This is a genomic window from Mesobacillus subterraneus (assembly GCF_023715485.1).
Taxonomy (GTDB): Bacteria; Bacillota; Bacilli; order Bacillales; family Cytobacillaceae; genus Mesobacillus; species Mesobacillus subterraneus_B.
In genome coordinates this window covers 1-57,295 of record NZ_JAMBOF010000011.1, presented here as the reverse complement: position 1 = coordinate 57,295, position 57,295 = coordinate 1, and the positions used below count along the sequence as shown (strand labels likewise).

Annotated in this window: 58 protein-coding genes, 1 riboswitch and 1 other annotated feature (1 of these 60 cut by a window edge); of the genes, 20 read left to right on the top strand and 38 right to left on the bottom strand. The window is 43.3% G+C overall.

Going from position 1 to position 57,295, the window contains the following annotated elements:
- On the bottom strand, nt 1-277 hold the 5' portion of the coding sequence (locus M3204_RS16185; protein ID WP_251484216.1) for a rhodanese-like domain-containing protein. The gene continues 35 nt to the left of window position 1, outside the view; the window shows 277 of its 312 coding nt (coding positions 1-277); its start codon is at nt 275-277; its stop codon lies off the left edge, out of view.
- Nucleotides 278-461: 184 nt separating this feature from the next.
- On the bottom strand, nt 462-2,876 hold the full coding sequence (leuS, locus tag M3204_RS16180; protein WP_251483871.1) for a leucine--tRNA ligase: 2,415 nt from the start codon (nt 2,874-2,876) through the stop codon (nt 462-464).
- 56 nt (nt 2,877-2,932) lie between these two features.
- Nucleotides 2,933-3,153 (bottom strand) — a binding site (T-box leader).
- 463 nt (nt 3,154-3,616) lie between these two features.
- On the opposite strand from leuS, the gene M3204_RS16175 reads away from it, so the two are divergent.
- Nucleotides 3,617-4,624, top strand: coding sequence for a nuclease-related domain-containing protein (locus M3204_RS16175; RefSeq protein WP_251483852.1), 1,008 nt, complete (start codon nt 3,617-3,619; stop codon nt 4,622-4,624).
- Nucleotides 4,625-4,640: 16 nt separating this feature from the next.
- Here M3204_RS16175 and M3204_RS16170 read toward each other — a convergent pair whose 3' ends face one another.
- From M3204_RS16170 to M3204_RS16160, 3 genes are all read right to left on the bottom strand, one after another.
- Nucleotides 4,641-5,966 carry a (Fe-S)-binding protein gene (locus M3204_RS16170; RefSeq protein WP_251483849.1) on the bottom strand — a complete coding sequence of 442 codons (1,326 nt, stop codon included), beginning with the start codon at nt 5,964-5,966 and terminating at the stop codon, nt 4,641-4,643.
- Nucleotides 5,963-7,375, bottom strand: a complete 1,413-nt coding sequence (gene glcD, locus M3204_RS16165; RefSeq protein ID WP_251483846.1) for a glycolate oxidase subunit GlcD — start codon at nt 7,373-7,375, stop codon at nt 5,963-5,965. Before glcD ends, M3204_RS16170 begins: the two co-directional genes overlap by 4 nt.
- A 92-nt stretch (nt 7,376-7,467) precedes the next feature.
- Complete coding sequence (locus tag M3204_RS16160; RefSeq protein WP_251483844.1) at nt 7,468-9,162, bottom strand: L-lactate permease; 1,695 nt, start codon at nt 9,160-9,162, stop codon at nt 7,468-7,470.
- Nucleotides 9,163-9,482: 320 nt separating this feature from the next.
- On the opposite strand from M3204_RS16160, the gene M3204_RS16155 reads away from it, so the two are divergent.
- From M3204_RS16155 to M3204_RS16140, 4 genes are all read left to right on the top strand, one after another.
- Nucleotides 9,483-10,214 carry a FadR/GntR family transcriptional regulator gene (locus M3204_RS16155; protein ID WP_285856997.1) on the top strand — a complete coding sequence of 244 codons (732 nt, stop codon included), beginning with the start codon at nt 9,483-9,485 and terminating at the stop codon, nt 10,212-10,214.
- Nucleotides 10,215-10,584: 370 nt separating this feature from the next.
- Nucleotides 10,585-11,301, top strand: a complete 717-nt coding sequence (locus M3204_RS16150) for a (Fe-S)-binding protein (protein ID WP_251483841.1) — start codon at nt 10,585-10,587, stop codon at nt 11,299-11,301.
- Nucleotides 11,302-11,358: 57 nt separating this feature from the next.
- Nucleotides 11,359-12,789, top strand: a complete 1,431-nt coding sequence (locus tag M3204_RS16145) for a LutB/LldF family L-lactate oxidation iron-sulfur protein (RefSeq protein ID WP_251483838.1) — start codon at nt 11,359-11,361, stop codon at nt 12,787-12,789.
- Nucleotides 12,783-13,505 (top strand): LutC/YkgG family protein, encoded by a 723-nt coding sequence (locus M3204_RS16140; protein WP_251484209.1) that lies wholly within the window; start codon nt 12,783-12,785, stop codon nt 13,503-13,505. Before M3204_RS16145 ends, M3204_RS16140 begins: the two co-directional genes overlap by 7 nt.
- Nucleotides 13,506-13,601: 96 nt before the next feature.
- Here the strand turns inward: M3204_RS16140 and M3204_RS16135 are convergent, their stop codons facing one another.
- From M3204_RS16135 to M3204_RS16040, 20 genes are all read right to left on the bottom strand, one after another.
- Nucleotides 13,602-14,378, bottom strand: a complete 777-nt coding sequence (locus M3204_RS16135; RefSeq protein WP_251483835.1) for a 3-hydroxybutyrate dehydrogenase — start codon at nt 14,376-14,378, stop codon at nt 13,602-13,604.
- A gap of 87 nt (nt 14,379-14,465) precedes the next feature.
- Nucleotides 14,466-15,785, bottom strand: coding sequence for a GntP family permease (locus M3204_RS16130; RefSeq protein WP_251483832.1), 1,320 nt, complete (start codon nt 15,783-15,785; stop codon nt 14,466-14,468).
- A gap of 370 nt (nt 15,786-16,155) precedes the next feature.
- Nucleotides 16,156-17,520, bottom strand: a complete 1,365-nt coding sequence (locus M3204_RS16125) for a sigma-54 interaction domain-containing protein (protein WP_251483824.1) — start codon at nt 17,518-17,520, stop codon at nt 16,156-16,158.
- A gap of 92 nt (nt 17,521-17,612) precedes the next feature.
- Nucleotides 17,613-18,140 (bottom strand): CueP family metal-binding protein, encoded by a 528-nt coding sequence (locus M3204_RS16120; RefSeq protein WP_251483821.1) that lies wholly within the window; start codon nt 18,138-18,140, stop codon nt 17,613-17,615.
- 162 nt (nt 18,141-18,302) lie between these two features.
- On the bottom strand, nt 18,303-19,490 hold the full coding sequence (locus M3204_RS16115; protein ID WP_251483818.1) for an MDR family MFS transporter: 1,188 nt from the start codon (nt 19,488-19,490) through the stop codon (nt 18,303-18,305).
- 452 nt (nt 19,491-19,942) lie between these two features.
- Complete coding sequence (locus M3204_RS16110; protein WP_251483815.1) at nt 19,943-21,376, bottom strand: ammonia-forming cytochrome c nitrite reductase subunit c552; 1,434 nt, start codon at nt 21,374-21,376, stop codon at nt 19,943-19,945.
- Nucleotides 21,369-21,893: a cytochrome c3 family protein gene (locus tag M3204_RS16105; protein ID WP_251483802.1), complete on the bottom strand. Its 525-nt coding sequence runs from the start codon at nt 21,891-21,893 to the stop codon at nt 21,369-21,371. The genes M3204_RS16110 and M3204_RS16105 overlap by 8 nt, the downstream gene beginning before the upstream one ends.
- Nucleotides 21,894-22,139: 246 nt before the next feature.
- A complete protein-coding gene (locus M3204_RS16100) occupies nt 22,140-22,646 on the bottom strand; it encodes a TlpA family protein disulfide reductase (RefSeq protein ID WP_251483797.1) in 507 nt (168 codons plus the stop codon).
- A gap of 14 nt (nt 22,647-22,660) precedes the next feature.
- Nucleotides 22,661-22,792, bottom strand: coding sequence for a CcmD family protein (locus tag M3204_RS16095; protein ID WP_251483794.1), 132 nt, complete (start codon nt 22,790-22,792; stop codon nt 22,661-22,663).
- An 87-nt stretch (nt 22,793-22,879) separates the two neighbouring features.
- On the bottom strand, nt 22,880-23,590 hold the full coding sequence (locus M3204_RS16090; protein ID WP_251483791.1) for a cytochrome c biogenesis protein: 711 nt from the start codon (nt 23,588-23,590) through the stop codon (nt 22,880-22,882).
- Nucleotides 23,590-24,273: a heme exporter protein CcmB gene (locus M3204_RS16085; RefSeq protein WP_251483782.1), complete on the bottom strand. Its 684-nt coding sequence runs from the start codon at nt 24,271-24,273 to the stop codon at nt 23,590-23,592. The genes M3204_RS16090 and M3204_RS16085 overlap by 1 nt, the downstream gene beginning before the upstream one ends.
- Nucleotides 24,270-24,974: a heme ABC exporter ATP-binding protein CcmA gene (ccmA, locus tag M3204_RS16080; RefSeq protein WP_251483770.1), complete on the bottom strand. Its 705-nt coding sequence runs from the start codon at nt 24,972-24,974 to the stop codon at nt 24,270-24,272. The genes M3204_RS16085 and ccmA overlap by 4 nt, the downstream gene beginning before the upstream one ends.
- Before the next feature lie 14 nt (nt 24,975-24,988).
- Nucleotides 24,989-25,333 (bottom strand): hypothetical protein, encoded by a 345-nt coding sequence (locus M3204_RS16075; protein ID WP_251483766.1) that lies wholly within the window; start codon nt 25,331-25,333, stop codon nt 24,989-24,991.
- 5 nt (nt 25,334-25,338) lie between these two features.
- Complete coding sequence (locus M3204_RS16070; protein WP_251483765.1) at nt 25,339-25,695, bottom strand: hypothetical protein; 357 nt, start codon at nt 25,693-25,695, stop codon at nt 25,339-25,341.
- Nucleotides 25,696-25,707: 12 nt separating this feature from the next.
- Nucleotides 25,708-26,178, bottom strand: coding sequence for a cytochrome c-type biogenesis protein CcmH (locus tag M3204_RS16065; protein WP_251483762.1), 471 nt, complete (start codon nt 26,176-26,178; stop codon nt 25,708-25,710).
- 5 nt (nt 26,179-26,183) lie between these two features.
- On the bottom strand, nt 26,184-28,166 hold the full coding sequence (locus tag M3204_RS16060; RefSeq protein ID WP_251483760.1) for a heme lyase CcmF/NrfE family subunit: 1,983 nt from the start codon (nt 28,164-28,166) through the stop codon (nt 26,184-26,186).
- A 21-nt stretch (nt 28,167-28,187) separates the two neighbouring features.
- Nucleotides 28,188-28,637, bottom strand: coding sequence for a cytochrome c maturation protein CcmE (locus tag M3204_RS16055; protein ID WP_251483758.1), 450 nt, complete (start codon nt 28,635-28,637; stop codon nt 28,188-28,190).
- A complete protein-coding gene (locus M3204_RS16050; RefSeq protein WP_251483755.1) occupies nt 28,637-29,605 on the bottom strand; it encodes a hypothetical protein in 969 nt (322 codons plus the stop codon). The genes M3204_RS16055 and M3204_RS16050 overlap by 1 nt, the downstream gene beginning before the upstream one ends.
- A 328-nt stretch (nt 29,606-29,933) precedes the next feature.
- On the bottom strand, nt 29,934-30,113 hold the full coding sequence (locus M3204_RS16045) for a glycogen biosynthesis protein GlgD (protein ID WP_251483752.1): 180 nt from the start codon (nt 30,111-30,113) through the stop codon (nt 29,934-29,936).
- Between the two features lie 16 nt (nt 30,114-30,129).
- Nucleotides 30,130-30,393, bottom strand: coding sequence for a YtzC family protein (locus M3204_RS16040; RefSeq protein WP_251483750.1), 264 nt, complete (start codon nt 30,391-30,393; stop codon nt 30,130-30,132).
- Between the two features lie 309 nt (nt 30,394-30,702).
- Here M3204_RS16040 and M3204_RS16035 point away from each other — a divergent pair, with 309 nt between their 5' ends.
- Together M3204_RS16035 and M3204_RS16030 are read left to right on the top strand one after the other, a co-directional pair.
- Complete coding sequence (locus M3204_RS16035) at nt 30,703-31,677, top strand: TIGR01212 family radical SAM protein (RefSeq protein WP_251483747.1); 975 nt, start codon at nt 30,703-30,705, stop codon at nt 31,675-31,677.
- A complete protein-coding gene (locus tag M3204_RS16030; RefSeq protein WP_251483732.1) occupies nt 31,667-32,239 on the top strand; it encodes a class I SAM-dependent methyltransferase in 573 nt (190 codons plus the stop codon). The genes M3204_RS16035 and M3204_RS16030 overlap by 11 nt, the downstream gene beginning before the upstream one ends.
- 251 nt (nt 32,240-32,490) lie before the next feature.
- Here the strand turns inward: M3204_RS16030 and M3204_RS16025 are convergent, their stop codons facing one another.
- Nucleotides 32,491-33,585, bottom strand: a complete 1,095-nt coding sequence (locus tag M3204_RS16025; RefSeq protein WP_251483717.1) for a tetraprenyl-beta-curcumene synthase family protein — start codon at nt 33,583-33,585, stop codon at nt 32,491-32,493.
- A gap of 166 nt (nt 33,586-33,751) precedes the next feature.
- Nucleotides 33,752-34,555, bottom strand: a complete 804-nt coding sequence (locus M3204_RS16020; RefSeq protein ID WP_251483714.1) for an alpha/beta hydrolase — start codon at nt 34,553-34,555, stop codon at nt 33,752-33,754.
- Between the two features lie 114 nt (nt 34,556-34,669).
- On the opposite strand from M3204_RS16020, the gene M3204_RS16015 reads away from it, so the two are divergent.
- Nucleotides 34,670-35,194: a gamma carbonic anhydrase gene (locus M3204_RS16015; protein ID WP_251483711.1), complete on the top strand. Its 525-nt coding sequence runs from the start codon at nt 34,670-34,672 to the stop codon at nt 35,192-35,194.
- 105 nt (nt 35,195-35,299) lie between these two features.
- A complete protein-coding gene (locus M3204_RS16010; RefSeq protein WP_251484206.1) occupies nt 35,300-36,175 on the top strand; it encodes a C39 family peptidase in 876 nt (291 codons plus the stop codon).
- Between the two features lie 18 nt (nt 36,176-36,193).
- On the opposite strand, the gene asnB is transcribed toward M3204_RS16010, so the two are convergent.
- Nucleotides 36,194-38,098 (bottom strand): asparagine synthase (glutamine-hydrolyzing), encoded by a 1,905-nt coding sequence (asnB, locus tag M3204_RS16005; RefSeq protein WP_251483708.1) that lies wholly within the window; start codon nt 38,096-38,098, stop codon nt 36,194-36,196.
- A gap of 364 nt (nt 38,099-38,462) precedes the next feature.
- The gene (metK, locus tag M3204_RS16000) at nt 38,463-39,665 is read right to left on the bottom strand and encodes a methionine adenosyltransferase (protein WP_251483691.1); all 1,203 of its coding nucleotides are present in this window, start codon (nt 39,663-39,665) and stop codon (nt 38,463-38,465) included.
- Between the two features lie 284 nt (nt 39,666-39,949).
- Nucleotides 39,950-40,089: riboswitch (SAM riboswitch) on the bottom strand.
- A 295-nt stretch (nt 40,090-40,384) separates the two neighbouring features.
- On the opposite strand from metK, the gene pckA reads away from it, so the two are divergent.
- Complete coding sequence (gene pckA / locus M3204_RS15995) at nt 40,385-41,974, top strand: phosphoenolpyruvate carboxykinase (ATP) (protein WP_251483672.1); 1,590 nt, start codon at nt 40,385-40,387, stop codon at nt 41,972-41,974.
- Nucleotides 41,975-42,209: 235 nt separating this feature from the next.
- Here the strand turns inward: pckA and M3204_RS15990 are convergent, their stop codons facing one another.
- Entirely contained in the window at nt 42,210-42,452 is a 243-nt protein-coding gene (locus M3204_RS15990) for a DUF2584 domain-containing protein (RefSeq protein ID WP_251483670.1), read from the bottom strand.
- A 41-nt stretch (nt 42,453-42,493) separates the two neighbouring features.
- Nucleotides 42,494-43,282 (bottom strand): alpha/beta hydrolase family protein, encoded by a 789-nt coding sequence (locus M3204_RS15985; protein ID WP_251483665.1) that lies wholly within the window; start codon nt 43,280-43,282, stop codon nt 42,494-42,496.
- Between the two features lie 131 nt (nt 43,283-43,413).
- Between M3204_RS15985 and M3204_RS15980 the strand changes: the two genes are divergently transcribed.
- From M3204_RS15980 to M3204_RS15970, 3 genes are read left to right on the top strand one after another with little or no spacing between them, the layout of a single operon-like run.
- Nucleotides 43,414-44,409, top strand: coding sequence for an ABC transporter substrate-binding protein (locus M3204_RS15980; protein WP_251483662.1), 996 nt, complete (start codon nt 43,414-43,416; stop codon nt 44,407-44,409).
- 17 nt (nt 44,410-44,426) lie between these two features.
- Entirely contained in the window at nt 44,427-45,203 is a 777-nt protein-coding gene (locus M3204_RS15975; RefSeq protein ID WP_251483658.1) for an ABC transporter ATP-binding protein, read from the top strand.
- Nucleotides 45,184-45,990 carry an ABC transporter permease gene (locus M3204_RS15970; RefSeq protein WP_251483656.1) on the top strand — a complete coding sequence of 269 codons (807 nt, stop codon included), beginning with the start codon at nt 45,184-45,186 and terminating at the stop codon, nt 45,988-45,990. Before M3204_RS15975 ends, M3204_RS15970 begins: the two co-directional genes overlap by 20 nt.
- A 210-nt stretch (nt 45,991-46,200) precedes the next feature.
- On the opposite strand, the gene ytkD is transcribed toward M3204_RS15970, so the two are convergent.
- Entirely contained in the window at nt 46,201-46,668 is a 468-nt protein-coding gene (gene ytkD / locus M3204_RS15965; RefSeq protein WP_251483653.1) for an RNA deprotection pyrophosphohydrolase, read from the bottom strand.
- A gap of 88 nt (nt 46,669-46,756) precedes the next feature.
- Complete coding sequence (locus M3204_RS15960; RefSeq protein WP_251483644.1) at nt 46,757-47,077, bottom strand: hydrolase; 321 nt, start codon at nt 47,075-47,077, stop codon at nt 46,757-46,759.
- Between the two features lie 237 nt (nt 47,078-47,314).
- Between M3204_RS15960 and M3204_RS15955 the strand changes: the two genes are divergently transcribed.
- Nucleotides 47,315-47,572 carry a DUF6154 family protein gene (locus tag M3204_RS15955; RefSeq protein ID WP_251483641.1) on the top strand — a complete coding sequence of 86 codons (258 nt, stop codon included), beginning with the start codon at nt 47,315-47,317 and terminating at the stop codon, nt 47,570-47,572.
- A 265-nt stretch (nt 47,573-47,837) separates the two neighbouring features.
- On the opposite strand, the gene M3204_RS15950 is transcribed toward M3204_RS15955, so the two are convergent.
- Nucleotides 47,838-48,278, bottom strand: coding sequence for a Dps family protein (locus M3204_RS15950; RefSeq protein WP_251483639.1), 441 nt, complete (start codon nt 48,276-48,278; stop codon nt 47,838-47,840).
- Nucleotides 48,279-48,411: 133 nt separating this feature from the next.
- On the opposite strand from M3204_RS15950, the gene ytzI reads away from it, so the two are divergent.
- Together ytzI and yidD are read left to right on the top strand one after the other, a co-directional pair.
- Nucleotides 48,412-48,585 carry a YtzI protein gene (gene ytzI, locus M3204_RS15945; protein WP_251483629.1) on the top strand — a complete coding sequence of 58 codons (174 nt, stop codon included), beginning with the start codon at nt 48,412-48,414 and terminating at the stop codon, nt 48,583-48,585.
- A 343-nt stretch (nt 48,586-48,928) separates the two neighbouring features.
- Nucleotides 48,929-49,186, top strand: a complete 258-nt coding sequence (gene yidD / locus M3204_RS15940; RefSeq protein WP_251483627.1) for a membrane protein insertion efficiency factor YidD — start codon at nt 48,929-48,931, stop codon at nt 49,184-49,186.
- A gap of 38 nt (nt 49,187-49,224) precedes the next feature.
- Here the strand turns inward: yidD and M3204_RS15935 are convergent, their stop codons facing one another.
- Nucleotides 49,225-49,788: a beta-class carbonic anhydrase gene (locus M3204_RS15935; protein WP_251484204.1), complete on the bottom strand. Its 564-nt coding sequence runs from the start codon at nt 49,786-49,788 to the stop codon at nt 49,225-49,227.
- Nucleotides 49,789-50,013: 225 nt separating this feature from the next.
- Between M3204_RS15935 and M3204_RS15930 the strand changes: the two genes are divergently transcribed.
- The 4 genes from M3204_RS15930 to M3204_RS15915 all read left to right on the top strand — a co-directional run bounded on the left by M3204_RS15930 (nt 50,014) and on the right by M3204_RS15915 (nt 53,767).
- A complete protein-coding gene (locus M3204_RS15930) occupies nt 50,014-50,982 on the top strand; it encodes a metal ABC transporter solute-binding protein, Zn/Mn family (protein WP_251483615.1) in 969 nt (322 codons plus the stop codon).
- 117 nt (nt 50,983-51,099) lie between these two features.
- Nucleotides 51,100-52,461, top strand: a complete 1,362-nt coding sequence (locus M3204_RS15925; RefSeq protein ID WP_251483599.1) for a cytochrome ubiquinol oxidase subunit I — start codon at nt 51,100-51,102, stop codon at nt 52,459-52,461.
- 14 nt (nt 52,462-52,475) lie between these two features.
- Complete coding sequence (locus tag M3204_RS15920) at nt 52,476-53,525, top strand: cytochrome d ubiquinol oxidase subunit II (protein WP_251483597.1); 1,050 nt, start codon at nt 52,476-52,478, stop codon at nt 53,523-53,525.
- Nucleotides 53,526-53,611: 86 nt separating this feature from the next.
- A complete protein-coding gene (locus M3204_RS15915) occupies nt 53,612-53,767 on the top strand; it encodes a DUF1540 domain-containing protein (protein WP_251483589.1) in 156 nt (51 codons plus the stop codon).
- Between the two features lie 108 nt (nt 53,768-53,875).
- On the opposite strand, the gene M3204_RS15910 is transcribed toward M3204_RS15915, so the two are convergent.
- The 3 genes from M3204_RS15910 to hmpA all read right to left on the bottom strand — a co-directional run bounded on the left by M3204_RS15910 (nt 53,876) and on the right by hmpA (nt 56,668).
- A complete protein-coding gene (locus M3204_RS15910; RefSeq protein WP_251483580.1) occupies nt 53,876-54,421 on the bottom strand; it encodes a class F sortase in 546 nt (181 codons plus the stop codon).
- 37 nt (nt 54,422-54,458) lie between these two features.
- Complete coding sequence (locus tag M3204_RS15905) at nt 54,459-55,265, bottom strand: DUF4397 domain-containing protein (protein ID WP_251483578.1); 807 nt, start codon at nt 55,263-55,265, stop codon at nt 54,459-54,461.
- Nucleotides 55,266-55,453: 188 nt separating this feature from the next.
- A complete protein-coding gene (hmpA, locus tag M3204_RS15900; protein WP_251483576.1) occupies nt 55,454-56,668 on the bottom strand; it encodes an NO-inducible flavohemoprotein in 1,215 nt (404 codons plus the stop codon).
- Nucleotides 56,669-57,295: the final 627 nt, after the last annotated feature.

Here is a 57,295-nt window from a genome sequence, read left to right as displayed (position 1 = left end):
TGCCGCCAACCATGTTGCGGACTTTGTAGCCTTGCTCGTTCATGTAGTGGCAAACGTTGCCGCTGCGCGCGCTTGAACGGCAGATGAAGATGTATTCCTTGTCCTTTTCGAACTCATTCATTCTCTCAGGAATCTCGCCCATTGGAATGTGCTTAGCTCCCGGGATCATGCCAGATTCTACTTCGTCATGTTCACGGACATCGACCATTTCAAGCTTTTCGCCTGCTTCTAATTTTTTTTGAAGCTCTTCAGTTGAGATTGTTTCAATTTTATTCATCATTATTGCCTCCAATTTCCAATTGAATTTGTCTTTTTAAAAGGATTCATACCATATTGTATTTTCCCCTATTTATTATATAAAAACTCTTTTTTCTTGGCAAAACATAAACCCTATTGGGTATATAAAAATTCGGATAAGAAAAGGGCCGCCAGTCGACGACCCTTTTTTGAGATATTAGATATTAGTTAGCAACAATATTGACAAGCTTTCCCGGTACTGCAATCACTTTGCGGACTGTCTTGCCATCGATTTGTTCTTTTACAGAATCATCACCCATGGCCATTTGCTCCAAAGTCTCTCTGTTTGCATCTGCAGGAACCATCAATTTCGCTTTGATTTTGCCATTGACCTGGACAACGATTTCTACTTCGTCATCAACAAGCTTTGCTTCGTCATAAGCCGGCCATGCCGCGTACGTGATTGACTCGCTGTGTCCAAGCTTGTTCCAAAGCTCTTCGGCAATATGAGGGCAAATCGGCGACAGCATTTTTACGAAGCCTTCAACGTATGCTTTTGGAAGCTCTTCCGCCTTATACGCTTCATTGATGAAGACCATCATTTGTGAAATCGCGGTGTTAAAACGAAGCCCCTCATAGTCCTCAGTTACCTTTTTCACAGTCTGGTGATATATCTTTTCAAGGCTCTGGGTTTCACCTTCCTGGATTTTTGAATTCAAGCTGCCATTTTCATCAACGAACAAACGCCAGATACGGTCAAGGAAACGGCGGGATCCGTCAAGTCCATTCGTTGACCAGGCGATTGATGCTTCAAGAGGACCCATGAACATTTCATAAAGTCTTAAAGTATCCGCACCATGGCTCTCAACGATTTCATCCGGGTTGACGACATTGCCCTTTGATTTACTCATTTTTTCGTTATTTTCACCTAGAATCATACCCTGGTTGAACAGCTTTTGGAACGGCTCCTTCGTGTGGACTACACCCACATCGTAAAGGACCTTGTGCCAGAAACGCGCGTAAAGCAAGTGCAATACCGCGTGCTCGGCTCCGCCGATATAAATATCTACCGGAAGCCATTCTTTTATTTTTTCAGCATCGGCAAGTGCCTGCTCATTTTTCGGATCGATGTAGCGAAGGTAGTACCAGCAGCTGCCTGCCCACTGTGGCATTGTATTCGTTTCCCTTCGGCCTTTTTTGCCTGTTTCAGGATCAACAACATTCACCCACTCATCAATGTTTGCAAGCGGAGATTCACCTGTACCTGACGGCTTGATTTCCGTTGTTTTAGGAAGGACAAGCGGCAATTGCTCATCAGGAACAGCTGACATTGTGCCATCTTCCCAGTGAATGATTGGAATCGGCTCACCCCAGTAACGCTGGCGGCTGAACAACCAGTCTCTCAAACGGAAAGTAACTTTTTTCGTGCCAATGCCTTCTTCCTCTAACCATGAGATCATCTTGTTGATTCCATCTTCCTTATTCATGCCGTTAAGGAAGTCAGAGTTGATGTGATTGCCGTCGCCAGTATAAGCTTCTTTTTCGATGTCCCCGCCAGCAACGACTTCTTTGATTTCAAGGTCGAATTTTTTAGCGAATTCGTAATCTCGCTCATCATGGGCAGGAACTGCCATGATCGCTCCTGTTCCATATGAAGCAAGGACGTAGTCGGCAATCCAGATTGGCATTTTTTCGCCGTTAGCCGGATTGATCGCATAAGCTCCTGTGAATACACCTGTTTTATCCTTAGCAAGGTCTGTCCTCTCAAGGTCACTCTTGCTCTTGATTTCATCAATATATTTTTCAATTGCTGCACGCTGCTCTGCAGTCGTGATTTTATCAACGAGTTGGTGTTCAGGCGCAAGCACTGCATAAGTCGCTCCAAACAATGTATCTGGGCGAGTCGTGAATACAGTGAACGTTCCTTCATTTCCTTCGATGTTAAAAGTGATTTCCGCACCCTCTGAACGGCCGATCCAGTTGCGCTGCATATCCTTAAGGCTTTCCGGCCAATCCAATAAATCCAGATCCTCAAGCAAGCGGTCCGCATAGGCAGTGATTCTAAGCATCCACTGTCTCATCGGACGGCGCTCAACGGGGTGTCCGCCGCGCTCACTTTTCCCATCGATTACTTCTTCATTTGCTAAAACTGTTCCAAGTGCCGGACACCAGTTAACAGCCACTTCGTCAATGTAGGCTAAGCCTTTTTCATAAAGCTTCAAGAAAATCCATTGCGTCCATTTATAGTAGCCAGGATCAGTCGTATTCACTTCACGATCCCAGTCATAAGAAAAACCTAATGCTTTGATCTGGCGGCGGAACGTATTGATGTTCTGCTCAGTAAATTTAGCAGGGTCATTTCCCGTATCCAGGGCATACTGCTCTGCCGGAAGGCCGAATGCATCCCAGCCCATTGGATGTAGGACATTGAAGCCCTGCATCCTTTTCATGCGTGAAAGGATGTCTGTCGCCGTGTATCCTTCCGGATGGCCGACGTGAAGCCCTGCACCGGATGGATACGGGAACATATCCAGCGCGTAAAACTTTTGCTTCCCTTTATCTTCAGTTGTCTTGAACGTTTTGTTCTGTTCCCAATGCGCTTGCCATTTTTTCTCGATTTGCTGATGGTTAAAACTCATCGTTTTGTCCTCCTGCTTCAATTTATTTTTGGACAATAAAAAACTCCCGTCCCTGTAAAAGGGACGAGAGGTTATGTATGATCTCCCGCGGTACCACCCAAATTAGTGTGCAACACTCGCTTCATTCATCCTTAACGCGGAAAACGGCAAGCACTACTGAATAGTTCACGCTTGCGACTCAAAGGCGAGTTCATGATGGTCCTGTCTGGCTTGCACCACCCGCCAGCTCTCTTTTATCAGGCCTTGCACCACTACTATTCCTTGTCGAAGTCTTTCGATATAGATATAGGGATATTGTAATAAATTTCCCGGGCAGATGCAAGCCGGGATGAAATAATTCATTTTGGAGGTTATTTTATGTTTAGTGTGGTGGATTGGTGTGGGGCTTTTGCCGAAATTGTGCCGCGATACATATTCGGTTATTAATTGGAACCTAGTGCGCGCTAAAAAGCCAGGGGTGCAGCCCTGGCCACGTCATTCTTTGGTTACGTATTTATTGGAAAAAAACGCGTGGAATTACCAGGTTGCGGGATTTCGACAAAAAGTTGCGGAATAAGGATGCTTAATTGCGGAATCTTATACTGTTCTTGCGGGATTTCGACAAAAAGTTGCGGAATCACCTCAAACTACACCTTTAACTAATTACATTTTTTAACAAAACTATGGATATTCATTAAAAAACAGGAATTTCTACCTTTAATATCTAATTATAATATTACTAATTACAGGGAGTGATGCATTTGATTGCTAAAAAACGTACAATCCCATTAGAAATCCTTATTTATGATGCAGTTGTGAGAAGGCTGCCCGACAGACACCCACGTAAATCGGAGTTTGAATCAAAATTAATTCGCAGGAAATCCGGATTCAAGGGAGAAAAGGAACTTGATTACTATCTTTCTCAGTTTCCAGATGAGGATTTCACCATCATCCAGAGTCTAAGGCTTCCCCACTATGATACCCATTTCCAAATAGACACTCTTTTACTTAGTCCATACTTCACCGTAAATATGGAAGCCAAAAATCACGCTGGGGAAATCGAGTTTAACAATGAATTTGATCAGATGATTCAACGATATGATGGAAATGTTAAAGTTTATTCTAACCCCGTCCTACAAGCCAAAATCCAAACCTCCCACTTGTATAACTTTTTATCTAAGAATCAGTTCCCCCCTTCTCCGCTAGAGTACTTCGTTTCAATCAGCAACCCGCAAACACTCATCTTAAATCCAAGCAGGAGTCAAGAAGTTGCCTACAGGGTCTGCAGAACTGCAAGAATTCCGTACAAAATTTCAGATTTGAAGTCCAAATATAAAAAAGTGAATTGGTCCAAGAAAGACATCAAAAGAATAACCAAATTGTTATTAAAAAAACATGAACCACTTATTCCTGATACCAGTGCCATGAATATTCCCTATAAGGACCTCAATCCAGGGATACAATGTTCAAAATGCTCTTCCTTTGGGATGGAGCGTATCTATGGAACTTGGTTTTGCCAATCCTGCAGCCATACTTCAAAAGATGCACATATCCCCGCAATTAAAGAGTACTTTCTTTTATATGGGAACACCTTAACCAATAAACAATTACGTTTATTCCTTCAAATAAACTCTGATGATTTAGCAACTCATATATTAAAATCACTTAATCTCATTTCTACTGGTACTACGAGAAACAGGCTATACCACCCACCCAAAGATTTCTTCAATTTAAAAAAAGACCCCATCCGCAAAGAAAATCACGAATAGGGTCTCATCTAATAATCTATTCCTTTACAGCTTCCACAAGCAAATCAACAATATGCACGCCTCTCATGCTAGAAGCCAATCCTTCGCGTTCGATTCCAAGTTTCATCTGGAGCAGGCAGCCTGGATTTGCGGTGACAATCGTCGTGGCGTGTGTGGCTTTTGCCTGGACCATTTTGGAGTCCAGCAGCTGCATGGACATTTCGCTTTCGACGATATTGTAAATTCCAGCAGAACCACAGCAACGGTCGGCATTCTGCATTTCGCGGAATTCCACACCATTAATAGCTTTCAGCAGCGTACGAGGAGCCGAGGCCGTTTTCATCACATTGCGCAGGTGGCATGAATCCTGGTACGTAATGACTTGATGCGGCAATTCAAGCTTCACTTTTTCATGGAAGCCTACTTCTACTAATATTTGCGAGATATCTTTGATTTTATCAGCAAATGCCAGGGCTCGTTCCTTCCATTCCGGATCATCTTTAAGCAAGTGGTCATAATCAATCAGGAATGCGCCACAACCTCCGGCGTTTGTGATGATAAAATCAACCCCGTCATCCTCGAAGGCTTTAATATTACGGCGTGCAAGTGCTTTCGCATCTTCCTTTTCACCGCTATGGCCATGCAGCGCGCCGCAGCAGGCCTGAGTTTTCGGAATGACGATTTCGCAGCCCGCAAGCTGAAGCAGCTTCATGGTCGCATTATTTGTCTCAAGGAACATCGTATCCATCAGGCAGCCGCTGAAAAAGGCAACTTTATGTGTCTTCGTGCCGATTGCTTCAAGGTGCTCAGGCCGGTTCTTCATTTCCTTCATTGTTGGCACCTTCGGGAGTACTTTTTCCATAGTAGCGATCGATTCCGGGAAAAGTTTCATCACCCCTGTCCCGCGGGCAACCTTCTGAAGCCCTGAGCGCTGATAGAAACCAATCAGCCCAGTAAGTCCCCTCATCCTGTTCTGGTGAGGAAAAAGCCCTTTAAATACAGCTTTTCGAACGACCCGAACCGGCATCGAAAACTTCTTGTTTTGATTAACAATATCACGTGCTTCCTCAAGAAGATGTCCATAATTCACACCTGAAGGGCAGACAGGCTCACACGCTCTGCATCCGAGGCAAAGATCGAGTGACCTTTCAAAGTCCTCATCAGGCTCGATCAATCCATCAACTACCGCTTTCATTAAAGCGATGCGTCCCCGTGGCGAGTGGGATTCCTGATAGCCTGATTCGATGTATGTCGGGCATGTCGGAAGGCAAAAGCCGCAGCGCATGCAATTCAATAATTCGTCCTGGTTCATTTTTTCCTGAAATTGTGTCTGGATTCTCTGCTGTTCTTGAACTGTTGTCATCTTGAAACCACCACTCGTTTCCTGCTGTCTTTCGCGAATATCTTGCCTGGATTCATGATATTGTTCGGATCGAGCGCTGCCTTCACAGCCTTCATGGCAGCGACCCCTTCCTTGCCAAGCTTCAACTCAAGGTACGGTGCTTTCATGACGCCAACTCCGTGCTCACCTGTAATCGTGCCGCCAAACTCAATTGCCTTTTCAAAAATTTCCGCAAAAGCTTTTTCAACTCTTTCCATTTCTTCATGGTTGCGGGAATCGGTTGGACAGGTTGGGTGCAGGTTCCCGTCACCTGCATGGCCAAAAGTACAGATATTCAAATCATATTTAACTGCAATCTCATTAATAGCATTTACCATTCTCGCAATCTCGGATCTTGGGACGGTGGCATCCTCTAAAATTGTCGTCGGCTTCAAGCGGGCAAGTGCGGACAAAGCGCTGCGGCGTGCTGTCCGTAAGCCTTCTGCCTCTGCTTCAGACTGTGCAACCTTTACTGAAACAGCTTTTTCCTCCTTGCACACCTCGGCAATCCGCGCCATATCCCGCTGGACGACTTCAGGAGGGCCGTCCTGTTCAATTAACAAAACAGCTTTTACATCAGTAGGCAAGCCGATTTTAGCAAAATCCTCAACAACTCTTAGTGTTGGCTGATCGAGGAATTCCAGCGTGGCCGGGATAATTTTGCTTGCGATGATTTTGGAAACGGATTTCGCTGCCGCTTCCAGGTCCTGATACAAAGCAAGCATCGTCTGCTTTGTTTCTGGGACTGGAATCAATTTCAGGATTGCTTCCGTAACGATTCCCAGCGTTCCTTCAGAACCGACGAACAATCTTGTAAAATCGTAGCCTGCTACATCCTTGGCAAGCTTTCCTCCAGTACGGATGATGTCCCCATTAGGCAGCACAGCTTCAAGACCAATCACATAGTCCCTTGTCACGCCATATTTCAATCCGCGAAGTCCGCCGGAATTTTCATTGATATTTCCGCCGATTGTTGATATTTTCATAGACCCAGGATCTGGCGGAAAAAATAACCCCTTTGACTCAACAGCGTTGATCAAATCCAGCGTCACGACTCCAGGCTGCACAGTAGCAGTCAGGTTTTCTTCATCTACTTCAAGAATTTTATTCATATGTTTAAAGAGCAGCACAATCCCGCCTTCTGTCGGGCAGGTGCCTGCACAAAGATTAGTTCCGGATCCACGTGGCACAATCGGAATTTTATATTCATTGCAAATCTTCACAATCTCTGAAACTTCTTCTTTATTCCGTGGACTTACTACCCCATCTGGCATCGATTGGAAGTTTGGTGTAGCATCGTAAGAATACACAAGACGTCCTGTTTTCGTATCGTCAAAATTAGCCGCAGAAACGACTGATATGATTTTTTCTTTTACTGTAGCTGTAAGCATTATGAATTTTCCTCCCTATGCAGATAAATAAATCCAGGCTTCCAATCATTACGACAGAAGCCTGGGATTATTATTTTGTATTTAATAGAAATTTACGGAATCATCCATGATAGAACGCTATTTTGCAAGAAGGTGATGATTCCTACCAGCGTTACCAGGAATAAGCTATGTTTGATCGTGAATCGGAACAGATCGGATTCTTTACCTGCCAGCCCGACCGCTGCACACGCTACTGCGATTGATTGCGGTGAAATCATCTTGCCAGCAACCCCGCCTGAAGAGTTGGCTGCAACGGCAAGGACCGGATCCATGCCGATCGAAGTAGCCGTGATCTTCTGCAGATTTCCGAATAGCAGGTTCGCTGATGTATCAGATCCAGTGATGAATACGCCAAGCCATCCAAGGAAAGGAGAGAAGAATGGGAACAGTACAGCACCCGTTTTTGCTAGAGTCATACCTAATGTAGTGCTCATGCCAGAAGCGTTTGTCACATATGCGAATCCAACAACAGAACCGATAGTCAATACAGGATACTTCAATTCATTCATCACTTCACCGAAAGTTACTACCCAGTTCTTCCAGGAGATGCCGACTATGAATTTAGTAATGATGGCTGAGATTAGAATCGCAGTTCCAGCAGCTCCGAGAACTTCCAGCTTATAAATTGCAGCAACTGGATCGCCAGCTGTGTTGATGATTTTATTGTTCAAGAAAGGTACTTCCGGCACAAATGTTAAGCCATGTCCAATCGAGTTGATTGCTTTTAGGAGCACGTTCGTTCCTTCATAATGACCTGTTAGGGCAAGTTTGATTGTCGGAATGCCCCAAACTGAAATCGTAGCTGTCAAAATCAGGAATGGAGACCATGCTTTGAAAACCTGTGCTCCAGTATGTGTTTGCTGTGCTTTTGCAGGCATTTTCACAGCCGCAGTAGCTGCCAGTTCCTGTTCAGCCGCAAATTTGAAAATTGTCTTAGGTTTCCAGAACTTAAGGAAAATGGTTAGCGCGAACAAGGAAACGAGCGCAGAAAGAATATCTGGAAGCTCAGGTCCAATAAAGTTCGAAGTTAAGTATTGTGTAACTGCAAATGATATCCCTGATACAAGGATTGCCGGCATAACTTCGAAAGCTCTTTTAAAGCCGGCCATGATAACGATTAGATAAAAAGGGATGAAAACAGATAAGAACGGCAGCTGGCGACCGACCATTTTCGAAATTTCCATTGCAGGAATTCCAGTTGGTCCTTCCACTGCGATAATTGGAATCCCAATTGCACCGAAAGCAACTGGTGCTGTGTTTGCTATTAAGCAGAGTCCAGCTGCATAAAGAGGATTAAAGCCTAATCCTACTAAAAGTGCTGCTGAAATGGCTACTGGCGCTCCAAAGCCAGCCGCTCCTTCAAGAAAAGCACCAAATGAGAACGCTACCAAAAGTGCCTGCAAACGGCGGTCTTCTGTAATCGACAGGACTGAGTTGCGAATAATATCAAACTGTCCGGTTTTAACTGTGAGTTTATACAGGAATACAGACGTAATGATGATCCAGCCGATTGGCAGAATCCCATAAACTGCGCCTTGTGAAGCTGACATGAGTGCCATTCCTGCCGGCATTTTAAAGGCAATAACCGCTACAATAATGGCGACAGCGAGCGTAGTCAAGCCTGCAATGTGACCCTTCATTCTTTTAATAGCGAGCGCCCAGAAAAAATACAAAATAGGAATCAGTGCAACGATTGCGGATAAGGCGAGGTTATCTCCTACCGCTGTAAAATTTTGTACGAACGACATAATTTCCCCCCAATAATCAAATTGTAAATATGAACCAGTTCCCCAACTGGCTTGCCATCCCTTATCAAGTAATCGCTTACATATTGTGATAAGGTCATCTGATGACTAGGTCATTAACATGACTGTAATTTGAATTATAGGTGGTACGATAGATAATTTTCAATATATTTTTTAAAATTAGTAAAATATATTTATCAGCGGTTGTGAGTTTTTTAATTGAAATTTCCCATTTTAATAACAGCTCAGGCTCAAACGTTCTTCCTGTTCAGGCGAAAAATTGTATAATGTACTTTAAGAGAACAAATTATGGGGGCTTAACTTTGCAATATAAAAAAATTAAACCAAAGAAGATATATGAAGAAGTCGCCGAAGCAATTCATGACATGATTCGTTCCGGGCAGGTAGGACCTGGAGATAAACTGGATTCGGTCCAGCAACTGGCAGAAAATTTCCAAGTTGGGCGCTCCGCCATCAGGGAAGCCCTTACCGCCCTAAGAGCAATGGGATTGATTGAAATCCGTCAAGGCGAAGGAACATATGTGAAGGAATTTGAACCCGAACAGATCAGCTTTCCATTATCCACTGCCATCCTGATGAATGCAGAAGATACTGCACATCTGTTGGAAGTGCGGAAAATTCTTGAGGCTGGGACCGTTTTTTGCGCAGCCCAAAAAAGAACCGACCATCAACTGCAGTCCATGGAAGATGCATTGAAAGAAATGAAGAGCGCAAATGGAGATGAAGAACTGGGTGAAAAAGCGGATCTGCAATTTCATTTAGCAATCGCTGAAAGCTCGCAAAATCCGTTATTAATCAGCTTGATGAACCATGTATCCGGCTTGATTGGCGAAACGATGAAAGAAACCCGCCGCCTCTGGCTATACTCAAAACAAACTACAACTGACAGGCTCCATGATGAGCACTATGCCATATATCAGGCAATTAAAGACCAGGATGCTGAAAAAGCAAGGGGCCTTATGATTACTCATATCGAAAATGTTGAAGACATCCTGCATAAATTCATCCACCAGGCAAAAACAACACATTTGTAATGGTCCCGAAACCACACTAGATCCTTAAGGTGTGGTTTTATTAATTTCTATTTTTAAAAAATTTCCTGAAACCCCTTTCATAAAAATATATTTATAGTGTACTATTAGTTTTAATTAAGGTATGTGATTTTCAGGTCATCTGATGACCTGTTAATCTATCTTTATATCAATCAGAAAGGCTCTTTTCGTAAACTTTGTTGCTTTTACAACCAAAAAGTAAAACCGCATTTGGATTTTTACGAGTTTTAATCCATTCCTGTGCAGAAATCTCCTCGAAAAGAGATCGAAGTGAGGAGATATACGGGATGGAAACTTAGTTCGAAAAATAACAATCTATGCGAAAACAGCCATCAGAAAAGAGGTTGAATTAATGAAGGTAACTCTTTTTGCAACTTGTATAGTCGACATGTTCCAGAGCAGTGCAGGGATTGCCACTGTGGAGCTGCTGGAGAGGCTTGGATGTGAAATTGAATTCCCAGAATCTCAGGTTTGCTGCGGTCAGCCAGCCTATAACAGTGGTTATGTGAAAGAAGCGAAAGAAGCAATGAAATCGATGATAGATACATTTATTGATGCGGAATATGTTGTATCTCCTTCGGGTTCATGCATCACAATGTTCCGTGAATATCCACATGTATTTAAGGGAGATCCGGTTTGGGAGCCAAAGGCTAAGAAGCTTGCCGAGAAATCCTTTGAATTAACTCAGTTCATTGTGGATGTCTTAAAAATCGAAGATGTAGGGGCGCGTTTCGACGGGAAGGTTACATACCACACATCCTGCCATATGACGAGATTGTTAGGTGTCAAAAAGGCTCCTATGATTCTATTAAGCAATGTAAAAGGGCTTGAATTCACCGAGCTTCCTGGTAAGGAGCAATGCTGCGGATTTGGCGGTACCTTCTCTGTCAAAATGGCTCAGATTTCTGAGCAGATGGTTGATGAAAAGGTCATGCATGTAGAAGAAACAGGTGCCGAGTATTTAATCGGTGCGGACGCTGCCTGCTTAATGAATATCGGCGGCAGGATTGAAAGACAAGGTAAGCCTATAAAGGTTCTCCACATTGCAGAAGTATTAAACAGCCGTTAAACCATCCTGAAATTAACCAATAATTATTTTCCTGATGCAAAAAGGAGGGAATTTCTCGTGGCAATGAAAATTGGAACTGATAATTTTAAAGAACGTGTCGGCAATGGCATCAATGATTCATTCATGCGCGGCGCGGTTGCTGGTGCACAGAACAGCATGGGTGTCCGCAGGCAGAACGCGACTGAAGAACTGGGGAACTGGGAAGAATGGCGCAGCCATGGTGAAGAAATCCGCCAGCACGTCCTTGAAAATCTAGATTACTATCTGGAGCAGCTTAGCGAAAATGTAGCAAAACGCGGAGGGCATGTTTTCTTTGCTCAGACGGCGGACCAAGCGAATGAGTATATAAAGGGCGTAGTTGCCAAAAAGAATGCAAAAAAAGTCGTTAAAGCAAAGTCAATGGTTACAGAGGAAATCAGCCTCAACGCAACACTTGAACAGGCTGGCTGCACTGTCGTAGAAACGGATCTCGGGGAATACATCCTCCAGGTGGATGATCATGATCCTCCTTCACATATCGTCGTTCCTGCACTGCATAAAAATAAAGAGCAAATCAGGGACGTTTTCGCCAAGAAGCTTGGCTATCAAAAAACAGAGAAGCCTGAAGAACTAGCCTGGCACGCACGCGAAATGCTGCGACAGGAATATTTGACAGCAGACATCGGCATCACCGGCTGCAATTTCGCGGTAGCAGAAACTGGTTCCTTCAGTCTTGTGACTAACGAAGGTAACGCAGATTTGGTTACCTCCCTCCCAAAAACCCAGATCACGGTAATGGGCATGGAGCGGCTTGTACCGACATTTGAAGAAATGGAAGTTCTCGTCAGCCTGCTGACAAGAAGCGCCGTCGGCCAGAAGCTTACAAGCTACATCACTGTCCTGACAGGTCCGCGTGAAGAGCATGACGTTGATGGACCAGAAGAGTTCCATCTTGTCATCGTTGATAATGGCCGCTCAAAAATCCTTGGCGGTGAATTCCAGTCTGTCCTGCAATGTATCCGTTGTGCAGCATGCATTAATGTATGCCCAGTATACCGACATGTTGGCGGGCATTCGTACGGTTCCATCTACTCCGGACCGATTGGCGCAGTTCTGTCGCCTTTGCTTGGCGGATACGACGAATACAAGGAGCTTCCATATGCTTCTACCCTATGCGGGGCATGTACAGATGTATGTCCTGTTAAAATACCGCTTCACCAGCTTTTGCATAAGCATCGACAGGTCATTGTTGAGCAGGAGGGCAAAGCGCCAATTTCTGAAAAACTGGCCATGAAGGCATTTGGACTTGGAGCTGCTTCCCCAATGCTCTATAAGCTCGGCTCCAAGGTTGCTCCTGCAGCCATGAACCCATTCACTGTCGGAGATAAAATATCAAAAGGGCCTGGCCCATTAAAAGCCTGGACAGACATCAGGGAGTTCCCTGCTCCTAACAAAGAAAGATTCAGAGACTGGTACAAAAACCGGGAAAAAGGAGGCAAAGAATCATGACGGGAACAATCCAGAACCGCGAAGCCTTTTTAGACCAAATCGCAAGCTCACTTGGCAGAGGCCGATTGTCCAAGGGCGTTAAGGTGCCTGCCTGGAAACATCGCCCCCAGGACCAGGTTTTAAACGGAGCCACTCCTGATGAATTGATTGAGGTATTAAAAACTCAATGCCTAAAAATTCATACAAGCCTTGTCATGACTGATTCGAAAAATTTGCCTGAAACGTTGAATGAGGTTGTGTCAAACTATGGAGGCGGCCCAGTCGTTTCCTGGAAGGATGACCGTTTTTCAAAATGGGGACTCGATTCTCTTATGAAAAAGGAATGGCCATCAAATAACATTGAAGTGTATGAGTGGGACCATACTAAAGGGGAAGAAAATATCCGTCAGGCAGAAAAAGCGAATGTCGGCATCACAATCAGTGAAATGACCCTCGCCGAATCTGGCACGGTTGTGTTATTCAGCGATAAGGACAAAGGCCGGACAGTCAGCTTCCTTCCAGCCACTTATATTGCGCTTATTCCCAAGAGCACCATCGTACCAAGGATTACCCAGGCAGCGCGTGAATTGCGCGAATTGCACCACTCAGGTAGTCAGGTAGCATCATGCATTAACTTTATTACCGGCCCAAGCAATTCTGCAGACATTGAGCTGAACCTCGTTGTTGGCGTGCATGGACCCGTAAAAGCAACCTATATCGTAATTGATGATCTGTAAGACTGGTTAGGTTTCCTTCAAATCAACGAATTGATGACCTTTCAATAAATATAAAAAAATGAGCCGGCTTCCTTCAGTGGATGCCGGCTCATTTTTTTATTGAATTGTATAGCCTCCATCAATGACTGCCGCCTGGCCTGTGATTCCTTTTGCACTGTCGCTCGCAAGGAAGAGAACATAATTAGCAATCTCCTCTACAGCTAATAGCCGTTTTTGCGGTACTAGCGGGAAAATCACTTCTTCGAGTACTTTTTCGAGCGGAACATTCCTAGTCTCCGCCAGGCTTGAAAGCTGGTTTCGCACAAGAGGTGTATCTACATAACCCGGGCAGACTGCATTTACGGTGATGCCATGCTGTGCCGTTTCCAGGGCTGCAACCTTTGTCAGGCCGATTACTCCGTGCTTGGCACTATTATATGCGGCTTTTCCGGCAAAGCCGACGAGCCCGTTGATTGAAGCCATATTGATAACCCGGCCGAAGTTTTGCTTTTTCATGACTGGCAAAGCATGCTTCATGGCTATAAAAGGTGCAGTCAGCATCACTTTAATCAGCAATTCGAATTTTTCAGTCGGGAAGTCCTCTATCAATGAGACGTATTGCAAACCTGCATTGTTAATAAGGACATCGACACGGCCAAACTCCTCGACGCATTTTGCGATTGCCTGTTCAATTTCCATTTCATTCGTAACATCACATTTCATTCCCGATGCTTCATATCCTAAATCACGCAGGCTCACCGTTGCTTTTTTCACAGCTTCTTCCTGCAGATCCGTCAAGAAAACCTTCCCGCCATTTTCAGCAAAGCTTTTGCCAATCTCGTAACCGATTCCCTGGGCGGCTCCGGTAATCAGCACTACTTTATTTTGTACCATCTGATGACTCCTCTCATAAAGGCTCTGACTCTTTTACTTAGAAATAACATGAACAACTACAACTCTATTTACGAAAAATAATCCCCATTAAATTCCCAGTCCAAGTGAGAAGAGAACAATCGCAATCGCAACGCCGATTAACGGAACAATTACTGTCACTGCAGCGACAGGATTATATGCATCCTGGTGGGATTCGCCGCAGATCGCTCTTACTGTTGTTACGACATAACCGTTGTGAGGCAATGAATCGAGGGCCCCGGAGGAAATCGCTGCTACCCTGTGGAGCGCTTCTGGATTTACACCCATATCCATGTAGTGCGGTGCAAGTAGCGGCAGTGCGATTACTTGGCCTCCTGAAGCTGAACCAGTCATACCTGCAATTACACTGACTGCGACAGCAGCACCGATTAACGGGCTTCCCGGAATATTCGTCATTGCCTCAACAGCTGTCTGGAACGCCGGCACTGCTTTGGCAACGCCGCCGAATCCTACAACAGCGGCTGTATTACCGATTGCGATCAAGGCACCCAAAGTTCCTTCGGAGATTGCCTCCCAGAAGTTTTTGAAGTATTTGCGGTTTAACACATAGGTGGCGATGACCCCTCCGAGAAGGGCAATAATCAAGGCAGACTGTTTTAATGAATCATGGAACACATACGAGATAACCAATACGACCAACAATGGAATCAGACCCATCATAGGATGAGGAAGCTCGCGTTTTTCGGCCATTGGATCCTTTTCTCTTGAAACAAATTTTTCGCCTTTTGCGACTGCTTTGGTGATCATGCGTTTCAGCCACCAATAGCCGAAGATCATCATGAAGACAGCTACAATTAAGCTGACCTCCCAGCCTGCATATGGAGAAGTGTTCAAGAATTCAATCGGAATCCAGTTCTGGATTTCCGGAGACCCAGCTGAAGTCATCGTAAAGGTAACCGAACCGAAGGCCAATGCTGCAGGGATGAACCGCCTTGGAAGGTCAGCCTGCCTGAACAAGCTCAATGCCATTGGATAAACCGAAAATGCGACGACGAACAAACTTACTCCGCCATAAGTCAATACGGCACAGGCAATGACGATCGCCAGCACAGCATATTTCATCCCGAACTTTCCTACGATGTATTCTGACACGCTGTCAGCCGCGCCGCTGTCTTCCATTACCTTCCCAAAAATCGCACCAAGCAAGAACATCATGTACCATGAAGTGACGAAACCAGAGAAACCAGCCATGTAGTTGCTTAGAAAATTAGCTGCCCCTTCTTCCGCCAACTGCGGGAATAGCGGCATGCCACTAAATAATGCAACAAATAAAGCAGAAATCGGACCAACAATAAGTAAATTCATTCCCCTCATTGTTAAATAAATCAATAATGCCAGCCCGCCAATCAAACCAATCATGCTCAGCATTCCTTTTCCCCCTTGTTTGTTTATTAAGTCGTTTATAAATGTAAATTGATAAACCTCTGCCCTCCCGTTCATTAAAAATGTCAACGCTTTCAAAAAGTAAGACTTGAAATAAAATAGCTATTTTATATATTGCAACTTTCATGCCAACTTTAAAAACATGCTAACATCAACATTATTCTAAATTTTCTGCAATTTAAATCCGGATTTTCGGACTCTATCAATTTTTCATTTCAGGTATTTAATAGTCATCATTGGGCAAAACCTGTCCCGTGCTCACTGTTTTTTTCAGCATTCCTACAGTGAAAAACTCATTATAAATTGCTAGAAAAAAAGAAATCCGAAAACCCGGACACCTTTCCGGATTTTCGGACTACAATAAATTGTATTTATTGAGTTTTTCATATAGGGTGGACCTGCTTAGCCCTAGCTCCTTTGCCATAAGGGCTTTGTCGGCATTATTTCGATCCAGACTTTGCTTGAGCACCCATTTTTCTGTTTCTTCTATAATATCCTTGAGCTTTTTATTATTGAATCGATATAAAGCGTTTTGTGTCTGAAGATAATCCGGCAAGGATTCGAGCGTGACCTGTTCGCCTATAGTTAAATGGACTGCGGCCTCAATCACATTCTCCAGCTCCCTGATATTCCCCGGCCAGCTATACGATTTAAGGACGGAAATGACATCACTGTCTAAACCGGCAATCCGCTTGCCTAGCCTATTCGTCACTTTGTCGATAAAATATTCGATCAGCAGGCTTAAATCCTCTGCTCGTTCCCGTAATGGAGGGACACTGAACGGAACAACATTGATCCGGTAAAATAAATCCTCCCTGAAGCGTTTTTCTTCAATCATATTTTCCAGCGGCCTGTTGGTCGCCGCGATGATCCGCACATTGACTGACACCGACTTGGTTGAACCAATCGGTTCTATCTCCCCGTCCTGAAGGGCTCTTAGAAGTTTTACCTGCATACTGAGCGGCATATCGCCAATCTCGTCGAGGAAAAGGGTCCCGCCATCAGCAAGCTGAAATTTGCCTTTTTTTCCGCCCTTTTTTGCTCCAGTAAAAGCTCCCTCTTCATAGCCAAATAACTCCGATTCCAGAAGGTTCTCCGGTATCGCCCCGCAGTTCACTTTTATGAACGGCTTCTGGCTCCGGCTGCTCAGCTGGTGGATACTGTGAGCAAAAAGTTCCTTGCCGGTCCCGCTTTCTCCCCTTATCAGGATGGAAATATCGCTGTTGGATACCATTTTCACTTTTTCTTTTAAACTTAAAATCTGCTTTGATTCACCAAGGATATCATCAAGTGTAAATTTTACCCCCGTATCGATCTTTTGAAGGTAGGGCTGCATCCTTGTCAGGAGACTTTTTACATGGCTGTCCATTTTCATCCATTCCTGCGTGTCCCGGAAAAATACCGTACCGAACGCGGCAATCACTTCCCCGTTCCGGATGATTGGCACTCGGTTTGCGATCATATAATTCCCTTTTATGTATTGGAGGTCGGCTAACTCTTCCTTGCCTGTCTCAGCAACGATATGCATCCTCGTGTTTTCAATCACTTCAGTCACATGTCTGCCAATCGTTTCCTCACGGTTGACTTCAAGGAACTCACAATAATTGTGATTTATATAGATGATCCTTCCTTGCCTGTCGACCACAACAAGCCATTCGAACGCGTTCTCGACGATCGTCTCAATAATGTCAGCCGGGATGTGTAAAAGCTTAGCATTCATAATCTGTCACCTGGTTTTTATTTTGATTTTATCATACTTTTCTGAAAACAAACTCAGACAAATAAAAAAGCACCTAATCAGGTGCTTTTCATCTACATCAACTGCATCGTCGTAATGCATGTAGCGTCGTTCTCAAAACTGGAGATTTCTGATTCCACCATTTTTCCATTGTATTCAATCTTTGTTCGGAACTTTTTATCTCTTGGCAGCCACAAATCGATGAATCCGTTTTGCTGCGATTTCACCTTTTCGTCCATGACAACATTGCCGTCCATGTCTTCAATGTATACATCAAACTCTTTTTCAACCATCTCACCTTGACAACCTGTCAAGTTATGATTTGTTCAAGGATGAGTTTCATTTTCGTAAGGTGCGATCGAAACAAAAAAGTCTTCTTCTGACAAGTCATATACCTGCTTGTTTCCGTCGCTTTCAGCAATAATAAGTTCCTGGGATGTGATTGAGACGTTCTGTCCTTTTATCTTGCCTGAGCTGTAATCACTTACCAATTCCTTAATGTCTTTCGGTTCTTTTTCGGTTGAGGAGGTTTTTTCTCCGTCACCACAGGCAGATAACAAACCTGCAGCCAAGAATGTTACCGCGAGGATTTTTAATTTCATTTTGTATACACCCCCATTTTCCTTTCAGTATGTTTTTTTCATATTGTAAATCTTGTATCCCACAGTTCTATATTAGTCGCAAATTGTGCATTTTCTATCGAGAAAAAATGCAGATATTGTGACTATCCTTCTTAGCAGGTTAGGCTGTTCCAGCTTTAACAACTATGAAGCTCTTGCAGCCAAGCCGATCGCTTCTTTTAATTTACGGTCATAAATCACTGTGGTGAAGATGCCGATAAACATAAGGCCGATCAAAACCGCAAACAGCATCGGCATTCCGTACAAGTCAACGAGGATTCCGCCCATGAGCGGACCGACCATCCTGCCGCCGGTTGCAGTACTGTTGACGATTCCCTGGTAAAAGCCTTCGCGTCCTTTTGGGGCGAGATCGTTTGCGATAGTCGGCACAGCAGGCCAAATGAGCATCTCACCAATTGTCAGGATGACCATGCCAGCCACGAATCCTGTGAATTGCTGTGCTCCCGCTGCTACTGCATAGGAAACCATGAATATGACCATTCCAATTACAATCTGCAATTTTAATTTGCTTTGGAATGGTTTGATCAATTTATTGACCACCGGCTGTCCAAGTACAATCAGCGCACCATTGATGGTCCATAGGATGCTGTATTGATTTAATGAAATGTTCAATTCCTGTGTGTATGCTGCGATTGTTGTTTGCCACTGTACATAGCCAACCCAGCAAAGCAGATAGCCGACTGCTAAAATCAGTAAGGCCGCAAGCTTTGTACGGCTTTTGACCATTCCATTTTCTTGGAGAATATTCGTTTGCTTTGCTGCACGAGTATCGATGCTGCGGTAGCCAAAAACAGCAATCAGCATGAAGATGAAATACATGGCTGCGTTCGCCATGAAGATAAGCTGAAACGAGTAGGATGCTACAAGACCTCCAAGCGCGGCACCGATCGCAACCCCAAGGTTCTGGGCAACATAGATGGCATTGAATGCTTTGCGGCCACCCTCTTTCCATACTGACCCTGCCATCGCATACATGGCAGGGAAGACAATCCCCGACCCAAATCCTACGACTGTCAAAAAGAAAATATATTGCGGCCATCCTGGCCATAAGGTAAGCCCGATCAAGGCGATGATCGTGATGCCTATACCGAGAATAATAGACTTATAACCGCCAATTTTATCAAATAGGCTGCCGCCGAAAAGATTGCCGATTACGCTGGCAGCAGAGTTAAGCATTAATACAAATCCAGCAACCGACAACGACTTGCCAAGATGCTCATGAATGTAGATCGTGTTCAAAGGCCATAAAAAAGAAGAGCCAGTAACATTGACTGCCATCCCAATAATTAAAAGCCAGAGGGCTCGCGGCATAAAAAACGCCCCTTTGCATGTTTGAAATTTCGAATACCAAAGTAATTTTATTGCTTTTTATCGGTGGTTGCAATAGGAATTTATGTAGGTTTTTGAAGTGGAAATATTCTATTATTTCAGAGTCGTTTTAATAAAATAACTTATCATTTCCAGCTCGCGGAATAAAGCAACATTCTTGCGGGATTTCGACAAATTTTCGCGGAATAATTGAGGGTTCCTTCTTAAATAAAGCTGTTTTCTTGAAGAATTTGAGAAAGAATCACTATGTTCTCCCATTGAAGGCAGCTGTTAAGCAAAATTTCCTTAAAACTCATGAAAAATATCAAAAAAGCGTGCGCTCAGATATGAATATTGACACCCATCCGATTTTCTGTAAAACTAAAGAAAACACCGTACAAACTACCATTTGCACAATGTTTTCCTATTTATCTATTCTCTAATTTACTATTCTCTTATTTTTTTGGAGCAGGCTGTTGAGCCGGGAAGTAACTGTTGATTGCTTTGTCTTTCTTCTTGAAGTTATCTTTTTCGTCGTATACAGCCTTCTTCACTTTTTCAATCTCTGTCTTAAGCTCTTCCAGGTTTACACCCTTCTTGGTTAATTCTTCGATTGCGAGATTAATGGCCGCATTTGACTCTTCAATTGAAACCCTCAACGAATCCATCGATCCCTGCGGATTATGGAATCCGGCTGAGCTTTCAGCTGCAACGATATCCCAGAACCATTGACCTTTTCTTATATGCCCCTGTGCTTGCTTGATTTTCTCTTCACTTACACCGGAAGTGATCATTTTATTTACATAATAGTGTGAGGTGATCGAGATATCCTCTGCTTTATGAAGAGCTTCCATATGTGTTTCCTGGATACCAAGAACACGTTCTTCGAGATCATCCATTTCCCTGTTGCTGTGGCAGGTAGCGCATGATTGGTCCATCGTCTTCAGCGGCGATGTCCACCAGTGTGAACTGATTTTCTTTTTGCCATCCACGCGGTCATAAGGCATGTGACAGTCTGCACATGTTACCCCAGCCTTGCCATGCGGACCTTCCAGATGTGTCTCAAAGTCAGGATGCTGTGATTTAAGCATTGGTGTTCCAGACACATTGTGAATCCAGTCCTTCTCGAAACCTTGTTCCTTTGCAGTAGTTTCATAGTATGCATACATATCCTGCGGTTTGAAGCCTTCTGCCCATGGGAATGTAACCTCGCCATTATCGGCAGCGAAATAGTATTCTACGTGGCACTGTCCGCAAACGTAATTTCTCATGTCATTCTTCGTTGGATTGGACATGTCAATTCCCTGTGATTCCATTGCTTTGATGAAGCTTGGACGGGTGATACGCAAGTCCATTGTCTGTGGATCGTGGCAGTCCGAACATCCAATTGGAGAATGTCCCATTGCTTCTGCTTTTGGCCAAATATCTTTGTTAAAATTGCCGCCCCAGTAATCGTCACCCATTTCCTCAATCATATGAGGCACTGCAGTCGATTTACAGGTTAAGCACGATCCGATTGATTTGTCTGTAATACGTGCGATTGCCCGTATATCTTCATTTGCGTAGATGTGTCCGCGGTCCTCGTTGTATTCAGTCGCAAAGCCGTATCCATTGAAAAGCACCGGCAAATAAGGTTCTTTATCATGGTCAAACTTGCTTCGTTTAACAGAACCACTGTACTTCGTATCTTCCATTTTTTCATTTTTTTTGTAGCTGTCATATTGCAGCGGGAAGAGGTCTTTAAAGGCCTCATTGCTAATTTCATCTTTGCTAAGCCCGGTCTTCAGCTCACTCGCGGAAGTTGCTTTTTCTTCTGAGCTGGAGCAGCCTGTTATGATGAGCATGACAGCCGCAAGGATTAAATATGCCCAGCGGAAATTTCTAGCCATTGTTCATCGTCCCTCCTTTATTTTCTAAGAGCTCACCTGGTTTCGGCGGTTTAAAATAATCTTCTGTCTTAAAGCCTTTGCCGTGCGGCACTGCCTGATGGCAGCTTGAGCAGCTATCCTTTGCGTCATGAGATACATTTTCCAATGTATTTTCATGGCAGCTGATGCAGTTCTCGTTTATGACCTCATCGGAGTTTTCCGTAGCGTGCAGCACCTTCGGAATCTTTGCTTCTCCTAGTGTATTGAAATACACATGTGTCATGCCCGCTTTTGCCTTATAAGTATATTTTTTCACCATATTCTCATGCGGCAGGTGGCAATCACCGCAGGCAAGCCCGGCGTGGTTGGAATCAGAGAAGGAATCATGGACCTCCGTCATGATGTGGCAGCTTGAGCAAAATTCAGGTGAATCTGTGTAAGCAAGCGTTTTGACGGTTACGACAGAAACAATGATTCCAGCAAAAACCCCGATAAATAAAAGCATTTTTTTGTCTATTCCCAGCAGCTTTTTAAGCATCCCTTTCACCTCCCCCATAGCGATTAATCCGGCGCTCATTGACTGGCACCTGGCTGTTCAATTCTCTCCCCATAAAAATTGTTGTTTTTCATTTCGGACAAGTTATACTGCACTTACCAAGTATGCTTAAGATTACAGCAGGAAATTACTCCTCTTGCGTAAAACCGGTATTGCCGTAATGCAACAACTATTCGGAAACAGCCTTTATTACAAATCTATTAAAACACTAACGTGCCTTAACCTTGGTTATGGTGAAACCTTTTCCTGAATCATTTTGATTAGATCGTCTTTTGTTGTTGGGCCGGAAAACCGCTCGACTATGACTCCATTTCCATCAATGATGATCGTCTCCGGCTGCCCGATGACAGTGTAATCTTTTGAAATTTCTTCTTTTGTATCCAGCAGGTAGGTAAGCTGTGAGTCACTTTCCCCGATATATTTTCCTATTCTTTTTTTCGATTCACCTTTTGCCAGGATCAGCAGTTTGGCGTCCTTATACTCTTTTCCAAACGCCTCCAGTTCAGGTGCTTCATCAATGCATGGGGCACACCAGGTCGCAAAGAAGTTCAAGACGACCGGCTGGCCTTTAAAGTCTGATAGCCTATAAGTTTTTTCGTTAATATCCTTCAGCTCGAAGTCGATCGCCTGATCTCCAGGCTGGGCTGAAGCTTTTCCGCCCAGTCCGCTGACCAAAAAGCCCAGCACTCCGATCACAGCGATGATGACGAAAATTGGTACGATCTTCTTGCCCATCCTCTTCACCTGCTTTATTTTTCTGAATTCCATTCTTCAAGAAGCTGCAGCTCTTTTTTCAGTTCCTTTTGGCGTCTTCCAAGCACCACTACATATCCAGCGATCAAAGTCCAAATAACTGAGTAAGCCATGAATAAATATGTCATTTTCTTTTCCTCCTTAAAATTGTCATTGAACCTGCTAGTTTCCAATCTTTAATTACTTAACTCGATGAAAAAGAAAGTCCGATCTTATCAGCCTGCGAGCTTTTCCATCGCTTTCGTTTTCGCCTTTTTGACAATGTGGCGCATCTTTTCGATTTCGACTCCCTTGCGCATCAGGAAAGCATACAGGACTGTGATCGTAAAGATCGAAAACAATAAGGCTACGAGCATATCCGGTTCGATTCCGCCGCCCTGCTGATTCTTTCCATCTCCAAACACTACCGGGTGAAGCTTTGTATTCCACCAGCGGATTGCCATAAAGACGATTGGTACGTTAATGACACCGATAATTCCAAAGACTGCAGACAATTTTGCGATTTTTTCCCATGACCCATCCATTTTGCGGACGAATAGATAAGCTACATAGATGAACCAGAGAATCAAAGTAGTTGCAAGGCGTGGTTCCCATGTCCACCAAGTGTTCCAGCTTGATTTCCCCCAAATCATCCCTGTTACAAGGGTGATGGTCGTGAATATCACGCCAATTTCTGCTGATATCCCGGCCTTGATGTGATGATCCATATTTGGATTGATCAACGTTCTTACGCTGTAGTAGCCCACGATGACAAATGCCATGAAAGCTACCCAGGCACAGCCAACGTGAAAATAGAAGATTTTTTGCGGTGCCCCCATGAACTTTTCTACCGGCGACCAAATAAACACTAAGTAAAGAGCGATAAAAAATGATGGTACAAGAGTAAAGAATAACAGTCGATCGATAATGCCTGAATTCTTTTTCATTACGATCCCTCCATAATAAATTCAAATAAGAAAAAGCAAGCTGCGAGAAACAGTAAATCGTATGCTGACATCAAACGCAGCCATGAGACAGCATTCGTGATTGTTCCATTCTCGAGGATAATCCTTGTAGCCTGGACTGCAGCGATCATGAGCGGACTTAACAGCGGGAGCAGCAATACTGGAAGAAGCATTTCGCTGTTTTTTGCATTTGCCGCAAGTGCCGCAAGGAAAGTCCCGACGATTATAAAACCCAGCGTTCCAATAAGGACGACCAGGATGAACCAGCCGATTTTTCCGATGAAGCGGTAGTCGAACAGGATGAATAAAACCGGAATGCTGATGATTTGCACGGAAGTTACAAGCAGGAAATTTGCCAGCACCTTCCCGAGATAGATGCTTGATGGATCGATTGGTGCCGACCTTAATCCAGTAAGTGCATCGTTTTCATGCTCGGATAAGAAAGAACGATTCAAGCCAAGTATTCCTGAGAAAACAGTTATCAGCCAAACAAGTCCCGGGATAACTGCTTTAACCATATTGTTTGTTGGATCGAAGGCAAAGCTGAAGATCAGGATGACCAGACTCGAGAATATGAGCATCATGCCTATCGTCTGCTTCGTCTTGAATTCATTGCTTAAGTCTTTGCTGGCGATTGTCCATGCGTCTTTAAATATGGAATTCATGAACTGCTCACCTCTTTTTCATACCACTGCTTCATGGCTGGCAGATCGATATCCGAGCCAAGCGCCATCGTGGAGATGATCTTCCCCTTTTTTAAAACAGCGACCCTGTCTGCCAGTGCATGAACCTGCTCGAAATCATGCGATATGATCAGGATTGAGGTTCCGCTCGCTTGCTTCTTTTTTATGATTTTATTGAGCAGTGCCACCGCTTCCTGGTCAAGTCCAGTATGTGGTTCATCTAGCATCAGGATTTCTGGATCTGGCAGCAGCACTCTTGCGATGGCCAATCTCTGCATCATCCCTCTTGAGAAAGAACGGATTGGCATATCCCTGAATAAATAGAGTCCAACTTCCTTTAGCAAGTCGTTTGCTTTTCGATCGAGATCCTTTACTTTGTAAAGCTTCCCGTAAAATTTCAGATTTTCGAGCGGGGAAAGTGTGTTATACAGAAACGATTCATGCCCGAGAAATCCAATTCTCTGTTTGACTTCCCCTGAATTTTTTTTGACCAGTTTCCCATTCAGCAAGATTTCACCGCTGGTTGGCTGCAGCAAACCGACTGTACATTTGAAGAATGTGCTCTTCCCTGCACCGTTCGGGCCGATTACCGCAAGAATCTCGCCTTTTTCCAAGGTGAGGGTGATATTCCTTAAAACTAATTTATCTCCCAGCAATTTGGTCATGTTCCTCAATTCGAGCATGGTCCCCAACTCTTTCATAATGTGTATTGTTGCAATTCTTTTTTTACTTGGTCCAGATAAATGTGATACTCCTTCAGCTTTCGTGCGTAATCCTCCTCAGTGATTTCTGCGGACTTCAGCTTTCCATCGAGTCCGCCCATCTGCTCTTCAATAACGTTTTTTCTTAACAGCAGATGCTTGAACCGTTGATCCTCTGTATCAGGAATGTCTATCCTGTCTGCTGTCCTTTTTTTATAGTAATGACGGACAACAATCCCAACAACTAAAAGGATCAAAAGGTAATGAGGATTCAGCCAATTAAGTCCCGGTGTCGTAAGCCAGAATGTCACCAGCCATTCCGGATGGTATGCCGGTCCCATTGTGATCACCCCTTTTGTTTGCGAAGCTTGCGCAATTCTCTCAAAATCTCTGCTTCGGCATCATCGGCCAGCTTTTTGCTTCCGCCTGCCTTTTGAGCTTTTGTTTCATTTTTTAACAATTCAGCTGCAAGCAATTGATATTGTTCTTTCAATTTTTCAAAATCTTCTGCTGTGATTTTCTTCATTAAAAAATCCATTTCCAGTTCATTCACTGCACCATATACTTGATCCAGCGACAACTTTTCCTCATCTTGCATCACTCCGGCGGCATGCTCATCGCCAGCTGTGAAAAAAGGAGAAACGATAAAGTAAAAACAAGTAAGGATCACGAGTGAACCTGCTATTAAAAATACATAATCCATTTTGATCAGCTCCTAGAAAAGCTTCCGGCGCTCTTCGTCAAATGTTTTTGATGCTATTTCTTTTTCAATTTCCGATTCCCAACCTTTATAGGCTGACATTTTTGTTTCGGCTTTCTTTAAGGTTAATTTCCTTAGCCAGACACCGACGATGACACTTCCAATACCAAACCCAGCTGCAGGCATTCCCCAGGCGATCCAGCCACTTGTGCCGCCCCCAGGTGTTCTCAAGGCCGCCTGCCCGTATTCATCCACATAAGATTGGATGATATCATTTTCCGACTTCCCGCCGTTCAGCATTTCAACGACTTCATCGTAATAGATCTTTTTGACTGAGCATGTCGACAACTCATGGTCAGCATGGCCCTGCATATCCAACTGGCTGATGATATGCTTGAATTCCTTGGAATTGTATGTGAAGGCTGTTGTCAGGGTTGGGATCAAGATTAGAAAAAGGATCGTTTGCAGGATAATTTTCTTTTTCATCTCCATCACCTTCCTACAGTTTTTAGGCCTTTATTGATTTGATACCGGGATGATGCTGGCCCGCCACCCGCAAGCGCGAAAGCGGTTCCGATGACCATGATGATCCCTCCGGTCCAGATCCAGCTGACAAAGGGGTTCACTTTTACCATCAATGTCACTTTGTCTTTGTTTTCCCATGAACTTAGAACGACATATAGATCCTGGCTCCAGTTCGTCTTGATTGCAACCTCTGTTGAAGGCTCAGGCCATGTTTCATAAAAGATTTTCTCCGGTTTGATCTTCCCGATATCCTTGCCTTTATAAAAAACAGCTACATCTGCTACAACAACTCCATTACCGTTTTTCATCTGTTCGGTCAGTGAGTTAAATTGAAGTGCGTACTCGCCAATCTTGATGCTTTCACCAGTATTCAAAGTTTTTAAAACTTCTGATGAGTATGCATGGGAGGAGATAACCCCTACAGCAATGACGGCAATCCCGATGTGGACAATATAGCCTCCATAACGGCGCTGGTTTTTTACCGTTAGCTTGAATGCGGCTTTAAGGACATTCTCCTTCGTTGCTTTCCGTCTTGCGCCAATACCTCTTGCGAACTCAAGAACGTGCGTGCCAAACATGAAGCTCGTTGCTGATAAGCCGACGATTGCATAAATGCCTTTGACTCCTGCCGCAAATAGGATGATTGCTGTCGCCACTCCCATTGCCAGCGGCCAGAGCATATTTTTCAAGAATTTTTCTATCACCGCTTTTTGCCATGCAATCAGCGGGCATATGCCCATCAGTACAATCAGCCCAAGCAGGATCGGAGCCATGACTTTATCAAAGTAGGGAGCCCCGACATTTACTTTCGTTCCGGTGAAGGTTTCTGAAATCAATGGGTACATCGTTCCCCAGAAAACCGCGAACGCAGCAGCCACTAGTATCAGGTTGTTTAGCAGGAAGCTGCTTTCTTTTGAAAAATAAGCTTCGATTGGACTGCTGTCCTTTTTAATCAGGGTGTATCTTGTCATGACAATATAGAGAGAAAACAGCATCATGAACGCCATGAAAACCAGGAAATAGGTCCCGAGGTTGCTGTCGCCAAACGCGTGGACACTTGTAAGAATACCGCTGCGGACAAGGAATGTGCCGAACAGCGTGAGAATGTAGGACAAGATGATCAAGCTTAAGTTCCATGTTTTCAGCATGTTTTTCCGCTCCTGGATCATCACCGAGTGAAGGAATGCTGATACAGTCAGCCACGGAAGAAATGAAGCATTTTCAACCGGATCCCACGCCCAGTAGCCGCCCCAGCCAAGCTCTAGATAAGCCCACCAGCCGCCAATGATATTGCCGAGAGTCAGGAACAACCATGCCAGCAATGTCCATCTTCTTGTCAGCTTGATCCATTCTGAATCCATTCTTTTAAGGATGAGTGCCGCAATTCCGAAAGCGAATGGAACCGCCAGCCCTACATAGCCCATATAAAGGGTAACGGGGTGCAGGATCATTCCTGGATTTTGCAGCATCGGGTTCAGACCTTTTCCATCAGCAGGAATTTTATCAGTCATTTCAAAAGGGTTTGCATTAAGCGCCATTACGGTGAAAAAGAACAATACATTCAGCATAAGGATGCTTGATACATAAGGCATCATTGGGTTTTTCTGTTCCTTAGAAAACACGACCATTGCTGTATAAATGGATAAAAGGAATGCCCAGAGCAATAAGGACCCTGCATTTCCTGCCCAAAACGCTGTCAGCTTATAAGCTAAAGGCAGGCTCTCATTTGTGTATGAAGCGACATATTTGAATTGAAATTGGCTTGTTCCAAGAATATAAAGCAACAGGAATGACGATATGCTTGAAACGAAGGCCAGTGACAGGACAGCACCCCTGGCGCTCTCAAGCCATTTCCCGCTTTTTTGTTTAATCCCAAGGGCATTTGCTATGAGACCGTAGATCGAAATCGCGATCCCGAGATAGATTGCAATGTTTCCTATTAAATACATACAGATAACCACCCATCTGTTTTAGTCCTGTTTGTCATTTTTGTAAATTTCCTTATGCATTTGCGTATCATAATTCTCCATGCCTTCGCCTTCATATTTTGTCGGGCACTTTGTCTGTACTTTTTCAGCTTCAAAAACTCCGTCTTCTTTTATAAAACCTTCAACAAGGACGATGACATCCTCGGTAAAGTTATCAGGCTTTATGCCTTTATGGAAAATTTGCAATGTCCCTTGATTCTCCTCGTAAATCTCGAAGCGCAATTCCAGTTTGTCAGCGTCCCATTTTACAGAGTCCTTATTAAGCAGGCCCTGCGTCATGATGTAGTCGCCTTCGAATTTCGAGCCGTTTTCAGCCAGGTCAGAAATGGTTATTTCCTTGCTTCCGGCACTTGGCATTGTTGAAAACATCATGATGATGAACGCCACTGCGGCCAAGGCTAAACCAGAAATAATTTTTTTGTTTTTTGACATCACTTCTTACCTCCCAGCTTTTTCAGCAGTTCGTTATATTCAGCTTCTGTTATGCTTCCATCCATGAACATGGTTCGCAGCCTTGTTTTTTTCGCCTCATTTTCTGTCTCTTTGGAGATGGTCTTATTTCTCGGTTTTGCTGTCTTTTTCTTCATCACGAGAAGTAAAACAAAAGCTGCAGAAACAGAAATACCGCCTACTACCAATATGACGATCCAGAGGGACATCTTCTCTTCATTTTGTTTAACTGTGCCGGCCTTTTTTGAATCGCCTGCCATATCTTCCATGATTTCAGCAGTTGTTTTCGTTTCACTTCGTTTGTATTCAAGTTTGATATTTTTTTCTTCATTAGACTTCATTCCCTGGCTTTGAAACAAGAACATGTTCATGTTGTAAGAGTTTTTCTGGTGCTGTTCTGCCTCGGGCTCCAGCTTGAAGCTTTCTGTTTTCAGCGGTTCAATAAAAATCAGATTAAGCAGTCCGATCTCAGCAAAGCTTTTAAAATTGTACGTTAAAGTATTTGTGTCTTCTTTTTCCTTAACGCTGTCGGTATAGTATTCAATGACAAATTTATAAATTTCCTGAGGCTGGATTTCCTCGCTTGTTTCCCAGGCTATCGTTCCTCTTTCCTTGTCTAGCTCGTATTCGATTTCATTCATTTCTGTAAGGTCACGTGAGTAATCAGCCACATAACCGATCCTGAAGTTTTTCTCATCCATCGGCAGGGGAATCACGACCTGCCCTTTTTGCGCTTTTTCGGCATTGTTTTTTAGCGCTCCATGGTATCCCACCAGCAAGGGAGGATTCTTTTTCTTCTTATCCTTTGGATGGTAAGAATACTCAGGCATGACCTGGACTGTCAGCTCTTCCATTTTCAAAACACCGCTTGTATTATCAGCCCTGGCTGCATCGGGTAACTGGAAAATGAATAATAAGAACAGGGAAAGCGTTAGCTTTAATACTTTCATTTTGGGTTACATCCTTTCTGTTTGTGACAAATTCGTGAATAATTTCACAAGATAACTTAGTTATAATAAAATCTCTTTCGTTTTCTTGGTAATGTATTCTTTAAATTAAGGCATGGCATTCGCTAGTTTTCTGCGACTGCCTTGTGTATCTATCTTATTTAAACCATTTCTGGAAGCCGTCAATCTGTGATTTAAATCACGGAATTTAAGCCAGTTTTATCCGATTTGTGAACGGGGGGTATTTTGGAAAACAGCCATTCCCTCGATTTTTGCTGGAAACTAAACAAAAAAACCTCACTTCGAAAATCGAAGTGAGGGTGTTACAAATTTATGAAGATTGCCCTGGTTCAGGATGGAATTTTGATTTTACCGGCTGACCGCCGCTTTGTTCATATTTCTTTTTCGATTCTTTCACCGGATCATGCTCCATTCCAAGTTCAAGATCTTGGTTGTTGATGCCGTTCCGCGTTTTTTGTTCAGGATTATTTTGCTTTGAACGCTTCTTCAAGGTTTTTCCCTCCCGTTTAATGATCAAGCAAAATCATATTGTTTTGTACCTGCTGCAGCTGCAGCCTCATTCTGTGTAACTGGTCGCGCTGCTGCGCGTTTGCACTGAAGGCAAGCTTGGCAAGATCATTATAAGCGTCTTCAAGAGCTTGCAAGGCATTCGTAAAGTCGCCATCATTGTAATGCTGCTGCATGCTGGCATTTTTGTATTGCTCCTGGGCTAGATTGATTGCATCCTCACATTGCTGAAGTAGCTGGTCAACCGATTGACGTGTAGCCAATATTAGACCCTCCTTTACTTGATCCTGAAGCAAAGTCTGCTTCTTCTTTATTTTGTTCACAATGCTTTTTCCTATCACGTTTTTATCAATGTTTAATCATTCCAATTATCTGGGCGGCCTTGAACCACTTTTTAATGTTCAATTTTGTAATCTTTTTGCAATTGGAATAACGTATTCTAAGTGGTACAATTTTTTTATCTATGTGGCTCTGTTAACCTGGCTGTGATTTCCGCTGCAGGCTATTCGCTTTCAACTCCCAATCAACAGAGCCACCTATTTAAAGACCGAAGCCCTAAGGAGGTATCTGGCATGTCTATGGCCAACCCTTTTCCATATGCAACAGATGATAAACGTTACCATACGTGGAATTACCACCTGCGTAACCATTTTGGCCATAAAGTCTTCAAGGTAGCACTTGATGGCGGCTTCGACTGCCCGAATCGTGATGGCACGGTAGCACATGGCGGCTGTACTTTTTGCAGTGCAGCTGGTTCAGGTGATTTTGCTGGTGACAGAGTGGAAGACCTAGGCACACAATTCAGCAAGATAAAAGAAAAAATGCATACAAAATGGAAAGACGGCAAATATATGGCTTATTTCCAGGCATTCACCAATACTCATGCACCGGTAGAGGTATTGCGTGAAAAATACGAACCCGTTTTAAATGAGGAAGGTGTTGTTGGCCTTTCAATCGCGACCAGGCCGGATTGCCTGCCAGATGACGTCGTTGAATACCTTGCTGAACTAAACGAGAGGACATATTTATGGGTCGAACTTGGCCTTCAGACCGTCCATGAAAAAACGGCAAACTTAATCAACCGCGCCCATGATTATGAGACATATAAAAATGGTGTGGACAAGCTCCGCAAGCATGGAATCAGGGTTTGCTCCCATATCATTAATGGCCTGCCGCTGGAAACTCCTGAAATGATGATGGAAACTGCGAGGGAAGTCGCTAAACTCGACGTCCAGGGAATCAAGATCCATCTTCTTCATTTACTGAAGGGTACCCCGATGGTGAAACAGTATGAAAAAGGACTGTTGGAATTTTTATCATTTGAGGATTATGTAAAACTCGTATGCGACCAGTTAGAAATCCTCCCTCCCGAAATGATCATTCACCGGATCACAGGTGACGGTCCAATTGAACTGATGGTCGGCCCGATGTGGAGTGTAAATAAATGGGAAGTGTTGAATGCGATTGATAAGGAAATGAAACAGCGTAATAGCTGGCAGGGGAAATTTTTTTCAGGAAATAAAGTGGTGATTAAGAATGAAGCTTGAAAGGATACTACCATTTGCAAGGAACCTTCTGGAACTGGCTGTTAAACCAGGAGATATCGCGGTGGACGCAACAGTCGGAAACGGACACGACACAATATATTTAGCCAATTTGGTCGGCACATCAGGCAGGATTTATGGCTTTGACATCCAGGACGAAGCTCTTATGTCCTGTAAATCTAAGCTCAGGGAACATGACCTGCAAGACCGTGTAACACTTTTCCACACTGGCCATGAAAACATGTCTGAATGGATCCCGCCGCTTCATTTCGGAAAAGTTTCCGGAGCGATTTTCAATCTTGGATACTTGCCCGGCGGAGATAAAAATATCGTAACCGTTCCGCAAACAACAATCGATGCAATCGACCAGCTGTTAGAACTAATGGCTCCAGAGGGCATCATCGTGATTGTCATTTATCACGGTCACCCGGAAGGCAAGGTTGAGCGTGAGTATTTGCTCCGCTATGTAAAATCCTTGGACCAAAATGTGGCACACGTCCTTGAATACAAATTTCTGAATCAAAAAAACAATCCGCCATTCATTATTGCGATTGAAAAAAGGTAATGTGATTTTGCGAAAACTAATAACCAATGAACAAAAAGCGCAAGCGCCTCGTTCAGCCCCGACAAGCGCTGGAGGGCCGACCGGTGAAGTCGCTCTTTGACTTCATTGGGCGGACCGAAGCGACTCGAGGGGCTAGGCGCTGGAGCTGGATTAAGAATACTACATGTAGTTATCCTCAACTAAATAATTTTATAATTTCCTAAGAACAATAAAAACAGCCAGGAGCAAAGCTCCTGGCTGTTCGTCATCCACTATTTTATAAAAGCCCTTACGAGTCCTGATGGTACCCACTTTTGCAGTGAACGGTAGGCTCGTCCATTTATATAAAAGAAATAGCTGACTGGTCCGCCTGTTTTGATCATTTCCTTGGCTAGCTTCCTGATTCTTTCCTGGTGTCTTACTTTTTCGTCTGATAGATAAACTCCAAGCAGCCCGCGGTTGATCAGCTTATGGAATCGTTGGTGCGGAAGTTTGGCGGTATGGTAATCTGCGTGTTCAACAAAATGTCTCAACCGTTCGAAAAGTGCTTCTTCATTTTCGTAGTAGAAGCAGAAGTTCAGATCGCCGCCTGCTCGGTCTTCTTCCTGGTCGATGAAATAATCAAGCAGTATATGAAGACCTTGTATGTATGGAAAGTAACCATTCCGTATGCTGTCGGCGTATTCTGGCTTGAAATCATCACGCAGTGCGTAGGATACAAGGCAGAAAATTCCCAGTGTCGATCCTGTGCATGCTGAAAACTCATACCATTCCATCTCTGGGATATCTTCACGGTGTCCGTCGAACCATGTTTGCAGTCTTGGTACGCGTTCCTTGACTTCAACATGTTTATGGATTTGCAGATCACAATAATAATTGCAAAGCTCAGCCAAATGCTCCTGGATGTGTCGATAATTATCTAGTTCTTCCAATACCTCCCGGCAGACGGTAACGAGCTCTAACAGATAGCCTCCGTCATTCTGTTCTTCGCGTTCCCGGTAGTAATTTTTCAGCTGGCTGCCGAGGATAAGTGAATCTGCCATTGATTCATGGAGTGCCGCAAAATCGGCAGGATCCAATGAGGTGCTGCGATCACAAAGGTTATCGAGATAGTCACTGATTGTCTGGTAAGCAACAATAAAACGGATCGCCAGTTTATAATTTCCTTTTGCCGTCAGACTCAAAATCGCCCCGCCCTCGCAGTGGAACGTCTTGTGTTCGATGCTGGCAAGGGCCTGTCTCCTGAGTTCAGGGTTGGGAATCTCCTCAGCCCTGCTTTTCCAGTATGCGAGCTCCCGGTGTACTTGCGGCAGAACTTGTTTGTATACACGATACATTAAACTGATCGGCATTGATGGAATCAACATGTATACACCTTCACCCTTTCTTAATACGGCTCTTTTCGTATACTTTATTGCTTTCATTTTTCATACATACATGGTTCAGAAACTTCTCGATTAGAGCATGAATCCAAAAAGCATAAGCGGGATGAAAGCTTGACACGAAAGCCAACAATCAATGCGAAAAATGTCCTTAATAGACGTATCCAATTGCCTTGAGCTGGCTCATGACAAAATCATGGGCATAATCAAATATCTCTTCACGTTCAGGTTCATTGAAGACTTCATGGTAACACTTCGGCCATTCTTTAAATCGCTTTTCAGACAATGGAGCCTGATTGAACCATTCTTTCACAGACCGTTTGTCGACGATCTTGTCGTCTCCACCCTGTATCAGCAAGGTTGGTACATCCTGTATTATATCCATATTTTCAAATGCTAGCTCCATTGCTGCGATCAGCTCACGATACCATCTGATTGATACTTTCGTGATATACAGCGAATCATTCACGTCGACTGCCCTGACATCCTCGTTCCTCGTCGCCATATCAACAGTCAAGCCAGCAGACATTCTTAAAGTTGGCACAATAACATTCAGCCCATGCGAAAGCATATTGAGCATTTTTGAAGGATAAGTGACAAGACCAAGGCAAGGAGATGACAGGATGAGACCGGCAAGCTCTACTCGTTCCTCCTGCAGCATCCTGATCGCTATAAGTCCGCCCATGCTATGCCCCAATAAAAACACTGGCAGGTCAAAATCATAGGCTGCCTCTATCCACTCTTTAACTTCACTGATATATTCATCAAATGACTCAATATGGCCACGGTTCGCTCTTGTTGTCATTCCCTGACCTGGAAGATCACCCATAATGACATGAAAACCTGATGAACGCCACATTTCGATCAGCCAGCCGTATCGGCGATGATGCTCGAGCGCTCCATGGACCATCACGATCACAGCCTTAGCTTCTCCGTCAGCCTCCCATTTCCACATGACCATTCCCCCCGTTAACACTTTTTCTTTCTTTAAAAGAACTATAATATATAATTAGTTAAAAATGAAAATGAAAGCATTCAATTAAATCTATTTTGTTCAGGAGTGTGCTCAATGATCTATCAATACAAAGGCAAATCACCTAAAATAGCTGATTCCGCATTTATTGCGGACTATGTAACCATCACTGGCGAAGTTGAAATTGGCGAAGAATCAAGTGTCTGGTTCAATACCTCCATCCGTGGTGATGTCGCTCCAACGATCATCGGAAACAAAGTTAATATCCAGGATAATTCTGTCCTTCATCAAAGCCCAAACAATCCGCTTATCCTTGAGGATGAGGTGACGGTTGGCCACCAGGTCATCCTTCACAGCTGTATCATCCGCAAGAAAGCGTTGATTGGAATGGGTTCCATCGTTCTCGACCAGGCTGAAATCGGCGAAGGCGCTTTTATCGGAGCTGGAAGCCTTGTTCCGCAGGGAAAAAAGATTCCGCCAAACACCCTTGCTTTTGGAAGGCCTGCTAAAGTCATCAGGGAGTTGAATGAAGACGACATCCGTGACATGGAGCGGATCTCACGAGAGTACGCGGAAAAAGGACAGTATTATAAAGCGTTGCAGCAGAAGAACGAAGGGTAATATCATTCAAAACCATCACTTAACAAATCCGTTAAAAATCCGATATTAATTTATATACTATACCCTAATGTAAATTTAATTATGCGGACGGACAGGTGATGGATGATGAACACATTATATTTATCAATCGCGGCCATTATGCCGCTGCTCGTCTTGTTTTTTCTGTTAATCCGAAAACAAAATAGCATGAAAAAGTCGATCATGATGTTCCTGCTTGTTTTTACATCTGTCGCTGGTGCTTTCTTGCTGGAAAACCTGCAGGCTGCCCATGTCGCCAAAGCGGTCCATTCGGTAAAGCACTGGCTTGACGCACCCGAAGCCAGTTCGGCTCTTACGGTAAAAGAAGACTATCAGGCCGAAATTATCCCGATTAAAGACCACGTTTTATTAGATGCTCCAACCATCTGGCAAATGCCTGAGCTTCCACGTGGATGCGAGGTCACAAGCCTCGCCATGCTCCTGCAATACAATGGACTATCGGTGGACAAGCTGACACTTGCCAAAGAAGTAAAGAAAAATCCAGCAGAGTACAAGCTCGCAGATGGAAAAATCTATTTTGGCGACCCGCATGAAGGCTTTGTCGGCAATATGTATACATACACCCAGCCCGGCCTTGGCGTCTATCATGAACCAATTGCCGAGCTGGCGGAAAAATATCTGCCCAGAAAAATCGAAGACCTGACGGGTGCTGACTTCCAGGAGCTGAAAATCCATCTATCGGACAGCCGTCCAGTCTGGGTCATCATCAATACCGAATATAAAAAATTGGATGAGAGCTTTTTCCAGACCTGGTACACACCTAACGGCGAGGTCAAGGTCACAACCAAGGAACACTCTGTTTTGCTAACAGGGTATGATAACGAGTTTGTCTATTTCAATGATCCCCTGACTGGCGAGAAAAATAAAAAAGCACCCATGCATGAATTTGTAGAAGCATGGGTGCAGATGGGAAGTCAGGCAATCACCTATCTACCAAATTAACTTTTTAGAAAGAGCCTTTTACCCTTTTAACGATTGTAATACTCTCTGTGCTTCATACTCCTTCTGGAAGGAGTATTTTTTTTCGACATAAACATCATGCCACATCATGAACATTAGCACAGTCCAGATTTTACGGCTGTTGTCAGCCTTATTCTGGCAGTGGTCATCGAGCAGCTTCAGTAAATAAGCTTTATTGATCAAATGTTCTGTATTGCTTTCCTTGATGATGTTCTTTGCCCACTCGTTCATTTCATCCTTCAGCCAGTGGCGGATTGGCACTGGGAAACCAAGTTTTTTGCGTGTAAGCACATGGTCAGGTACAACACCTTCGGCTGCTTTACGCAAAATATACTTAGTTGTATTATTAGCAGTCTTTAAGCTTGTTGGAATCTTAGAAGCTGTTTCAAATACAACCTTGTCAAGGAATGGAACGCGAAGCTCAAGTGAGTGAGCCATCGTCATTTTATCAGCCTTCAATAAAATATCGCCGCGCATCCATGTGTGGATATCGATGTATTGCATCGTATCCACAGGATCGTACCCTCTGCTCTGTTTATAAAGAGGCTTCGTTATATCTCTGTAATCATACTGGTCATTGTAAACATGCAGAAGCTCGCTCTTCTCTTTTTCCGAGAACATTTTCGCGTTGCCGATATAGCGTTCTTCCATCGGCGTCACGCCGCGTTCAATGAAGCTCTTACCCTTCATTCCCTCAGGCATCATCTTTGCTATGACATTCAGCATTAACTTACCAACCCGTGGAATTTTGTTGAACACTTCAAGGTCCTGAGGTTCACGGTAAATATTATAGCCTCCGAACAATTCATCGGCACCTTCACCGGAAAGCACAACCGTAACATGCTTCCTTGCTTCGCGGGCAACGAAATACAAAGGTATAGCTGCCGGGTCGGCTAGCGGATCATCCATATGCCACATGATTTTCGGAAGTTCATCCATATATTCTTGCGGACTGATCACATAGCTGATGTTTTCAACACCAAGTTTGTCAGCCGTTTCTTTTGCGACATCAATTTCGCTGAATCCGTTTTGTTCGAATCCAACCGAGAATGTCTTGATTGCAGGGTGGTACTGCTTGGCAATCGAAGCGATGATCGAAGAGTCGATACCGCCTGAAAGGAAAGAACCAACCGGCACATCACTGCGCATGTGCATCTTCACTGATTCGAATAACACATCTCTAATTTCCTTCGTGAATTCATCTTCAGTTTTATGGATTGGCGAAAAGCTTGCCTTCCAATAGCGCTTGATCTCCATTGGTGAACCGATTTTCTTTGTAAAATAATGCCCTGGCTCTAGCTTGTAGATTCCTTCGGACATTGTATTTGGTTCTGGAACGAATTGATACGTCAAATAGTGCTGTAAAGCCTTGTAATCAAGAACATCATTTTCTAATGCCAGCAGGATGCTCTTCTTTTCTGATCCAAAAAAAGTACGGTCTCCATCTTCAAAATAGAAGAATGGCTTAATGCCGAAGTGGTCACGTGCACCGTAAAGAATCTGTTCCTGTTTATCCCAAATGACAAACGCGAACATACCGCGCAGTTTGTCAACAGCCTGCTCTTTCATATGGCTGTACAGGGCAATGATTACTTCTGTATCAGAGTGTGTTTCGAATTTGAGCCCTTCTTCAATCAACTCTTCGCGAAGTTCAAGATAGTTATAGATTTCACCATTGAAAATGATCCAGTATCGTTCATTTTCATAGGTTAAAGGCTGGTGTCCAGCTTCAATGTCAATGATGCTCAGACGGCGGAAGCCAAACTGGATATGCTCATCATAAAAATACCCATCATCATCCGGTCCACGGTGGGTAATGATATCATTCATATTTTTAAACAGCTGCTTTTGATCGCTGCTGAATTCCTGTGCTTTTTCATGTACACAACCGATAAAGCCACACATTATGTACTTCACCTACTCCATTTCAAGAAAAATTTATTGTTTTGTTTACTCATCTCATACTTAACCTTTGTTAAACTTACCTGCTGATTTCCGCTTCAGGCGGTCCAATCAAGATACTGGCAAACTCAACAATAATCTTTACTAGCTCCTCTTAAAAAACATACCATCTAATACTACCATTAAACGCAAAAAATTTGCAGTAAAAACTAAGGGAAAATTAAGGTAATACTCTATTTTACACCTTTTGGTCCATAAGCAAACTTGAAACAGGTGCAAGCACCATGTGACTTGCTTTTATTCTTCTCTGATTAGACGGAAAACAATAAAGGGAGTTACATATTTCTATGCAACTCCCTTTTGCTTCTTATTTTCCTTCTGCTTGTGTGCGTAATGCTTCTGCCTTGTCTGTGCGCTCCCAAGGAAGATCAACATCAGTACGGCCGAAATGTCCATATGCTGCAGTTTGCTTGTAGATCGGCTTGCGCAGGTCAAGCATGTTGATGATGCCTGCTGGACGAAGGTCAAAGTTGTTATTTACAACATCGATCAATACGTCTTCGCTTACTTTGCCAGTTCCGAAAGTATCGATAGAGATTGATACCGGACGGGCAACACCGATAGCATATGCAAGCTGGACTTCAACTTTTTCAGCAAGTCCTGCAGCTACGATGTTTTTCGCTACGTAACGTGCTGCATATGCAGCTGAACGGTCAACTTTTGTAGGATCCTTACCAGAGAATGCTCCGCCGCCGTGGCGAGCGTATCCGCCGTAAGTATCAACGATGATTTTGCGGCCAGTCAAGCCTGCATCTCCCTGAGGTCCGCCGATTACGAAACGGCCAGTAGGGTTGATGAAGTATTTTGTATTTTCATCGATCAATTCTGCTGGTACAACAGGATTGATGACATGTTCTTTAAGGTTGCGCTGGATTTGCTCAAGTGAAACCTCTGGATGGTGCTGAGTTGAAATAACGATTGTATCGATACGGACAGGCTTGTCGTTCTCATCGTATTCAACTGTTACTTGAGTTTTTCCATCGGGACGAAGGTATGGAAGGATTTCTTCCTTACGCACCAAAGTCAGGCGGCGTGAAATCTTGTGTGCCAATGAAATCGGAAGAGGCATAAGCTCTTTCGTTTCGTTGCATGCAAAACCGAACATCAAGCCCTGGTCTCCAGCACCGATTGCTTCGATTTCCTCATCTGACATATGACCTTCACGAGCTTCAAGAGCCTGGTCAACACCCATTGCGATATCAGCAGACTGCTCGTCAATAGAAGTCAATACTGCGCAAGTTTCAGAGTCAAAGCCGTACTTAGCGCGAGTATAACCAATTTCCTTTACCGTTTCACGAACGATTTTTGGAATATCTACGTATGTAGATGTTGTGATTTCCCCTGCAACTAGTACAAGGCCCGTAGTAACTGATGTTTCAGCAGCAACACGAGCATTGGCATCCTTAGCAAGGATTGCATCCAAGATTGCGTCAGAAATCTGATCGCAAATTTTATCCGGATGGCCTTCTGTTACTGACTCAGAAGTGAACAAACGACGTTTTGTTGACATCTGATTACCTCCCTCATTTATTTAAAATTGATCGAGGCTGTCCCAATACAGACCTCGGTTGATACGGTACTCATTCCCTATGTAGTATGAAATAAACGCTGAGTTTTTATTAGAAAAATTTGTCCAGTAACAATCTGAATCTTATTTTTCCTAATCCTACCCATGGGAGCAATGACACCAAAGAAGGCTGCCCAGTTGCATTTTCATGCCTGGGACAGAAAAAAGCAATATAAAAAACCTCTCCATTAATGAGGAAAGGTTTATGCTTAAATCCGCGCCTTTCGCTCTTATCGTTCAAGGGCAGTTCCCTTGCGTCAGGTTAGCACCTTTGCCCGAAAAATATCACCTGTACTCAGGTTGTTTTTCTCGTTTGCAGGTTGCTGGGTTTCATTGGGCCTGTCCCTCCACCAGCTCGGGATAAGAGAGTATCCGTTCAAATCAAAATCATAACGAACCTATAATTACATGTCAATCATTTTCTGATAAAATGTCGATTGTTGTTGAAAGTTATTTTACAAATATAAAAAACTAAATATACGCTATAGAATCTTTTCATTCTTTTCCAGACAAACTGACCGCTTCTTCTATTATAATTGTATCTGGAAAAAGTTAAATTTTTCAGGCATTAGTATAGACTAATTAAACCAATGTGCTATACTATTAGCGAGATGTAAACACTTACAAAAATATCAATCTTTTAAAAAGGAAGGTATTCTCCGATGAATGTTGTAGGAATATCAAATGAACTTTCAGCGTTATTAAAAGGAAACAATATACAGACACAGCTTTCTGTCCCACAGCTAGTTGAAAAAGTATTGAACCGCAACGAAGGTCTGCTGACTTCTACTGGCGCAGTGAGAGCAACAACAGGAAAGTATACTGGCCGCTCACCTAAAGATAAATATATTGTAGAGGAAGAATCGGTAAAAGACAAAATTGACTGGGGTTCTGTTAACCAGCCGATTTCCGAGGAATCCTTTACAAAACTATATAATAAAGTATTGAATTTCCTTAAAGAAAAAGAGGAAGTTTTCGTTTTCAAGGGATTCGCTGGTGCAGACAAGAAATACCGCCTTCCTATTCAGGTCATAAATGAGTACGCATGGCACAATTTGTTTGCTCACCAATTGTTCATACGTCCTATAGAAGAGGAACTTTTCAGCCACGAAGCAGAGTTCTCAGTAATTTCAGCACCAACTTTTAAGGCCGATCCTAAAGTTGATGGAACAAACTCTGAAACATTTATTATCATCTCTTTCGAACAGCGCGTAGTATTGATTGGCGGCACCGAATATGCAGGAGAAATGAAGAAATCGATTTTCTCAGTGATGAATTACCTTCTGCCTGAGAATGGCATTCTCTCGATGCATTGTTCCGCTAACGTGGGCCGTGAGGGTGATGTAGCATTATTCTTCGGATTATCAGGAACAGGTAAAACAACTTTATCTGCTGATACGAATCGCCGCTTGATTGGCGATGATGAGCACGGCTGGTCTGCAAACGGTGTTTTCAACATCGAGGGTGGCTGCTATGCGAAGTGCATTAATTTATCAAAGGAAAAAGAGCCGCAGATTTATGATGCGATCCGCTTTGGGTCTGTTCTTGAAAATGTCGTCGTCAATAATGAAACTCGTGTGGCCGATTATGATGACAGTTCATTGACTGAGAACACTCGTGCAGCATATCCAATCCAGGCAATTGATAACATTGTTGAACCAAGCATTGCCGGACATCCAAATGCAATTGTATTCCTGACTGCTGATGCATTCGGAGTATTGCCTCCAATCGCCAAGCTTACAAAAGAGCAGGCGATGTACCACTTCTTGAGCGGCTATACATCCAAGCTTGCAGGCACAGAACGCGGAATCACTTCACCGCAGGCAACGTTCTCTACATGCTTCGGTTCACCATTCCTGCCGCTTGCTGCAACAAGGTATGCCGAAATGCTGGGCGAAAAAATCGACGAGCATAACGCCAAGGTATTCCTTGTCAACACAGGATGGACTGGCGGAGAGTATGGAACAGGCAGCCGCATGAAGCTTGCATACACGCGCGCAATGGTCCAGGCAGCACTTGAGGGCGAATTGAACAATGTTGAAACAGTAAAAGATGAAATTTTCGGCTTGGATATTCCACTTCACGTACCAGGAGTGCCAGACGATGTCCTCCAGCCAGTGAAAACGTGGAGCGATAAGGAAGCTTACTCTGCAAAAGCAAACGAGCTAGCCGGAAAGTTCCGCGAAAACTTTAAGAAATTCTCTAACGTACCGTCCAAGATCGAAGAAAAAGGCGGTCCGACTGCGAGATAAGAATGAAAAAGGCCATTTCCTCAGGGAAATGGCCTTTGTTTTGAATGTGACTTTTTGGACTATGCAGAGCGTCTGCTTTTACCGTTTTTCAGCCATCGCGCCTTTTTCGGGCAATGTAGTGCTTTTGCTTTTACAGTTTCATATCACTTATAAACTTTTGAGGCAATAAACTTTAGTCTAATCCAATGCCGGCCGCCATTTAAAATAAAAAAACAGAGCACAAATTGTGCCCTGCTCAGTTCGTTGAATTTAACGAAACTAATTGATATATAAGTGTTGTTGCATTTTCAGACCATTCTACTTTCTTGATGACTCCGATACCTGTAAGGTCCCCTTCAATCGTCTTTTTGACTTCTAACGGAATGTCAATTGGATATAGCCTGTAGCCTTCCTTTTTCAAAGAGAAGAAGTTGTTTTCGAGCCGTGTTTCACGCCCCTTAGTCACGATCATTGTATTCAACTCTAATGGCATCCCCATCGTATTCGCTCCTCTTCATTGATTACTATAATTTCATTTTATCATTGATGTGTTTGTGATTTCATCCAATTCGTTAAATCCCCAACAACTTTCCTGTTCATAAAAGGCGGAAAGTAGTGCGTGTATTCATCAAAATACCAGCTTTCCACAGGCTTGTCCAATTCCTTCAGCCGTTTCTCCAGGCGGTATGAATGTTCAACCGAAACATTTCGGTCGTTCATGCCATGGATCATCAGCACAGGCGCCTTCAGGCTTTCAATTTGATACAAGGGAGTCCTGAATTTATATCTTTTCGGATACTTTTTAGGTGATCCGCCAATCACCCTTTTCATCATCCGTCTAAGGTCTTTTCGCTCGACATAGGTTAAAAACATATCCGTCACCCCGCCCCATGTCACAACGGAAGCCGCCTCCGGGAACCTGATGCCGGTCAACAAGGCCATCAATCCGCCACGGGAGAAGCCGAAGATATGTATTCTCTCTACCCATGGCAATGACTGCAGCAGTTGAAACCCTGCAAAGGCATCAACCCGATCCTCGCCTCCAAAATCTTCATCGCCTTCTCCTCCCTGGTTGCCGCGATAAAAAGGAGCAAAGACAGTAAAACCCTCAGAAGCAAACTGAGCGATCCTCGCTGGTCTCACCTTGCCAACATTTTTAATCCCTCCGCGCAGATAAAGAAAGCCTTCTGTCCCGCTTCCATCAGCCGGCCTGGCAAGCAGCCCTTTCACCCTCAAGCCCCCAGAATAATAGGTAACCATCTCAAGCTCGACTGCCGGGTTTGGCGAAGGAAATTTATAATTGGAAATAATTTGACCGTCGTTTGCCAATCTAACCACTCCCTCTATATGAAAATTATTTCATTTTGGTTCCTGGGCATTCACACATTTTTAGGTGAATCATACGATATCGTAAGTTGAAAATCAGCCCATTTTCAAGACGATTTTTAGGAGGCATTTCTATGAAAAATTGTTTTAAAGCCGGTTTTGCTTTATTGATGATCGTTATACTCATTATACCCCTTGCTGCCTGCGGTAAAGACAAAGTACAGACAGTCAAGGTTGCAGAGGTGACCCGTTCGATTTTCTATGCTCCTCAATATGTTGCCCTTGCAAAAGGATTTTTTGAGGATGAAGGAGTAAAAGTTGAATTGACGACGACGTGGGGCGGCGACAAGACAATGACAGCCGTACTTTCGAATGCGGCGGATATCGCCCTTGTAGGATCGGAAACCTCCATTTACGTCTATGCCCAGGGTTCCAACGACCCTGTCATCAACTTTGCCCAGCTAACCCAAACAGATGGCACCTTCCTTGTATCGAGAAACAAGATTGACAATTTCTCGTGGGATCAGCTAAAAGGGTCCACGTACCTTGGACAGCGCACAGGCGGGATGCCACAAATGGTGGGTGAATTCGTACTCAAGAAGCATGGCATCGATCCTAAGTCAGATTTACAAATGATACAAAACATTGATTATGCGAATATTCCTAATGCCTTCGCTTCAGGCACAGGAGACTTTGTGCAGCTGTTCGAACCGACTGCAAGCTTGTTCGAAAAAGAAGGCAAAGGCCACATTGTCGCTTCATTTGGAACTGAATCTGGTCATGTTCCTTATACCACATTTATGGCGAAACAAAGCTATATGAAGAAAAACCCGGAAACGATCGAGAAATTCACCCGGGCCATTTACAAGGCTCAACAATGGGTTGACTCCCATACAGCAAAAGAAACAGCTGAAGCAATCCAGGAATATTTTAAAGATACAGATTTAGAGTTGATTGAAACAGTTGTTGATCGTTACAAGAGCCAGGGATCGTTTGCGACTGACCCAATTTTAGATGAGGAAGAATGGAAGAACCTGCAGGATATCATGGATGAAGCTGGAGAACTTCCTAAGGAAGTCAGCCATGAAACACTTGTCAATACAGAGGTTGCAGGAGAAGTCATGAAATAACAGGAGGTTGCAGCCCAATGGACTTTTTGACATTAAGAGGCATCCATCACACCTATTTCACAAAAACATCTGCTGTCACTGCTTTGAATAATATTTCACTCGATGTCCAGGAAGGGGAATTTGTCTCCTTCCTGGGTCCGAGCGGCTGCGGCAAAACCACGCTGCTCTCAATCATTGCAGGCCTGATAGAACCATCAGAGGGCCAGATTGCGCTTGAAGGACGACCCGTGAAGGAGGCTGCGGATAAAACCGGATATATGCTGCAGCAGGATTATCTATTTCCATGGAAAACGATTGAGGAGAATATTTTCCTGGGATTGAAAATTAGTGGCACCCTTAATGACACCAGGAAAAAAGAAGTCTTATCGCTGCTTGGACAAATGGGATTGGGGAACGTAGACTCCTTATATCCAAAGCAGCTTTCGGGCGGAATGCGCCAGCGTGTAGCTTTGGTCCGGACACTGGCTACGGAACCCAAACTGCTCATGCTTGACGAACCGTTTTCAGCATTGGATTACCAAACGAAGCTGAAACTTGAGGACCTGGTTGCGAACACGTTCAAAGCTTTTGGCAAGACCGCGATTCTCGTTACCCATGATATCGGGGAAGCTGTCGCCATGAGTGACCGGATCTTCCTGTTCTCGCCACGTCCGGGACGCTTGCATAAAACGTTTGTCATCCCGGAGGAGTTAAGGGACCTAAGCCCATTCAATGCAAGAAACCACCCTTTATACAACGAATTATTCCAGACAATATGGAAGGAGTTGGAGTCGCTTGAACCAGAAGAAAACTGACCTCCTCCATGAGCAATACCTGAAAACTTTAAGCCGTGAGCGAAAAATTATCCGGATGTATCAGCTGTTAATATTTATCTCTTTTTTCGGCCTTTGGGAGGTCTCAAGCCAGCAGAGATGGATTGATCCTCTCCTTTTCAGCTCCCCCTCTAAAATATGGAACTTGTTAATCGATAAAACGCTCGACGGATCGTTGGCAGTAAATCTTGGCGTGACCCTGGCTGAAACTGTGCTGGGCTTTATCCTAGGTACTCTTCTTGGCACGGTGCTAGCCGGTTTGTTATGGTGGTCGCCAATGCTTTCTAGAATTTTGGACCCCTACCTGGTCGTTCTCAATTCAATGCCAAAGGTTGCACTCGGCCCGATTCTAATCGTAGCTCTTGGAACGAACCTGACTTCCATCGTTGCGATGGGCGCGATCATCTCCATCATCATTACAACGATTGTAGTGTATACAGCTTTTAAAGAAGTGGACCCTAATTACCTGAAAGTGCTGCAGACCTTCGGGGCGACAAGGACACAGTGCTTCCGGGAAGCGATCCTGCCTGCTTCCTTCCCGACAATCATCTCAACTTTGAAGGTAAACGTTGGTCTTTCCTGGGTAGGGGTCATCGTGGGGGAATTTCTCGTCTCCGCTCGAGGCCTTGGCTATATGATCATTTACGGCTTCCAGGTTTTTAACTTCACACTCGTGTTTCTATCATTATTTGTCATCGCGGTATTTGCAACATTGATGTACCAGCTTGTCGAGCTGCTCGAAAGGAAATTGATTAAAAGCAATCAGTAAAGGAGCCGGCAAGTGTGTCCGGCTTCTTTTACAATTGGAAAAAACCATCGGTATATAACAGTTCCTTCTAAGGAATTTCCGCTCGAAAAATTTGTATTTTCGCCATTATTAAATCAGTTACCTTAACTGGTAATTAGAAGCTGAATGTTTGTTTTATAACTTTCTGAATGACTCAAAAAAAGCGACAGTCCAACTTAGCGGCCGCCACTTTCAACGTTTTTTCTGCAAAATTTCAAGACTTCGATTTACAACATCGTCCTTCATGATGAAACTATACTCATCTTTCATTCTTTCCGCCAGCAAATCTCCATTTACGAGCACAGGACCACCGGTTTCATGATAATCCTCCTGCGGAACAATCGCTTCGACTTCACCGTAAAAGATTCTTTTTACAAATGATCCATCTTCTCCGCGAACTTGGTACTCTCCAAGGCTTTCAAGTGTACTCAATAATGCCCCAGTTTCCTCCTTGACTTCACGCCGGGCAGCTTCTTCTAGCGTTTCGCCTTCCTCCACTTTGCCGCCTGGAAACTCAAGGCCTCTTACACTATGATTGGTCAGCAGCCAATCACCTTTATATCTGCAAATTACAAGGATATGCCTCGCGGGTTCATCAAAAGCATTTTCATTGTAGGCAAGGATGACTTCCGCGCCATTCAGATCTGTAAACCTTTCCATTATCCTATCTCTCCCACCGAATCAACATATCTTCATTATAAAGAAAGTTGGACAATGAATACACCGCAGACATCAGTCTGCGGCCTCTCTATTTTTCTGGCAAGATTCCCATGCTTTCGATATGCTTTTTGGCTTCTTCATCTCCGAGCTTATAAATCATTTCATACGTCTGAACGAGCAGGCTGTCCAATGCGTCGTTTTCCCTGTCATAATGATATTGGATGTAAGGGACATGAGCTCTCATAAAATCCTGCCATCCAGTTGAATAGCTTTGTTCAAAAATCTCTCTCAACCCGGTTATTTCTTCGTCTGAAGCCTCGATTTTAAAGTTCCATGGCGATGCGGTCGATACGCTTGATATCTCGCCTTCACTAATGTTTATATAGTATGTTTTTTTGCCTTCTGGCATGTGGCTCACCTCATGGATATCGTTCCCTGCCGGTAAACTGAATATCCTTAAATAAATTATTTTTTCCACACTCAGCATTACTCTTCTAGACTGTCTTATGTTAAAATGAGAACCAAATACAGAGACTGATCCTCAGGAAAATACTTCAATTTCAAGGCATATTTTTTCCTATGGAGGGTATTAAATAAATATAAGAATAAATGATTTATGGACGAAAAGAAGGAGAGGTGAAATGAAATGAAACTGATTGATGAGCTATACGAATTATATCGCAATAAATTGACCGGTGATGAAGAGGATATCGATATGCTCGCTTTTGCCTTTCTGGAAGAAATGAACCGCGAAGATCTGTTGAAAATCATTCAGGACCTCGACAAGCAGGAGCTTTATGATTTGATGGGCCTTTACTTGATCGAGAGCTTAAAGGGGAAGTTTGCCCAGGATGATTTCGGTGCTCGCTCCGTTAATTCATACCCTACACGCAATATTCATTGAACATACGGTGCAATTGACAATACATATACAACCGGCTGCCCAGCCGGTTTTTTCTTTTGTAAACTATGATGCTTTTACTACTCTAAACTGAAAATCGACTCCTGATCTTAACGCAATTAAGGTCCAGCTCGAAAAAAGTGAAATTCAAAAGGATATAAAAATTATTCTGAAGCAGCAATCAATGCTTTCTCAGCTTAGTATAAAATGGATGAGCAGTCTTCCATGCGCAAAAAAACTGGCCGTATTGTGGCGGCCAGTTTCATTTTTATCCAAGATAAGCCTTGAACATCCACATATGCTTTCTTAGGCTCTTTTTAACTTCAGTCAGCATGTCTGCTGTAGCTGCATCCTCTTCTTGCTCTGCGATTTCAATGCCTTCCTGAAGCTCGTCCACAATTTTTGAGAAGTCATCATGCAATTGGCTTACCATATCCTCTTCCTTTTCATTGCCTTTCGCTTCTTTAATTGTAGACAAATCAAGGCACTCTTTAAGGGTTGCGACAGGCTTTCCTTCAAGTGCGAGAATTCTTTCAGCAAATTCATCTATGATTATTCCTGCTTCGTTATAAAGTTCCTCAAATTTCACATGCAGTGTAAAGAAATGACGTCCTTTTACATACCAGTGATAATTGTGAAGCTTCGTATAAAGGACTGTCCAGTTCGCTACCTGCTGGTTAACTGCTTGGATTACATCTTTTTTTGCCATTTTATTTCATCCTCCTCGTGTTCATAGTTGTATATTCCCTTGCAGCCACATAAAAAAACATCTAATCAGCAACTTTTTTCCTATGGCAGAAAAGAACATGCTACAATAATTCTGTAGCAAAGGAGGGCGTTTTATGTATACAGTTTTAATTATCTCAGTCATCATTGTCATCATCGTATTGGTATTAAGCGTCGTTACTACTTCTAAAGCATACCAATATAAACATACTGTAGACCCTATCGACAACAGGCATCCGGAATCACAGAGCACTGCTGGGGAAACCGAGACTGATGGAAAAAATAAATAAGGCTGTTTTCGCAAAGATTGTTGCTTTTCAAAAAAAGTTTTCATCCCGCATCTCTCTTCACTTCGAGCTATTTTCGTGGAGGTTTTGAAAGGGAATGCATTAAAACTCGTAAAAACAATAATATTTACGAAAAGAGCCATAATTAAAGGAGCTGACAGCAGCTCCTTTTTTAGACGGAAAAAATTTTTTATGATATTTTCACCTTAAGGTGTTTTCACTTATAATACTTCTTGTTTCAAGCCGGTCCACAACAAGGACTGCATTAAAAATCGTAAAAATCCAGAAGCCGATTTGTTATTTTGGAGTGTACCAGCAACAAACCTATGTTAAGAGGTGCAGCAATATGCTAAAGAAAGCTTTTATCGGGATCATCCGCTTTTACCAGGTTGTCATTTCACCATTAAAACCGCCGACTTGCCGCTTTTATCCTACCTGTTCCCATTACGGGCTTGAATCAATTAAAAGATTCGGTCCATTCAAAGGTGGATGGCTAACGATTGTGAGAATCCTGAAGTGCCAGCCATTCCATCCAGGTGGCATGGATCCCGTACCAGAGGAATGGCCTTCGAGGAAGAACAAGAAGTCCCATAATCATAGATAACGGTTTATCCATACAGCTCATTCTTATTAGAACCGAAATTATTCCTCATACCCATTTATGATTTGATCCAGCCTGCCTGTTGCCGGATCAATGACAAGGCCGTGAACGGGTACATCTTTAGGCATTAAAGGATGGTTTTTAACGATTTCAACGCTATGGGCAACACTGTCCTTGACATTGTCGAATCCATGAAGCCATTCCTTTACATCGATTCCAGAATAGTTTAATGTTTCCAAAGTTTCTTGCAGGACGCCGCGGTTTTTCATTTCCTCAATGACTATGTCAGGCTTCATTCCGCTCATTCCACAGTCATAATGTCCGATAATGACCACTTCTTCGGCCTTTAATTGGTAAACAGCCACCAGCAGACTCCTCATGATACTGCCAAATGGATGCATGATCAGTGCTCCGGCATTCTTGACGATCTTCACATCACCATTACGGACATTCAGTGCTCTTGGCAAAAGTTCTACAAGCCTTGTATCCATGCAAGTCAAAATAACCATTTTTTTATTAGGAAATTTAGTGGTTGTGAATTCTTCATACTTCTTTTCAGCAACAAATTTCTCATTAAAATTCAGAATTTCTTCAAGCATTTTCATCATATCTTCTCCTTTTAAAAATTCTCTTATCAATAGGATACCGCAAACCTGCCATGAACCAAAATCTTTTACTTGCATTTAAAGCAAACATTTTGTAAGATACAAAAGGATAAATCGTAACCATTACGAATTAATAATTTCATAGAATATCTAGTATATTAATATCGCTGAAACATTCACTTCTAAATCGTAATGAGTCCGTTTTAGAAACAGGGGGCTATAAGAATGAAAAAAACTGCTTTTATTTTATCATTGTTTATCATCACCAGTATATTTATTAGCGGCTGCGGCAAGGAGGCAGCTGACCAAAAAAAGAATGACGACAACCTTCTGCAGGTTTATACGACAGTTTATCCGCTCCAATTTTTTGCTGAACAGATTGGCGGAGAATATGTAAATGTTGAATCCATTTATCCACCTGGAGCAGATGAGCATACTTTCGAACCTTCCCAAAAGGATATGATGGCACTCGCTGATGCAGACTTATTTTTATATGTAGGACTTGGGCTTGAAGGTTTTGTGGATAAAGCAAGCAAAACTTTGGAGAATGAAGATGTAAAAATGGTTCCTGTGGGTGAAGAATTGCATCTGGACGAGGCTGAAGCTGGACATGAAGATGAGGCGGCAGACGAACACGATAGCCACCAAGAAGATGAACACGGGCACGGAGATTTCGATCCGCATGTATGGCTTGATCCAATTTACGCTAATGAGCTTGCACTCGCGATTAAGGAACAATTGTCTGAACAAATGCCTGAGCATAAAGATACTTTCGAAAAAAATTATGCAGAGCTTTCAGACCAGCTTAAAGAACTCGATCAAAATTTCTCAGAGGTCATTGGATCGGCTAAACGGAAGGAAATTATCGTCTCTCACTCAGCATACAGCTACTGGGAGAAAAGATATGGCATTAAACAAATAAGCATTTCTGGGCAATCAACGACAAATGAACCATCCCAGAAAGAACTGAAAAATTTAATTTCCCATGCCAAAGAAGAGAACATTAAATATGTATTAAACGAACAAAATTTTGACTCCAAGCTGGCGAAAATGGTCCAGGCTGAAATAGGCGCGAATTTGCTGACCCTCCATAACCTATCTGTTCTTACCGATGAGAACCTCAAGAAAAATGAAACATACTTTACGTTAATGGAAGAAAATATAGACGTTCTCGAAAAAGCATTAAATGAATAGTTTGTGACAGCCTCCCGCCATGGGAGGTTTTTTTATGTATTTAAAGGTATTTCTTACATATTTTTCTTACACTTGAAGAAAATATGGAAATGCATAAATACAGAAAGGAAGTTTTCGATGGATGATATTCTAATTGCACGTTCCCTGTTTGGCACAACGATGGGATTTCATATCATAAATGCAACAATTGGTGTCGGTCTGCCATTGATGATTCTCGCTGCGGAGCTTCTATACCAAAAGACAAATGATATCGATTATGCAGTCATGGCTAAAAGATGGACAAAAGCTTTTGCGGTCACTCTTGGCGTCGGTATCCCGACCGGAACGATTGCCGGCGTCCAGCTTTCCCTCCTCTGGCCAGGTTTTATGGAAGTCATCGGCAGGGTCATGGCTTTGCCCTTCCAAATTGAGATTTACGCATTTTTTGTTGAAGCATTGTTCATGTCTATTTATGTGTATGCAGCCGACAGGATCGCTCCGTGGATGCGCATAGCAAGCTTGACTCTCGTCGCTCTTGGCGCACTTGCCTCAGCGGTTCTTATTACGAATGTCCATGCTTTTCAAGGCACTCCTGCGGGATTCCGGATTGAAAATGGCGAGTTAGTCGACATCGATCCCTGGGCTGCCTTCTTTAACCCAAGTTTCGGAGTAACAGCAGTGCATGTTGTTTTCACGGCTTATATGACTGGGGCTTTTATCATCGCTACCGTTGCTGCTTATAAAATGCTGAAAAGTGATTTTGGCTCAAACCTGTATAAATTCCATCAAAAGGCATTGATGGCTAGCTTGATCATTGGCGGGATTTTTTCGATTCTGACAGCAGCCAATGGGCATTCTGCTGCTCAATACCTGCATGAATATCAGCCCGAAAAACTTGCGGGTGCAGAGGGGCTTTTTGAAACGCAAAAATATGCTCCACTTGCGATTGGCGGATTTACGGACAGGGAAACAGAATCGGTCAAATGGGGCATAGAAATTCCATGGGCATTAAGCTTCCTTGCGGGAAATTCCTTTGAGACAGAGGTAAGGGGTTTGAATGATTTCCCTGAAGAACATTGGCCACCCCTCTTTATCCATACATTATTCAATGCGATGGTCGGTGTAGGAATGCTGTTGATCACACTCTCATTGATTGCCTTTGTGTGGAACAAGCTTTTGAAAAAAGACAAGTTTCCGCGCTTCCTGATGTGGCTGTTTGTATTGTCGGGACCGCTTGCGATGCTTGGAATAGAATTCGGCTGGATTTTCGCCTGCACGGGAAGGCAGCCATGGACGATCTACCATGTCCTTACAACGGAGGATTCGGCAACCACGGCCACAAACCTGGGAATTTTATTTGTTCTATTTGCCGCGGTTTACGTCCTGCTTGGCGTCATGGAAATAATAGTCCTCCGCTATTATTTCCGTAAAAATACCGTAACCGATGATTTAAACAGAGCACAGCAAAAGGAAATTCCATTGTATGGGTCCAACACGTGAAAGGGTGATCCGGTGTGACTGATGCACTAACAGCTATTACCGTCCTCTGGGGTTTCGTATTTATTTATGCCGTTATGGCTACTATGGATTTTGGAGCAGGCTTCTGGTCGATGGTGTACATCAATAAAACGCAGACAAAGGCAACGAATATCGCCAACCGTTATTTATCTCCGACATGGGAGGTAACAAATACTTTCATCGTGGCTCTTGTCGTCGCTGTTTACAGCATGTTCCCGAAGGCTGCGTATACTCTTGGCACGGTCTTGCTTATTCCGGGCAGCATGATCTTGCTGCTGCTTTCGGTCAGGAGCGCTTTTCTTGTATTTTCAAATATTGCCGAAGATTACAGGAAGGTGCTTACTTATATTTCTGGAATCAGCGGTATTCTCATTCCTGGTTTGCTGATCAGCGTCCTGCCAATCACTCATGGTGGTTTCGTTGAATTTATCGGTGGTTCACAGAACTTGAACCTCAGCAAACTGTTTACCAGCCCGAATGAATATGCCTTTATTGGCTTCGCGGTCAGCAGCACGCTGTTTCTTTCATCGTTGCTGCTAGCGGATTACTCAAAAGCTTCCGATGAAATCCATGCGTACAAAGTATACAGGCGGGACGCGTTAATATTAGGACCAATTTCGCTAGTCATGGCGTTTTTAATTATGCTGACACTAAGAAATGAAGCTGCATGGATTTATGAAAAAATGATGGATGATCTCTATATTCTAATTGTATCTGTGGTTTTCTTTTTGATTGGCGGGCTGGCGCTTGTACTTCCTTCAATCGGAAAAAAATCGCTTAAAGGCATGCCAAGGCTTGCAGTCATTATGATTACGCTGCAATACCTTGCAGCTAGCTATGTATATGGTAAGGCACACTTGCCCTACATTGTTTATCCTGAAGTGACAATCCAGTCGGCATTTACAGACCCTAATTCATTCAGGGCAGTATTCACAACTTACATCGTTGGATTCTTGATTCTTTTTCCAGGCTTTGTTTATTTTTGGAGTCTGTTCATGCAGGATAAAAGGTATTTACGACAGAAAAAAGTCAAGGAACACTCTTGAATCATCTGCCTAATTTTAGCTCGAATACATGCCCCCACATCGCAGCATGCTAATGTTGTATCAACCAAAGAAGGAGTGGTACAACAATGGCGAAGGATGTATTATGTGAGGTCAACAACTGTCATTATTGGAAAGACGGTAACCGTTGCAGCGCAGATCAAATATACGTAGTCAGCCATACAGGCGAAACAGCAGACAACAGCAGGCAGACTGACTGCAAAACTTTTGAAGCTTTAAGTTAATCTTACAGACCGGGAATTTCCGGTTTGTTTGCACAAATGCAGTTAAGCATTACCCTTTCGGTATAAACTTGAAAAAGCCAGCCGGTCACAGTTTGACCAGCTGGCTTCTTATTGCTGAATGGCTGTGACGACTAGTCGCTCTTCGTGATTTTTTGTGAGCGGGTTGAACCATCCAGTGCATGTGATTAATTGCAACCGTTTTTGGGAAGTAAATCCAAATATCTCTTCGATTGGTCCGTCATCATAAGGGTAGGATTCAATCTTTACGATTTTATAACGCAATGAATTTTCACTGTCTGATAAAACCACTTCATCATCAAGAGATACATTTTCCAGATCGAAAAAAACACCTTTTCCAAGATAGTTATCGACATGCCCAGCTAAAACGACATTCCCCTTCTCCCCTGGCCTGGCGCCTTTATTGTACCAACCAATTTCCATCACATCTTCCGGGACTTCCATAGCTCCATCCTCTTGAAGTCCAACTGGAATGATTTTTGCATCAAGCCCGATGGATGAAATAGTTACGTTTAAAGGGACCATGCCTATTTCTTGAGTAACCTTTTTTACGGAAGTGGTAGAGCTTGAAGCCGGTATACTAACAACTGGTTCTGACTCTACTTCCTCAATGTCCACAATCGAATCAGAGTTCATGGGTTGACATCCTGCAAGAATGACAACTAGTAAAAGCTTAAGATTGAAAAGCATTTTTTCTTTTATAGAAAAAGAAACTGACTGCCCCGATCAGCAATACAAATGGCAGCATACTCATCATCAGACCTGTAACGCCCCCTTTACCGGTGTCAGGCATTTCTTTAGGCATCACAGATGTCGATGGATCCGCCAGGACAATAGCATCGAGTGCAGGCTCTCCGCTGGCAAGACCAACAGCAAGCACTGTATAAATCATATCTGCTTTAAGCTCAGTTCCTGGTAAAGAAAGTACCACGTCCTGTGTGCCAGCTGCTCTAACTTCTAAGTCTAACGTAGCGGGATCAACTTCCAAGTAATCCGTTACACCCTTGAATGGCGCGTTCGGGAAAAGAACATCTCCACCAGTCACTGCTACATCAACCGCTGGCGCGTCCGGGGAAAAATGGCCAACTCGAACTTTTGCCTTGCCTTTTTCTGTCATCATGTCATCATTCATGACGGCTACTTCCAATGCCTCCAGTTTGTTGACCGCCAGAACGGTGTAAGCCTGATCTGCTTCAACCGTTAAATTAGTTGTCAATACCGGCTTGCCATCAGCTACAGTACCAGCAGCAAAAATGCTTACTTCATGCTCGCCCGATGGCACCATTAAGTAATCTGTTACAGCTTTAAATTCTGCATTTTCCACTACAACATTACCATCAACTGTGATATCGACAGCTGGCGCATCAGGGGATGCATGAACAATACGTACCTTCGCTTGGTCATGATCATCAGCAAGTACAGACCCTCCAAACATGGCAAAAATCATCGTGAAAATCAGCAAAAACAAAAACTTCTTCATCTCCATCTCTCCTTTGTTTAAATAATGTATAACTTATAATCTGATTATGTATAACTTCAGTTTAATAAGTTATACAATACTTATACAAAGTTTGTATAACATTTGTCAATTAATAATGGTTTCGAATGTGCTAAGAAGGTATATGAATGTTAAAAAGCACCCTTCGTTATGAAGAGTGCCTGTTTGTATTATGCCTCTAAACTTGCCATTGGACCAAAGAATTCAAAATGAATTCTATCTTCTGTTACGCCTAGATCCTTTAAAGAAGCGTTGATAGCTTTCATGAATGGCACTGGTCCGCAGAAGTAGAAGTCTGCATCTTCAATGTTCACATTTTCCTTAAGCCATTCTTTCGTTACATATCCCTCAACGTCGAAGCTGTTGTTCTGGCGGTCTTCTTCTGTAGGAGCATCGTAAAATACATATGAATTAACTTTCGCTTTAGCAGTTGTTGCTGCTACTTCGTCCTTGAGTGCATGGACTTTGCCGTTCGCTGCGGCATGAATAAAAGTAACTTCTTTTTCCGGCTGCAGTTCTGCCACTGTGTTCAGCATGCTGACCATAGGAGTCAAGCCAACACCGCCGCTAAGCAATACAACTGGAGATTTCTTTTCGGTATCAAGGAAGAAGTCGCCTGCAGGTGCACTGATGCTTAGAACCTCACCTTCAGTAACGCTGCTGTGAAGATAATTGGATACCTTTCCGTCAGGAGTTTCCATTCCAGCTTCCTTTTTGACACTGATTCGGTAGTAGTCTTTTCCAGGAGCATCGGATAAGCTGTACTGGCGGATGTGAGTGAACTCTTCCCCTTCAATTTCAAGCTTAATGCTGATATACTGTCCAGGTTTGAAATCAGCGATCGCTTTTCCATCAACCGGCTTTAAATAAAATGAAGAGATGACTTCGCTTTCCTCAACCTTATCAGCAACGATAAACGGACGGAAACCATCCCAGCCGCCTTTTTGCGTTGCAGCAGCATCATACATTTCTGCTTCAACAGAAATAAACGCATCCGCGATTACTCCATAAGCCTCTGCCCATGCATTGATGATTTCATCTGTTGCCGCATCTCCAAGGACTTCTTTGATCGCAAGCAACAAGTGCTTGCCGACGATTGGATAATGTTCAGCCTTGATGCCAAGACTGCGGTGCTTGTGTGCGATCTGATTGACGACTGGCAGGATTGCTTCAAGATTGTCGATGTATTTAGCTGCTGCATAAACTGTCCCAGCCAATGCCCTTTGCTGTCTGCCCTGTTTCTGGTTCGCATGGTTAAAAATATTCAAAAGTTCAGGGTGGTTTTCGAACATCGTTTTATAAAAAACCGTCGTGATTTGTTCACCGTGAACTTCAAGTACTGGTACAGTAGATTTAATAATATCAATTGTTTTTTGGTCTAGCATTTTATACACTCCCTTATGTCTATATACTCTGTGAGGTGTTTACCTCATTCCCATAGTGATTATAATAAATAAAATCATCAGACTAAGTGATGCAAATCACACTATCGTAAAATAGTTATTAAGAACTATTACTTTTGATTAACTCTCATTTCGTAAACTTTGGTGTTTTCACGTTCAAAAGTAATAATCTGCATCTGGAAACCTATTCAGAAACGCCCTCGAAAAAGATAAAAGAAATAGTGGATAAACCAGAGTCGGAAAAAACATTTTACGTGAAAACAGTCTTGATTTATATTTCGTTAAATCTCTTTTTTTTGGGGGAAACTTCATTTTCACTATTAAAAACTAAGGAAATAGAAGTACGAACAATCCGTTTATATTGTAAAACCAACTTTTTTAATAGCTGAAATCATTTTTCATAGCGGAAATCTATTTTTTTACACCTAAAATATTTTTTTATAGCGAAAAATAATTTTTTATAGCGAAACTCTATTTTTTATGATGGTTTATAAATGTATGTGTAAGGCCTTTTTCTAGACAAAGAAAAAAGGACAAAGTACTCTCTGAGTTATCACCACAATAACCTTTTGAGAGGAGTACTTTATCCATGTCCAATTTTAACACAGA

What these genes read in the sequence shown, in the direction of transcription:
- M3204_RS16075 (WP_251483766.1), bottom strand. Translation starts at nt 25,333, where the DNA reads ATGGGACCGGCATACCATCCGGAATGGCTGGTGACATTCTGGCTTACG.
- M3204_RS16160 (WP_251483844.1), bottom strand. Translation starts at nt 9,162, where the DNA reads ATGTCGTTCGTACAAAATTTTACAGCGGTAGGAGATAACCTCGCCTTA.
- M3204_RS16025 (WP_251483717.1), bottom strand. Translation starts at nt 33,585, where the DNA reads ATGTTGATTCCATCAATGCCGATCAGTTTAATGTATCGTGTATACAAA.
- glcD (WP_251483846.1), bottom strand. Translation starts at nt 7,375, where the DNA reads ATGCTTACAGCTACAGTAAAAGAAAAAATCATATCAGTCGTTTCTGCG.
- hmpA (WP_251483576.1), bottom strand. Translation starts at nt 56,668, where the DNA reads ATGCTAGACCAAAAAACAATTGATATTATTAAATCTACTGTACCAGTA.
- M3204_RS15955 (WP_251483641.1), top strand. Translation starts at nt 47,315, where the DNA reads ATGAAACTGATTGATGAGCTATACGAATTATATCGCAATAAATTGACC.
- M3204_RS16035 (WP_251483747.1), top strand. Translation starts at nt 30,703, where the DNA reads ATGTCTATGGCCAACCCTTTTCCATATGCAACAGATGATAAACGTTAC.
- M3204_RS15975 (WP_251483658.1), top strand. Translation starts at nt 44,427, where the DNA reads ATGGACTTTTTGACATTAAGAGGCATCCATCACACCTATTTCACAAAA.
- M3204_RS16030 (WP_251483732.1), top strand. Translation starts at nt 31,667, where the DNA reads ATGAAGCTTGAAAGGATACTACCATTTGCAAGGAACCTTCTGGAACTG.
- metK (WP_251483691.1), bottom strand. Translation starts at nt 39,665, where the DNA reads ATGTCAACAAAACGTCGTTTGTTCACTTCTGAGTCAGTAACAGAAGGC.
- M3204_RS16130 (WP_251483832.1), bottom strand. Translation starts at nt 15,785, where the DNA reads ATGCTGAGCATGATTGGTTTGATTGGCGGGCTGGCATTATTGATTTAT.
- asnB (WP_251483708.1), bottom strand. Translation starts at nt 38,098, where the DNA reads ATGTGTGGCTTTATCGGTTGTGTACATGAAAAAGCACAGGAATTCAGC.
- M3204_RS16170 (WP_251483849.1), bottom strand. Translation starts at nt 5,966, where the DNA reads ATGACAACAGTTCAAGAACAGCAGAGAATCCAGACACAATTTCAGGAA.
- M3204_RS16015 (WP_251483711.1), top strand. Translation starts at nt 34,670, where the DNA reads ATGATCTATCAATACAAAGGCAAATCACCTAAAATAGCTGATTCCGCA.
- M3204_RS15960 (WP_251483644.1), bottom strand. Translation starts at nt 47,077, where the DNA reads ATGCCAGAAGGCAAAAAAACATACTATATAAACATTAGTGAAGGCGAG.
- M3204_RS15925 (WP_251483599.1), top strand. Translation starts at nt 51,100, where the DNA reads ATGGATGATATTCTAATTGCACGTTCCCTGTTTGGCACAACGATGGGA.
- M3204_RS16125 (WP_251483824.1), bottom strand. Translation starts at nt 17,520, where the DNA reads ATGAATGCTAAGCTTTTACACATCCCGGCTGACATTATTGAGACGATC.
- M3204_RS16150 (WP_251483841.1), top strand. Translation starts at nt 10,585, where the DNA reads ATGAAGGTAACTCTTTTTGCAACTTGTATAGTCGACATGTTCCAGAGC.
- M3204_RS16085 (WP_251483782.1), bottom strand. Translation starts at nt 24,273, where the DNA reads ATGAATTCCATATTTAAAGACGCATGGACAATCGCCAGCAAAGACTTA.
- M3204_RS16110 (WP_251483815.1), bottom strand. Translation starts at nt 21,376, where the DNA reads ATGGCTAGAAATTTCCGCTGGGCATATTTAATCCTTGCGGCTGTCATG.
- M3204_RS15950 (WP_251483639.1), bottom strand. Translation starts at nt 48,278, where the DNA reads ATGGCAAAAAAAGATGTAATCCAAGCAGTTAACCAGCAGGTAGCGAAC.
- M3204_RS16100 (WP_251483797.1), bottom strand. Translation starts at nt 22,646, where the DNA reads ATGGGCAAGAAGATCGTACCAATTTTCGTCATCATCGCTGTGATCGGA.
- M3204_RS16095 (WP_251483794.1), bottom strand. Translation starts at nt 22,792, where the DNA reads ATGACATATTTATTCATGGCTTACTCAGTTATTTGGACTTTGATCGCT.
- yidD (WP_251483627.1), top strand. Translation starts at nt 48,929, where the DNA reads ATGCTAAAGAAAGCTTTTATCGGGATCATCCGCTTTTACCAGGTTGTC.
- M3204_RS16090 (WP_251483791.1), bottom strand. Translation starts at nt 23,590, where the DNA reads ATGAAAAAGAATTCAGGCATTATCGATCGACTGTTATTCTTTACTCTT.
- pckA (WP_251483672.1), top strand. Translation starts at nt 40,385, where the DNA reads ATGAATGTTGTAGGAATATCAAATGAACTTTCAGCGTTATTAAAAGGA.
- M3204_RS16135 (WP_251483835.1), bottom strand. Translation starts at nt 14,378, where the DNA reads ATGGTACAAAATAAAGTAGTGCTGATTACCGGAGCCGCCCAGGGAATC.
- M3204_RS16050 (WP_251483755.1), bottom strand. Translation starts at nt 29,605, where the DNA reads ATGAAAGTATTAAAGCTAACGCTTTCCCTGTTCTTATTATTCATTTTC.
- M3204_RS15905 (WP_251483578.1), bottom strand. Translation starts at nt 55,265, where the DNA reads ATGAAGAAGTTTTTGTTTTTGCTGATTTTCACGATGATTTTTGCCATG.
- M3204_RS15930 (WP_251483615.1), top strand. Translation starts at nt 50,014, where the DNA reads ATGAAAAAAACTGCTTTTATTTTATCATTGTTTATCATCACCAGTATA.
- M3204_RS16055 (WP_251483758.1), bottom strand. Translation starts at nt 28,637, where the DNA reads ATGTCAAAAAACAAAAAAATTATTTCTGGTTTAGCCTTGGCCGCAGTG.
- M3204_RS15915 (WP_251483589.1), top strand. Translation starts at nt 53,612, where the DNA reads ATGGCGAAGGATGTATTATGTGAGGTCAACAACTGTCATTATTGGAAA.
- ccmA (WP_251483770.1), bottom strand. Translation starts at nt 24,974, where the DNA reads ATGCTCGAATTGAGGAACATGACCAAATTGCTGGGAGATAAATTAGTT.
- M3204_RS16060 (WP_251483760.1), bottom strand. Translation starts at nt 28,166, where the DNA reads ATGTATTTAATAGGAAACATTGCAATCTATCTCGGGATCGCGATTTCG.
- M3204_RS16105 (WP_251483802.1), bottom strand. Translation starts at nt 21,893, where the DNA reads ATGCTTAAAAAGCTGCTGGGAATAGACAAAAAAATGCTTTTATTTATC.
- M3204_RS16115 (WP_251483818.1), bottom strand. Translation starts at nt 19,490, where the DNA reads ATGCCGCGAGCCCTCTGGCTTTTAATTATTGGGATGGCAGTCAATGTT.
- M3204_RS15935 (WP_251484204.1), bottom strand. Translation starts at nt 49,788, where the DNA reads ATGAAAATGCTTGAAGAAATTCTGAATTTTAATGAGAAATTTGTTGCT.
- M3204_RS15980 (WP_251483662.1), top strand. Translation starts at nt 43,414, where the DNA reads ATGAAAAATTGTTTTAAAGCCGGTTTTGCTTTATTGATGATCGTTATA.
- M3204_RS16065 (WP_251483762.1), bottom strand. Translation starts at nt 26,178, where the DNA reads ATGAAAAAGAAAATTATCCTGCAAACGATCCTTTTTCTAATCTTGATC.
- M3204_RS15910 (WP_251483580.1), bottom strand. Translation starts at nt 54,421, where the DNA reads ATGAACTCTGATTCGATTGTGGACATTGAGGAAGTAGAGTCAGAACCA.
- ytkD (WP_251483653.1), bottom strand. Translation starts at nt 46,668, where the DNA reads ATGGAAAGGTTTACAGATCTGAATGGCGCGGAAGTCATCCTTGCCTAC.
- ytzI (WP_251483629.1), top strand. Translation starts at nt 48,412, where the DNA reads ATGTATACAGTTTTAATTATCTCAGTCATCATTGTCATCATCGTATTG.
- M3204_RS16070 (WP_251483765.1), bottom strand. Translation starts at nt 25,695, where the DNA reads ATGGATTATGTATTTTTAATAGCAGGTTCACTCGTGATCCTTACTTGT.
- leuS (WP_251483871.1), bottom strand. Translation starts at nt 2,876, where the DNA reads ATGAGTTTTAACCATCAGCAAATCGAGAAAAAATGGCAAGCGCATTGG.
- M3204_RS16010 (WP_251484206.1), top strand. Translation starts at nt 35,300, where the DNA reads ATGAACACATTATATTTATCAATCGCGGCCATTATGCCGCTGCTCGTC.
- M3204_RS16020 (WP_251483714.1), bottom strand. Translation starts at nt 34,555, where the DNA reads ATGTGGAAATGGGAGGCTGACGGAGAAGCTAAGGCTGTGATCGTGATG.
- M3204_RS15990 (WP_251483670.1), bottom strand. Translation starts at nt 42,452, where the DNA reads ATGGGGATGCCATTAGAGTTGAATACAATGATCGTGACTAAGGGGCGT.